The 53,062-nt window shown below is 29.6% G+C and carries 42 protein-coding genes and 1 other annotated feature (1 of these 43 running past the window's edge); of the genes, 33 read left to right on the top strand and 9 right to left on the bottom strand.

What is annotated here, in order from left to right:
* Window positions 1-125: 125 nt before the first annotated feature.
* Window positions 126-1,229 (bottom strand): GIY-YIG nuclease family protein, encoded by a 1,104-nt coding sequence (locus tag FAY47_RS07850; RefSeq protein WP_143316142.1) that lies wholly within the window; start codon window positions 1,227-1,229, stop codon window positions 126-128.
* 210 nt (window positions 1,230-1,439) lie between these two features.
* Between FAY47_RS07850 and FAY47_RS07845 the strand changes: the two genes are divergently transcribed.
* The 7 genes from FAY47_RS07845 (at window position 1,440) to FAY47_RS07815 (ending at window position 11,504) form a co-directional block, all read left to right on the top strand.
* On the top strand, window positions 1,440-1,778 hold the full coding sequence (locus FAY47_RS07845; RefSeq protein ID WP_143316141.1) for a PadR family transcriptional regulator: 339 nt from the start codon (window positions 1,440-1,442) through the stop codon (window positions 1,776-1,778).
* Window positions 1,779-1,795: 17 nt separating this feature from the next.
* The gene (locus FAY47_RS07840) at window positions 1,796-2,527 is read left to right on the top strand and encodes a hypothetical protein (protein WP_143316140.1); all 732 of its coding nucleotides are present in this window, start codon (window positions 1,796-1,798) and stop codon (window positions 2,525-2,527) included.
* A 608-nt stretch (window positions 2,528-3,135) separates the two neighbouring features.
* A complete protein-coding gene (locus FAY47_RS07835) occupies window positions 3,136-4,623 on the top strand; it encodes a carboxypeptidase-like regulatory domain-containing protein (protein WP_143316139.1) in 1,488 nt (495 codons plus the stop codon).
* A 134-nt stretch (window positions 4,624-4,757) separates the two neighbouring features.
* A complete protein-coding gene (locus FAY47_RS07830) occupies window positions 4,758-5,351 on the top strand; it encodes a TetR/AcrR family transcriptional regulator (protein ID WP_143316138.1) in 594 nt (197 codons plus the stop codon).
* Window positions 5,352-5,440: 89 nt separating this feature from the next.
* Window positions 5,441-6,145, top strand: a complete 705-nt coding sequence (locus tag FAY47_RS07825; protein WP_143316137.1) for an ABC transporter ATP-binding protein — start codon at window positions 5,441-5,443, stop codon at window positions 6,143-6,145.
* Window positions 6,146-6,149: 4 nt separating this feature from the next.
* Window positions 6,150-9,323 carry an FtsX-like permease family protein gene (locus tag FAY47_RS07820; RefSeq protein WP_143316136.1) on the top strand — a complete coding sequence of 1,058 codons (3,174 nt, stop codon included), beginning with the start codon at window positions 6,150-6,152 and terminating at the stop codon, window positions 9,321-9,323.
* A 171-nt stretch (window positions 9,324-9,494) separates the two neighbouring features.
* On the top strand, window positions 9,495-11,504 hold the full coding sequence (locus tag FAY47_RS07815; protein ID WP_143316135.1) for a methyl-accepting chemotaxis protein: 2,010 nt from the start codon (window positions 9,495-9,497) through the stop codon (window positions 11,502-11,504).
* Between the two features lie 70 nt (window positions 11,505-11,574).
* Here FAY47_RS07815 and FAY47_RS07810 read toward each other — a convergent pair whose 3' ends face one another.
* Both FAY47_RS07810 and tyrS read right to left on the bottom strand, forming a co-directional pair.
* Window positions 11,575-12,261 (bottom strand): YjjG family noncanonical pyrimidine nucleotidase, encoded by a 687-nt coding sequence (locus FAY47_RS07810; protein ID WP_143316134.1) that lies wholly within the window; start codon window positions 12,259-12,261, stop codon window positions 11,575-11,577.
* A 30-nt stretch (window positions 12,262-12,291) separates the two neighbouring features.
* Complete coding sequence (tyrS, locus tag FAY47_RS07805) at window positions 12,292-13,491, bottom strand: tyrosine--tRNA ligase (protein WP_143316133.1); 1,200 nt, start codon at window positions 13,489-13,491, stop codon at window positions 12,292-12,294.
* 79 nt (window positions 13,492-13,570) lie between these two features.
* Window positions 13,571-13,835 (bottom strand) — a binding site (T-box leader).
* Window positions 13,836-14,079: 244 nt separating this feature from the next.
* Here tyrS and FAY47_RS07800 point away from each other — a divergent pair.
* A complete protein-coding gene (locus FAY47_RS07800; protein WP_143316132.1) occupies window positions 14,080-14,832 on the top strand; it encodes a hypothetical protein in 753 nt (250 codons plus the stop codon).
* A gap of 84 nt (window positions 14,833-14,916) precedes the next feature.
* Here the strand turns inward: FAY47_RS07800 and FAY47_RS07795 are convergent, their stop codons facing one another.
* On the bottom strand, window positions 14,917-16,521 hold the full coding sequence (locus FAY47_RS07795) for a glycoside hydrolase family 5 protein (protein WP_243129572.1): 1,605 nt from the start codon (window positions 16,519-16,521) through the stop codon (window positions 14,917-14,919).
* A 556-nt stretch (window positions 16,522-17,077) separates the two neighbouring features.
* On the opposite strand from FAY47_RS07795, the gene FAY47_RS07790 reads away from it, so the two are divergent.
* The 6 genes from FAY47_RS07790 to FAY47_RS07765 all read left to right on the top strand — a co-directional run bounded on the left by FAY47_RS07790 (window position 17,078) and on the right by FAY47_RS07765 (window position 24,357).
* Complete coding sequence (locus FAY47_RS07790) at window positions 17,078-18,463, top strand: ethanolamine ammonia-lyase reactivating factor EutA (protein ID WP_143316131.1); 1,386 nt, start codon at window positions 17,078-17,080, stop codon at window positions 18,461-18,463.
* 31 nt (window positions 18,464-18,494) lie between these two features.
* A complete protein-coding gene (gene eat / locus FAY47_RS07785) occupies window positions 18,495-19,808 on the top strand; it encodes an ethanolamine permease (RefSeq protein ID WP_143316130.1) in 1,314 nt (437 codons plus the stop codon).
* Window positions 19,809-19,822: 14 nt separating this feature from the next.
* Entirely contained in the window at window positions 19,823-21,190 is a 1,368-nt protein-coding gene (locus FAY47_RS07780) for an ethanolamine ammonia-lyase subunit EutB (RefSeq protein WP_143316129.1), read from the top strand.
* Window positions 21,191-21,193: 3 nt separating this feature from the next.
* Window positions 21,194-21,964 carry an ethanolamine ammonia-lyase subunit EutC gene (gene eutC, locus FAY47_RS07775; RefSeq protein WP_143316128.1) on the top strand — a complete coding sequence of 257 codons (771 nt, stop codon included), beginning with the start codon at window positions 21,194-21,196 and terminating at the stop codon, window positions 21,962-21,964.
* Between the two features lie 189 nt (window positions 21,965-22,153).
* Window positions 22,154-23,056, top strand: coding sequence for a hypothetical protein (locus FAY47_RS07770; protein WP_143316127.1), 903 nt, complete (start codon window positions 22,154-22,156; stop codon window positions 23,054-23,056).
* A 134-nt stretch (window positions 23,057-23,190) separates the two neighbouring features.
* The gene (locus FAY47_RS07765) at window positions 23,191-24,357 is read left to right on the top strand and encodes a hypothetical protein (protein ID WP_143316126.1); all 1,167 of its coding nucleotides are present in this window, start codon (window positions 23,191-23,193) and stop codon (window positions 24,355-24,357) included.
* Between the two features lie 207 nt (window positions 24,358-24,564).
* On the opposite strand, the gene FAY47_RS07760 is transcribed toward FAY47_RS07765, so the two are convergent.
* A complete protein-coding gene (locus tag FAY47_RS07760; protein ID WP_143316125.1) occupies window positions 24,565-26,325 on the bottom strand; it encodes a sensor histidine kinase in 1,761 nt (586 codons plus the stop codon).
* A gap of 153 nt (window positions 26,326-26,478) precedes the next feature.
* On the opposite strand from FAY47_RS07760, the gene FAY47_RS07755 reads away from it, so the two are divergent.
* From FAY47_RS07755 to FAY47_RS07705, 11 genes are all read left to right on the top strand, one after another.
* Window positions 26,479-27,729: a response regulator gene (locus FAY47_RS07755; RefSeq protein WP_143316124.1), complete on the top strand. Its 1,251-nt coding sequence runs from the start codon at window positions 26,479-26,481 to the stop codon at window positions 27,727-27,729.
* A 30-nt stretch (window positions 27,730-27,759) separates the two neighbouring features.
* The gene (locus FAY47_RS07750) at window positions 27,760-29,037 is read left to right on the top strand and encodes an extracellular solute-binding protein (RefSeq protein WP_143316123.1); all 1,278 of its coding nucleotides are present in this window, start codon (window positions 27,760-27,762) and stop codon (window positions 29,035-29,037) included.
* Window positions 29,038-29,185: 148 nt separating this feature from the next.
* Entirely contained in the window at window positions 29,186-31,420 is a 2,235-nt protein-coding gene (locus FAY47_RS07745) for an alpha-galactosidase (protein WP_143316122.1), read from the top strand.
* Window position 31,421: 1 nt separating this feature from the next.
* Window positions 31,422-32,624: an MFS transporter gene (locus FAY47_RS07740; RefSeq protein ID WP_143316121.1), complete on the top strand. Its 1,203-nt coding sequence runs from the start codon at window positions 31,422-31,424 to the stop codon at window positions 32,622-32,624.
* 5 nt (window positions 32,625-32,629) lie between these two features.
* Window positions 32,630-33,730, top strand: a complete 1,101-nt coding sequence (locus tag FAY47_RS07735) for an SGNH/GDSL hydrolase family protein (protein ID WP_143316120.1) — start codon at window positions 32,630-32,632, stop codon at window positions 33,728-33,730.
* Window positions 33,731-33,746: 16 nt separating this feature from the next.
* The gene (locus FAY47_RS07730) at window positions 33,747-34,826 is read left to right on the top strand and encodes a GDSL-type esterase/lipase family protein (protein WP_143316119.1); all 1,080 of its coding nucleotides are present in this window, start codon (window positions 33,747-33,749) and stop codon (window positions 34,824-34,826) included.
* A 24-nt stretch (window positions 34,827-34,850) separates the two neighbouring features.
* Window positions 34,851-35,870, top strand: coding sequence for a glycoside hydrolase family 130 protein (locus FAY47_RS07725; protein WP_143316118.1), 1,020 nt, complete (start codon window positions 34,851-34,853; stop codon window positions 35,868-35,870).
* A gap of 110 nt (window positions 35,871-35,980) precedes the next feature.
* Window positions 35,981-36,676: a FadR/GntR family transcriptional regulator gene (locus FAY47_RS07720; RefSeq protein WP_143316117.1), complete on the top strand. Its 696-nt coding sequence runs from the start codon at window positions 35,981-35,983 to the stop codon at window positions 36,674-36,676.
* 255 nt (window positions 36,677-36,931) lie between these two features.
* Window positions 36,932-37,720, top strand: coding sequence for an electron transfer flavoprotein subunit beta/FixA family protein (locus FAY47_RS07715; RefSeq protein ID WP_143316116.1), 789 nt, complete (start codon window positions 36,932-36,934; stop codon window positions 37,718-37,720).
* A gap of 33 nt (window positions 37,721-37,753) precedes the next feature.
* Complete coding sequence (locus tag FAY47_RS07710) at window positions 37,754-38,932, top strand: FAD-binding protein (protein ID WP_143316115.1); 1,179 nt, start codon at window positions 37,754-37,756, stop codon at window positions 38,930-38,932.
* A 24-nt stretch (window positions 38,933-38,956) separates the two neighbouring features.
* Window positions 38,957-40,360, top strand: coding sequence for an FAD-binding oxidoreductase (locus FAY47_RS07705; RefSeq protein WP_143316114.1), 1,404 nt, complete (start codon window positions 38,957-38,959; stop codon window positions 40,358-40,360).
* Between the two features lie 148 nt (window positions 40,361-40,508).
* On the opposite strand, the gene FAY47_RS07700 is transcribed toward FAY47_RS07705, so the two are convergent.
* The 3 genes from FAY47_RS07700 to FAY47_RS07690 all read right to left on the bottom strand — a co-directional run bounded on the left by FAY47_RS07700 (window position 40,509) and on the right by FAY47_RS07690 (window position 44,155).
* Window positions 40,509-41,936, bottom strand: coding sequence for a hypothetical protein (locus tag FAY47_RS07700; protein WP_243129571.1), 1,428 nt, complete (start codon window positions 41,934-41,936; stop codon window positions 40,509-40,511).
* Window positions 41,937-42,262: 326 nt separating this feature from the next.
* A complete protein-coding gene (fabV, locus tag FAY47_RS07695) occupies window positions 42,263-43,450 on the bottom strand; it encodes an enoyl-ACP reductase FabV (protein WP_143316113.1) in 1,188 nt (395 codons plus the stop codon).
* A 123-nt stretch (window positions 43,451-43,573) separates the two neighbouring features.
* On the bottom strand, window positions 43,574-44,155 hold the full coding sequence (locus FAY47_RS07690) for a DUF1349 domain-containing protein (protein WP_143316112.1): 582 nt from the start codon (window positions 44,153-44,155) through the stop codon (window positions 43,574-43,576).
* Window positions 44,156-44,440: 285 nt separating this feature from the next.
* Here FAY47_RS07690 and FAY47_RS07685 point away from each other — a divergent pair, with 285 nt between their 5' ends.
* The 3 genes from FAY47_RS07685 to FAY47_RS07675 are packed head-to-tail and all read left to right on the top strand — an operon-like array spanning window position 44,441 to window position 46,318.
* Entirely contained in the window at window positions 44,441-44,821 is a 381-nt protein-coding gene (locus FAY47_RS07685) for a GntR family transcriptional regulator (RefSeq protein WP_143316111.1), read from the top strand.
* Window positions 44,818-45,684 (top strand): ABC transporter ATP-binding protein, encoded by an 867-nt coding sequence (locus FAY47_RS07680; RefSeq protein WP_143316110.1) that lies wholly within the window; start codon window positions 44,818-44,820, stop codon window positions 45,682-45,684. The genes FAY47_RS07685 and FAY47_RS07680 overlap by 4 nt, the downstream gene beginning before the upstream one ends.
* Window positions 45,674-46,318: an ABC-2 transporter permease gene (locus tag FAY47_RS07675; RefSeq protein WP_143316109.1), complete on the top strand. Its 645-nt coding sequence runs from the start codon at window positions 45,674-45,676 to the stop codon at window positions 46,316-46,318. The genes FAY47_RS07680 and FAY47_RS07675 overlap by 11 nt, the downstream gene beginning before the upstream one ends.
* A 97-nt stretch (window positions 46,319-46,415) precedes the next feature.
* Here FAY47_RS07675 and FAY47_RS07670 read toward each other — a convergent pair whose 3' ends face one another.
* Window positions 46,416-47,276: an AraC family transcriptional regulator gene (locus FAY47_RS07670; protein WP_143316108.1), complete on the bottom strand. Its 861-nt coding sequence runs from the start codon at window positions 47,274-47,276 to the stop codon at window positions 46,416-46,418.
* A gap of 338 nt (window positions 47,277-47,614) precedes the next feature.
* On the opposite strand from FAY47_RS07670, the gene FAY47_RS07665 reads away from it, so the two are divergent.
* The 5 genes from FAY47_RS07665 to FAY47_RS07645 form a co-directional block, all read left to right on the top strand.
* The gene (locus FAY47_RS07665; protein ID WP_143316107.1) at window positions 47,615-49,501 is read left to right on the top strand and encodes an ABC transporter substrate-binding protein; all 1,887 of its coding nucleotides are present in this window, start codon (window positions 47,615-47,617) and stop codon (window positions 49,499-49,501) included.
* Between the two features lie 69 nt (window positions 49,502-49,570).
* Window positions 49,571-50,545 (top strand): ABC transporter permease, encoded by a 975-nt coding sequence (locus tag FAY47_RS07660; protein WP_143316106.1) that lies wholly within the window; start codon window positions 49,571-49,573, stop codon window positions 50,543-50,545.
* A gap of 2 nt (window positions 50,546-50,547) precedes the next feature.
* Window positions 50,548-51,465 (top strand): ABC transporter permease, encoded by a 918-nt coding sequence (locus FAY47_RS07655; RefSeq protein WP_143316105.1) that lies wholly within the window; start codon window positions 50,548-50,550, stop codon window positions 51,463-51,465.
* Between the two features lie 12 nt (window positions 51,466-51,477).
* Entirely contained in the window at window positions 51,478-52,500 is a 1,023-nt protein-coding gene (locus FAY47_RS07650; protein ID WP_143316104.1) for an ABC transporter ATP-binding protein, read from the top strand.
* 1 nt (window position 52,501) lies between these two features.
* Window positions 52,502-53,062: the 5' portion of an ABC transporter ATP-binding protein gene (locus FAY47_RS07645; RefSeq protein ID WP_143316103.1), read on the top strand. It continues 450 nt past the right edge of the window; the window shows 561 of its 1,011 coding nt (coding positions 1-561); it begins with the start codon at window positions 52,502-52,504; the stop codon falls past the right edge of the window.

Raw genomic sequence — 53,062 nt, 5'->3', positions numbered from 1 at the left:
CTTGTCTTAAGCTAATGGTTGGCACTATCAACCCCCATATCGGACTTTCACCGACTAGTACGTGCCCATGCTGGGCACACATAATGAAGCACTAAAAGGTTATTTTTAGTGCTTCATAAAAAAGACTAGCTAGATTTATAATTTAATTTTGACAAAAGCAGATTTTTAAGTGAATTATAGACTATTGCAGTATCAGTAGTGTTTAACCATTTTTCTGGAAGCACAAAATGTTTGCAGTCATTAGAGTTGTTTTTAATATAGTTATAAATTATTTCAGACTCATCTATTAAATCTTTCTCAATAGGCATCATATTTTCTATGGTGCTATTTTTATAATGGAATAAAATATTTTCAATTAAAAGGGATATTACACTTTCTTCATTATGAATTTTTAATAAATATTTTTTGCTAAAAAGTACTTTATTGCCCTTAATAATAAAGAATTTAAAAGTATTATTATTTAAAGGGTGAATTAGAATTATATTTTTGTTTTCCTTTGCATAATCTAGAACCTTAGCTTTATAAATTAGATATTTTATTGATTCTAAATAATTTCTATATTTAAGAGCATTTTCAAAATCTAACATTTCAGATGAAGCATTCATCTTATCAGTTATTTCATTAAGTATACTAATATCCACTCCCTTTAGTAAGTTAATTATTTTATTTACTATTAAGTTATAGTCTTTTCTCTTATTGTTATCTAAACACATACCAATGCATAAACCTAGAGAGTAATTTAAACAAGATTTTTGCTTTCTTAAATTGATACTACACATAATATTATAAAACTCTTTAATGGATTTAAGACTCTTTTCTAAAGTGTTCTTATTAGTATATGGACCAAAATAAAGATGTCCATCATTAAGGTTGTAACAATTAGAAATGTTAATATCAGCATATTCTTCTTTTATTTTTATCTGTATATAAGAATAGGATTTAGTATTTTTCATTAGTTTATTGTATGTTGGCTTTAGTTTATTAATTAATTTGCATTCCAGTATGAAAGCTTCAAATTCTGTATCAGTAACTATATAGTTAAAATCTTTTAGATTTTTAACTAATTTTTGAATCTTGGATGAGTGGGATTTTGAATTATAAAAATATGAAGCAACTCTATTTTTAAGATTTTTTGATTTCCCTACATAAATTACATTATCAAGAGAGTCTTTCATTAAATAAACTCCCGGGGAAGATGGGAGTTCTTTTATTTTTTCTTTTAAGGTCATACTACCTTCTCCTTAATAAATATTTAGTATATTCATAATATCATAACTGAAGGGGAGAGGTGCGGGAGATGTTATTGGATAAAATGCCATTATTAATTTAGATTGTGCGTGTTTAAATTAAGTGCCATTATATTGATGTGCTTACATATTGAAGCATATTGTGCGTAGTATTATAATGTACTTAGTAATACTAAGTATGGAGGTAAGAGAATGCCTGAACTTGATAATCAACTTAAAAAAGGAGTTCTTTCGATAATTGTACTTAAATTTATCAGTAATAAAGATAGGTATGGATATGAGATAATACAAGAGCTAGACCAAATTAGCAGAGGATATTATAAGCTGAAAGAGGGAACATTATATCCAATATTGTATAGGTTGGAGGATAGTGGTTGGATTGAAAATTACAGAGTTGTTAGTGAAGATGACAAAAAGGTTCCAAGAAAGTATTATCGTATAACTGAAAAAGGTAAGGAAGCGTTAAATGAACAATTGGAAACTTGGAGAAATTTTAATAATACTACAAATTCGATTTTTAATAAAATATAAAAATGGGAGGATATATTATGAATAAAGAATTTCAGGAATATACGAAAAAAGTATTAAAGTACATTGGTATAGATGGGGAAGAATCAGGAAGAATTAATGAAGATATTTATACATCCTTGATTGAAAAGCAACAAGAAACTGGTGAAGATGATCCATATAAGCTTATGGGAGATCCAGTAGAAGTAGCAAAGGAATTTAGAGAGAACCTTGGTATTGAAAGTGAAGAATTTATATATAATTCTTCTGGTAAATATGAATATGAGTATAAATCTAAGAGAAAAATATTTGGAATTCCATTAGTTCATATAATAAAGAACAGAAGTAGCTTTGGTGTGGCAAAGGGAATAATAGCATTTGGTCCAATATCTATAGGAGTTATATCTATGGGAGTTGTTTCTGTCGGGGCTTTGAGCTTTGGAGCATTATCTCTTGGATTGCTTATAGGGATAGGTGGTTGTTCTATTTCTGGTATATTATCGGTTGGAGGATTAGCATTATCAGGATTTGCCAGTATTGGAGGATTTGCAGCTGCTAAATATTTTGCATTTGGAGGATATGCTATGGCTGATATAGCTATAGGCGGGGTTACTAAGGGAATAGTTGGCGTTTATAATCAGAGTGCTTCAGGGACTTATTTATTTAAATCACCTGCTAAGATTAATGAAGTAATGTATGCGGTAAAGGAAGTACATCCTGCTATTGGTAATTTGTTTTCAAAAGTCATGGAGTTTTTCTGTAGCATAATATAAAGATAATCAAAATTTTATTTAGTTAATTTTTAAATAAAAATAATGGAACATAGGTAAGTTTAAGAAAAATTTACCCATGTTCCTAAATAAAGAACTTAACAGCGTAACTCACACCCATATAGATAATTTAATATCTAATTATAATCTTTCGACTATAATTAAACAGTTCACTACCCATAAAGATACTTTGTTCGACCAAAGTAGATAATTACACCACCATATATAACCTCACGGCTATATATGATAATTACATCACCTAAATCAATCTTAGCTTAACCCTATAAAATAAGTTGGAATCTCATTATAATAAATTGCTAATCGACTATAATGGGAATTTTCCTAACTTTATAGAATTGTACATTTGCTAAAACGTAGGTATTTCACCTATGTTAAAGTTTCATGAAAATATATTTTTGAAAATATATTTCTGCTTCATCTGCTAAGTTCTTTATGATATTAGTTTGTCTAAAATAATGATTAAGATACTATGAAAGTTATTTCATTTTTAAAAAAATATAGAAAAATCAGAAAAAATATACAAAAAGTATAATATATTGAAAGAACTTCTCGATAATATAATAGAAATTATAATATAGGAGGGGAAAGATATGAAAAAAATGTCAACTGTAGTAGCTGTATTATTTTTGTTTTTATCAATAATAGTTCCAAGTAATAAAACATCAGCAGCTACTAAATTACCTAGTAAAACAATAAATGTGGAAGGTAGTAACGTTAATCTTGATCAACTTGAGAAGATTAATGTTAATGATTTGGAATTAAATAATTCTAATGAAATTAAAACTACTATTACACCAGATAAGAGTGTTAATTCTATTGAAAAAACTAGTAATTCTAAAATGTTAATGAGTACTTTGAATAGTGAAGAAGCAAGCGCTAATAGGCCTCCAGTAGCTAATTTAGCGTATGCTGTATTAAATCCGGATTCGGAGATTAACGGTAAAATTACAACTAATACTCAAATTGCATGGCTTATGTCATATAATGGGACAAACTATACTTATGATCCAGATGGAGATAGTATTACTAATATAACTGTTGCTGGAATTCCACAAGATTCAATTGTTCAAACACTAGTTGATTCTAATAAAAATATTATTGGATTTGTGACACAATTCAAAACAGCAGCTCAGTATACAATGTTATTTCAAGTTCAAGATTCTAAAGGAGCGTTATCAAATGTTTATAATGCTACATTATCTATAGAGCCAGCAGATGGTAGTGCAAGACCAGTATGCAAATTAAACACTTCATTTTCAAATTTAATTAAAATTGGAACAGAATATAATATTAGTTGGGCTAACTCAACTGATGCAGATAGTGGAGATTCTATAACTAAAGGAGAAATTGTAGTTAAAAAGGATGGAAACATAATTACTGATAGTGTTATATCGGATTCTAAAAGTTATACATTTAAAGTAAATGAAGTTGGAACTTATTTTATATTGTCTAGAGTTCAAGATAGCAAGGGTAATTGGTCAGATTGGGATATTCGTCAAGTTATGGCTAATGTTCCAATGAATATAAAAAATGTAAAAATTACATCAGTTAGTGACAATGATTTTGATTTTAATAATTATGGTATTTGGTTTAGAGAAGATGATGCTTGTGCTCAAATAAGGAATTTGCCTGCAGATAAGCTTTATGATGAATTTGTTTTATATAAGCAACCTAGTCCAGGAAAGATAATAGAAAATGGTTTTAGCGTTGAAGGAACTGTAACTAATACAGATAATACACCTATAGCTAATCAAATAGTGTCCATAAGTTTAGAAATGCCAAGAACAACTATTCAAAAAAAAGTAGCTACTGATTCAACAGGTAAATTTAGTTTACAAGTTTCAAAGGATGAGTTTTCACAATATAATCCTGCATTTATAAAAACACAATATGTTTATTTTAGTAATTATAATACAATGTATATGTATCCAAGTGCCTTAGTAGTAACTGCAGGGAGTGAGCAGAAAATAATGCCTACATTTGTTGTAACAAATATTTTTAAAGGTAAGGTAATGGCAAAAAAATATGTGAGAGTTCAAGTAAGTGATACTGAACAAGAATGGCGTGCAATAGATTAGTTTAAAATTTATAAAGAAAATAGTAGCTATCAATTAGAAATGATGCTACTATTTTTTTATTTAATTGTTAAGTTTTTCGTTGACAAAAGAGTAAAAGTAAGCGTAAAATTTTAAAAGAGAACGGGGGTTTTCTAATGCAATATTTAAAAGAAGAAGTAAGAGATAAAATAAAGAAAGAAGCTCTAAAAGAGTTTAAAAACGTAGGATATAAAGGAGCCTCTATAAGGCGTATAGCTGCAAATTCAAATACATCTGTTGGAAATCTTTATAAATATTTTGATAGCAAAGAAGCCCTATATGAAAATATTATTGGATCTGTATATAATAGGCTTATGAACTATATTAATGAATTGGGTAAAGTTGAGCTAAATGAAAAAGCTTGCGATATATTTTATAAGATTACAGAAAAAGTAATGGAAATTTTTAGAGAAAGTAGTATTGAAATTGCTGTACTACTTAATAAAAGTCAAGGCTCTAAGTATGAGAATTGCAAATCATATTTTGTGGATTTTGTAACTAGAACAGTGACGGAAGTGACGATATATGAATTATCAAAACGAGGGAAGACTTTAAGTGATAATTTTATTATATACTTACTTTCTAACAGTCTTGTAGAAAGTATTTCTATTATTGTTAAGGAGAGAGAGGATGGTGAAGTTGTTAGAAAATTAATAATATCTGTAATAGATATTTTTTTCAAAGACATAGAAGATAAAGTAAATATTTAAAAATTAGAATCTGTTGCTTAAATAGGCAACAGTAATTTTAAAAATCAAAAGAGAACTATGGTTCACAGCAAAATCGTGGGAGGAAAACTATGGGTAGTTTTATAGAATTGAAAAACGTTAAAAAAAGCTACACTATGGGGGAAGTGGCCATAACGGCAGTTGATGATGTCTCTTTCTCCATAGATAAAGGAGAATTAGTTATAGTTCTCGGAGCAAGTGGAGCAGGAAAATCTACTATACTTAATCTTTTAGGTGGTATGGATCATGTAACAGAAGGAAGTATTTTGGTAGATGGTAATGATATTAGTAAATATAATAATAAAATGCTTACTAAATATAGAAGAGAAGAGATAGGTTTTGTATTTCAATTTTATAATTTAGTTCAAAATTTGAATGCAGTGGAAAATGTGGAGTTAGCAGTAGAAATATGTAAGAATCCACTAGAACCAGTTGAGGTACTAAAGAATGTAGGACTTGAACATAGATTGTACAATTTTCCGTCACAATTATCTGGGGGAGAGCAACAAAGAGTATCTATAGCTAGAGCACTTGCTAAAAATCCTAAGTTGCTTCTTTGTGATGAACCTACAGGAGCCCTTGATTATAACACAGGTAAATCCATATTGAAGCTTCTTTGTGATACAGTAAAGAATTACAATATGACAGTTGTTATAATAACTCATAATTCAGCTATAGCACCTATTGGAGATAAAATAATAACAGTAAAAAGTGGAAAGATTGAAAGTATTAAATCTAATACCAATCCAGTATCTATAGAAAGTATAGAGTGGTAATAAGATGAAAAATACATTTTTTAAAAATTTATTTAGAGATATAAAAAAGACACTTTCAAGGTTTTTATCTATTGTGATAATTATAGCTATTGGTGTGTCATTTTATGCAGGTGTTAGAGCAACAAGTCCAGATATGAAGAAGTCAGGAGATAGTTACTTTGACGATTATAGACTTATGGACTATAAAATGATTTCCACATTAGGATTAACTGAAGATGATGTGAAAGCAGCAAGTGATTTAGATGGAGTGGCTGATGCTGAAGGTGCATATTCTTTAGATGCAGTTACTGAAAGAGATCAAAAATCCTTAGTTCTAAATATTAATTCAGTACCAAAGGAAGATGGAATAAATAAGATAAGGTTAGTTAGCGGTAGATTACCAGAAAAATCAGATGAAGCTATAGTAGAATCCAGGTTTTTAAAGGAATATAAATTAGAGATTGGAGACTCTTTAGAACTTCAATCAGGTAGTGAGAAATACATAGGAGATAACCTTACAAATAGCAAGTTTACAATAGTTGGAGCTGCTGAATCACCATTATATATTTCTGCACAAAGGCAACTAAGTTCTGTTGGAAATGGTACCGTTAGAGGTTTTGTATATATACTTCCAGAAGTATTTAAAAGTGAAGTGTTTACAGAAATGTATATAAAGACAAATGTTGAAGAATCTAGGGAAAGCCTTTCTAATAATAAAGAATATAAGAATTCTATAAAAAATATTGAAGAAAATATAAAGAACTTTGGAGAAGAAAGAGGAGAGATTCGATATAATGATATCCTTGATTCAGCTAGTAAAAAAATTCAAGAAGCAGAAGATAAATTAAACAACAGCAAAAAGGAAGCGGAAAGTAAATTTGCTGAAGCTCATAAGGCTTTAGATGATGCAAATGAAAAGATTATAAAAGGTGAAGAAGAATTAAAAAGTAATGAAGCCTTATTTAATAAAAAAATGGCTGTTGGGAAAAAGCAATTAGAAGATAATAAAGCAGCTTTGTTAGCTGGAGAAAATCAATTAGAATCAGGTAAAGAACAAGCAGCAAAAGGGCTTGAAGGTGTAATAGGAAAACAAGTTAGTGAAGCTAAAAATCTTTTAGATTCAGAACCAAACAATCAAATATATATTGCTAAATTTAATTCTATAAACTCCTTTTATGAGAATAATATCAAAGGCAAGGATTTTCATAGCATATATAATGCACTTAAGAGCAATGGAATGTTGTCAGTAGTGAATGAAAACCCTAAAATAGCAGAATTACTTAGAAAAAGTTCAGAGATTGAGAATGGCAAAGTAAAATTATCTCAAGGAGAAGTAGATTATAATAAAGGAAGAGAAGAGGGACTGAAAAAATTATCAGAAGGAAAAACTTCTCTTGAAAAAGGTAAGAAGGAATTAGAAAATAATACTGTGAAATTAAGGGGAGAAGAAGAGAAAGCTAACAAGCAAATAGCTGATGGAGAAGCTGAAATTATTAAAAATAGAGAAAAGCTTAATAATATAAAAAAAACAGAATGTTATGTGCTTGGAAGAACAGCTAATGTAGGTTATGAAACTTATAGACAAGATAGTGATAGGATAGATAATATAGGAAAAGCTTTCCCACTGATATTTTTCTTGGTTGCAGCTTTAGTAAGTCTTACAACAATGACTAGAATGGTTCAAGAGAATAGAATAGAAATAGGTACATTTAAGGCGTTAGGATATTCTAGACTTACAATAGTATGTCATTATTTGATATATTCTCTTACAGCAAGTTTACTTGGAAGCTTACTAGGTATTTCTTTTGGATTTAAGTTATTCCCGCCACTAATAATGAATGCATATAGTTCAATATATACTATGCCTAATTCTATAACTTTCTTTAATGTAAATTTAGCGTTACAAGCATCTTTAATAGCTATTTTATTTACAACAATAGCGGCAGTTGGTGCTACAATTGGAGAACTTAGAGAGGTTCCAGCATCGCTTCTTAGGCCCAAACCACCTAAAGCAGGAAAGAAGATATTACTTGAAAGTATACCTTTTATATGGAAAAGATTAAAGTTTACAAGAAAAGTTACGGCAAGAAATATATTAAGATATAAACAAAGATTTTTCATGACAGTTATAGGTATAGGGGCTTGCACTGGATTAATGGTAACAGGTTTTGGGCTAAAAGGAGGGATAATAGGAGCTACAGAAAGACAATTTGATGAAATCTATAAATATCAAATGACAGCATCATTGAAAGATACTATTAGCCTAGAGGAAAAAGAAAATTTGAAAAATAAAATAATGGAGGATTCTAATATAGATTCAGTATTATTCTATTATTCAAAGAACACTTCAGCACAAAATGTTGATTCATCTAGTGAAGATGTCTATTTAGTTGTACCAGAGGATAAGGGGGCACTTAATGATTATATTGAGTTGTCTAGTAAGAATAAAGGACTAAATCTAGGTGATGATGGAGTAGTAGTAACTGAAAAGTTTGCTAAACTTATTGATAAAAAAGTAGGAGATACTTTTGATTTAGAAATAGACAATAAAGTTTATAATGTTAAAATTTCGGATATAACAGAACATTATATTCAACATTATGTTTATATGAGTCCTGATTATTATAGAAATGTAATAGGTGAAACTCCAGTAGTTAATAACTTTTATGGTCTTTTAAATGATACATCAGAATCCAGTGAAGATAATACGTCGAAGATTTTAAAAGGTATAGATAAAATAAATTCTGTAAGCTTTAAAAGTAATGTACATGGTGAATTTGGGAGGAGCATGGATAGTGTAAATTCAGTAGTACTAATTCTTATAGTTTCAGCAGGAGTTTTAGCTTTTATTGTAATATATAATCTTACAAATATAAATATTAATGAGAGAAGAAGAGAGCTTGCTACAATAAAGCTTCTAGGATTTTATAATAATGAATTAGCATCATATATTTATAGAGAAAATATTATTCTTACAGTTATAGGAAGTTTAGTTGGAATATTTATAGGTATATTCTTAGATAATTTTGTAGTTACAACTGCGGAGACAAATATTATGATGTTTATGAGACATATCGGAGTGCAGTATTTCTTGTATTCAATAATTCTCACAATTTTCTTCTCTGTAGTAGTAAATTTAGTTATGTATAATAGATTTGATAAGATAGATATGATAGAATCCCTTAAAAGTGCAGAATAATAAAAGAAAGTCGTGCTAGATAAGCATGACTTTCTTTTATACAAAAATATACAAGCAATAAAAAGATAAATTAAATATGATAATAAGTTATTTGAAAATTATTAAAAAGAATATAAAGATACCGAGAAAAAAGACGAAATATACATATGAGATTTTTTAGGAGGCTTATATATGAATAAAGCGAAAATTGGAAAAAGTAAATTAAATTTTAATAGTCTTAAAGTAAAATTGATGATTATATTAATTGTAATTTGTCAAGTTCCTTTAATATCATTTGGTGCGATAACTTATAAAATGACTGGTAACATACTTTATAGTAAGCTTAAGGCTACTACAAATCAAGAAGTTGACTTAGTAAATGTAGCAGTGGACAATTATTTTAATGGTTTAATTGCAAGTACTGAGATGCTTTCGAATAATATTGATTTTAAAGAAATAATTATACATCCAGATTTAGAGTTCAATGCTAAAAGTTTGATAAAAGGTATTAAAGATACTAATGGTGATATTGAATTAATACAATTTTCTACAACAGATAAGAAGACTATAAAATATCCAGAAGAACAAACAGAAGCAGGCTATGATCCAACTTCAAGACCTTGGTATAAAGGAGCAGTGGAGAATAAGGAAAAGATTTATATTACTGAGCCTTATAAATCAAATGGAAAGTTAGTTGTTGGGATAGCAAAGAGTGTAACTTATAATAATGAGATAATAGGTGTTATTTCAATAAGTGTTAATTTAGATAAGTTAGCAGAAAAAATATCTGAGTTTAAAGTTGGTAATGAAGGATATATATATATTTCTGATGTTAATGGAGTAATAATATCTCATCCAGATAAATCTATTATAGGAGAAGGTGCAGCAGCAAAACAAACTTATTGGAATGAAGTTAAGGAAAATTCTAAAGGTTTTACTGAGTATATATACAATGGTGAAAGTAAATATGCAAGTTATTCCACTAATAACACAACTGGGTGGAAGATACTGGCTTCTATGCCTGAAAATGAGCTGAAAGTAGATACTAATAAGATCGTTAAATTACTTATCATATTCTTTATTGTAGCGTTACCAATAAATTTAATAGTTGCATCTGTATTTAGTAAGGGAATAAACGATAGTATAAAGAAATTAAAGGAAATATTTGGTAAAGCTTCTGCGGGTGATCTTACAGAGAGACTTCATATTAAGTCTAAGGATGAATTTGGAGATTTAGCAAACAGCTTTAACAGTATGACTGACGGAATATGTGATTTAATAAGTAGTGTAAAAAAATCATCAGAAACAATAGCTGATACCGCAGTATCTATTTCTACTATGAGTGATCAAACTACAAGTGCAGTGGAAGATATAGCAAAAACTATTGATCAAGTTTCTGTTGGAAGTACTGAGCAGGCTAGAGATGTTGAAGCTTCAGTTGAAGAGTTACAAGAACTTGTATATAAACTTCAAGAGATAAATGAACAAGCAAAGAGTATGCATAATGTTTCTGAAAATACAGATAAAATGACTAAAGACGGACTATTTGCAATGGACATACTTTCGAGTAAATCTGTAGACACTAATAATGCATCAGATAAGATAGAAATAGCTGTAAAAGATATGAGTGGTGCATCAAGTAATATTAGAACAATAATAAATAGTATAAATGCAATTGCAGAACAGACCAATTTACTAGCTTTAAATGCAGCTATCGAAGCAGCTAGAGCAGGTGAAGCAGGAAGAGGATTCTCTATAGTAGCAGATGAAATAAGAAAGTTAGCAGAAGAGTCAACCTTAGCTACAAAAGATATAGAAAAGCTAATAGAAGAAGTTGATGATAAATCCCAAGTAGCAGTTAAAGCAGTTAATGAGGCTAAATCAACAATTCAAGAACAAGGAGAAGCTGTTAACAAAACAAAAGCGACATTTGATAGTATAGCTAAGGCAATTGATAATTTAACAAATATGATTAATACTGTTCAAAATTCTATTATCGGCATTGATAAGGAAAAAGATGTTATAATGGAAAAGATGCAAAATCTTTCAGCAATATCTGAAGAAACTGCAGCAAGCACAGAAGAGGTATCTGCAGCTACAGAAGAAGTATCTGCAACTATGGAAGATTTTAATGGAAATGCAAAAAATCTTAAGGATTTAGCAGAAAATTTAAGTGAAGATATAAATAAGTTTAGGATATAAAAAAAAGCTAAATAGATGTTATTAAGAAAGGATGTAGTTGTTTCATTACAGAAATAACTACATCCTAATTTTATTTAAGTATATTATTAAGTTTCATCAAATTAGAGATTTCATAAGTAGGTTTAAACCTTGTTCTATTTATATTTTTATTAGGATTATACCAGCAAGTGTCTATGTTAAAGTTTATGCCACCTTGAATATCAGAATTCAAGCTATCTCCTACCATTAGAACTTTGTTTTTATCAGTATAATTTAGATTATCTAGAGTAATTTCAAATATTTTAGAATCAGGTTTTGATACCTTAACTTCTTCAGAGACTGTTATACACTGAAAGTATTTTGATATAGGAGATTTCTTTATTCTATTATCTTGCACAGATTTAAGCCCATTTGTAACTATTGCAAGTTTATATTTTTTGTAGAGACCTTCAATAAGTTTCATACTTTCAGCGAATAAAAAGGATGCATTTGATAAGTGTTTCATATAGATTTCTGCAAACTTTACTTCATCAAATTTTATATTCAATTTATCAGATAGTCTTTTAAATCTTTCAACTTTCAATTTATCTTGAGTAATACGACCATCTTCGAACTCTTTCCATATAGCTGTATTTATTTCGTGATATATTTTTAAATGGTGACTTTCATTATATTCTAAACCAAATTCAAGCATAGTATTTTTAAAAGCTTCTTTTTCAGATCTTCTAAAATCAAATAAAGTTTCATCTGCGTCAAATAGTATAACTTGATATTTCATAATTACCCTCCTATTAGTTAATTCTTGTAATTATAACATATTAATCAATATTTTAAAAAATATTTTCTTGCCTATTTGTAAGACTAATTCAGAAGTTAAATTTAGTTCTTCAATATTTACTAACTTTTTGCCATTAATCTTAACACCACCTTGAGATATCAATCTTTTAAATTCACTTTTACTCTTAACAAGATTATTTTGTACAACTATATCAGCTAAATTAAAGTTTTTAAATGTAGTTTCAAATACTTCTATATCATTAGGAATTTCCCCTTTTTGAAAAACTTTTTGAAATCTTTCTTTAGCCATCTCAGAAGCTTCTTTTCCATGGTATAGTTTTACTATTTCTTTAGAGAGTTTTATTTTTACATCCCTTGGATTGATTGTATTATCTTCAAGGGATATTTTTATTTTTTTTATTTCATCTGGATGAATATCAGTTACTAATTCAAAGTATTTTATAATAAGTGAATCTGGTATCGTCATAGCTTTTTGAAACATGATAGCAGGGGATTCATCAATTCCAATATAATTATCTAAACTTTTACTCATTTTATTTTTACCATCAAGGCCTTCAAGTAGTGGCATAAATAATGTAGCTTGAGGTTCTTTAAAAAATTCTTTTTGAAGCATTCTTCCCATAAGAACGTTAAACCTTTGATCAGTTCCTCCAATTTCAATATCTGCATTTATTTCAACAGAGTCATAACCTTGCATTAACGGGTAGAAGAATTCATGGACTGATATAGGAATTTGATTTTCATATCTCTTTTTAAAGTCATCTCTTTCAAGCATCCTTGCTACAGTTATTTTTGAGCCTAAATTAACTACATCCTCAAAGTTCATTTTAGATAACCATTCACTGTTGAATCTAACTTCTGTCTTTGTTTTATCTAGAATTTTAAAAATTTGAGATTTGTAAGTTTTAGCATTTTCAAGAACTTGTTCTGTGGTTAAGGCTTTTCTAGCTTTAGATTTGCCAGTTGGATCACCTATTTTACCAGTAAAATCACCAATAATTAAGATAACCTTATGACCTAAATCTTGAATTTGCTTTAATTTTCTTAGGACAACAGTGTGTCCTAAATGAATATCAGGGGCACTTGGGTCAAGACCAAGCTTTACAATTAATTCTTTCTTTTTGCCTAGTCTTTTCTTTAAGTCATCAAATCCTATTATTTCATCTACACCCTTCATTATTATTTTTAATTGTTCATCTATATCTTTCATTAATGATTCCTCCTTAAAATTATTTAATATATTAAAAATAGCGCCATTTTGTTTTCAAAATAAAAAAACTCTCATCCTATAAAAGGACGAGAGTATAACTCACGTGTTACCACCTAATTTCATTGTTATTTCACAATAACAACCTCATAAAGTACGACAATTTAAGTAAATTGTTTATACCCATGCATTTATAACGGATGCAAATCCGGCATCAGCCTACTGGTTGTAATCTTTCGGAGTGCAGCTCAGGGATGTATTCAAATTAACTTGTTTTGTTCCTTTCACCAGCCGGAACCTCTCTGAAAAACTCTATTAATTTTACTAATTCTCTTCAAAGCTTTAATAATTTATGTATTATTATATACCATAAATGACAAATGTCAATATTATTTTTTTTGTAAATAAATTTATTTAATTAGTAAGTTGTAACTATGCAAGAAATTATACGTAATAGGAAATATTGTAAAAAATCAGGAAATGATGTATAATAAATTTACAGTCGTGTAATATTTAGGAAAATAGCACGACGAAAATTTAAATACATTGGAATTATTTTTGAAAAATAGTCAATGAGAAAGGAGGTTATTTATGAAGGTAAAGAAAATGCTTACTATAGGTTTTGTATTTATATCTTTCATCATATTATTAGTTCCTCATAATGCTTATGCAAAACAAGTTACAATGAAGGATATCCCTGAATTAAAGGTGCTTATAGGCAAAGGGCATAATAATGGAACATTAGGACCTATTCAAATTGTGCCTGTAAATCTGATGAAAGATGGGACAAGCAGTATACCAGCTTATCTTATAACATTGTCAGGAACAGAATTTGCGCCAAATCAAGCAACGGATATTTGGGCAGATTTAAGGTCAGGGTTTGAGTTAGATAGTCCATACATACATGCCGTAGTGAATGCTATAATGAATGATATTCCTAAAAATTCGAACTTAATAATTTGTGGACATAGTCTTGGGGGAATGATAGCAGAACAAGTATCTGGCAAATCAACTATAAAAGATAATTACAATATTCTTAATGTAGTGACCCTAGGTTCGCCTCTCGTAAATCCTTTTGGACGTGAAGGAACAATACGAAGACTTGGAGATACAGCGGATATAGTTCCTTACTTAAGTATGTCAGGTACATTCCTGTTACCATGGCAAGTGATTGGATTAAACAGAGAGAATGGCGGTTATACTAATCCTATGGAGGCTCATAATAAAAGTTATTTAAGAGAAGATGTTTGGGGAAGATATGATGTACTTGGATTTAAGGATGGTAAATCATATTTCTTATATGATGATTCTAATATAAAATTTTATAAAGCACCAAATGAATAATGATTAATTTAATCAAAAAAGACAATGATAGCAAGTAGGTACTTGAATCATTGTCTTTTATCATATTATTAAAGTTATAAATTGCTATTCAGCTGTTACATAATCTAAATATATTGAACTAGACCATGATGCATTATCTCCAGCGATATATTGTACTCCAATTTCTTTAACATCATTAAGGTCTGAAACCTTAGATAAATCAAAAGTAAGTTCAGTTCCTTTTGAACTTGAATTTATTTTAGTATATTCTCCATCAAACCACTTATAAGAATCACCTGTTTTAACGTATAGTTTAGCACCCATACCAGTTCCTTGATTTCCCCATTCTGCGTGACGGACTATAGCTTTTAATTTTGATTTCCCACTTAAATCTTGCTTTCCTGATAAAGTTAAATAATATTGAGCTCTACTTGAAAGATTAATATCAGCTCTTAGAGAATTGTTACCACTATGTTTCCATTCCCATGATACAGTTGGAGCATTTAAGGTATTAACTGCATTCCATCCACCTGTGCTTCCTTCAAAATCATAAAGAACTGAGCTACTTTTACCGTTTACATTAGCACCTCTCATAAGTGCAGAAACTATCTCTGGGCAGTCAAAATTTAATGTGTTTCTATTTAATATACCAAATGTGTCTTCTTTTCCAGCAGTAGATGTTCCATTATCCCACCAAACAGGTGTAATATGTCTTGATCTTGCTGCTTTAGCAAAATACTCTGCATGAGCTGTTCTTGATGATTTATTATTTTTATTGATTGTACCGAATTCACCTATAACTACAGGATGTCCATTCTTTACAAATTTATTAGCTATTGCATCAAAACTCGAATCCATTTCACTCTTATCAGCATCACTTCCCCAATTAGCGGTTCCATCTAGTGGCATAGCGAAAAGATAAGGTGAATACGTATGTAGTGATACTATAACTTTTTTATCGTTATTTGGAATAACTAAATCATCTACTGCAGCTGAGATTGAAGATGCAGCAAGTGTTGGCACCATAATACATCTAGATGCGTTATTGTTACCAGTACTTCTTATTGTATTTACAGCAGCTAAGTTATAATTATTGATTACATCACGATTCTCATGGGAACCTCCTGACCATTCATTAGCAGCTCCAACTGGTCTTGGTTCATTCATTGTTTCAAAAATTAAATAATCACCATATTTATTGAATCTATTTGCAATTTGAGTCCATGCTTTGGTAAGTTGAGCCTTTACTTCTTTCTCTTTTGAATAAGTTGGTATTAGCCATGAATCTTCATGATGTATATTTAAAATAACATACATATCATTGTCAAAAGCATAATTCATTACTTCCTCTACTCTATCAAACCATGCTGGATCTATAATATAGTTAGGGGCAGAGCCCATATGATTATACCAAGTAGTTGGAATTCTTATGGTATTAAATCCTGCTGCTTTTATTCTATCGATCATTGCATGAGTAGTTTTAGGATTTCCCCAACTCATTTCAGTTGAAAGTGGACCAGATGTAGGAGTACCAGTGGCATCAAGTGTATTCCCTAAATTCCATCCAATTTTCATATCGTCTACAATACCTTGTGCTGGTATATCACGCATTCCTGTGAAAGCTGTAGATGCTGATGCAGTACCCCCCTTAGATAAAGTTATAGCAGAAAAAGCAAGTGCGAAGATTAATAATTTCTTTCTTTTAATCATTGTTTTATCCCCCTTATATTTTTAGATATTTAGTAAAATTTTATATATTTATGAAATTTTATGTTCGATAAATATATAAAAATTTTAACCAATAATTAACTTTAGGTAAATAATATTTCGTAAAATGCATTTTATAGTCATTAAATTACCTATTTGGGTTATTTTAAGACAAAGTTACATATTAATGATGATATTTTTATAGGAACTCTAAGAGTTCTTTTATATTTTATATATAAATACTTGTGGAAAATTTTTCAAAATAATTAAGTTATAACTTAATTTTAAAAATAACAAGTTAAGGATAATGAAGAAAAAAGCAGCATAACGAAAATATATTAGTTTTACAGTTGCTTTTAAGGGAATTTGAGGGATTTAATATATTGCTATTATAGGTAAAAGCCATTAAAATAAACATATTGATTGAAACAAAGGCGTTTAAAGAATTATGTATTCTTTAAACGCCTTTTTTAATTAAATTCGAATTTAAAGACAATGATGTCAAGATATTACTTGGCTCATTGTCTTTTTTATTACAGAAGAAAAGAGGTGAAATACTATTTCAAAAAATGAAATTTATAGTATAGGAGTTGATATTGGTACATCAACAACTGAAATAATAATAAGCAAACTAAAAGTTAAAAACACATTAAGTTCTTCATTAATAAAGGAAACAACAATTGAAGATAAGGAGATAATTTATAAAAGTCCCATTGTTTTTACTCCTTTCATAGATGAATTCACTATAGATTTCCAAAAGGTTAAAGAATTTGTTATAGAAGCTCTTCTTAAAAGTAAGATTGAAAAAAGTCATATTTCAACTGGTGCAGTGATTATAACTGGAGAAACAGCAAGAAAAGAAAATGCCAAAGAGGTAACTGATAATCTTTCAGAGTATTTAGGTGATTTTGTTGTTGCAACAGCTGGTCCAAAACTTGAATCTTTACTTGCAGGATATGGCTCAGGAGCTTATGAGATGTCAAAGAAATTAAATAGAAGAATAGTAAATCTAGACATAGGTGGAGGTACAACAAATATATCGATTTTCAACTGTGGTGAATGTGAGCAAACTTTTGCCTTAGATATTGGGGGAAGGCTTATAAAGTTTGATTATGAGGGAAGGGTAATTTATCTTTCAAAAAGAATTGAATTCCTTTTAAAAGATTTGGGTATAGACTTTAGAAAAAAAGTGAATTTAAATGTTTTAGAGATTTTATGTAAGAGGTTGTCTGAGAGTTTATTAGAAGTATGTTCATTAAAAGAATTATCTAAAGATACAGAAAAACTATTTATAAGTGAAGGATTTACTCCATTTAAGGCTGATTATATAAGCTTTTCAGGGGGAGTAGGAGAATACATGGGAGAAAAAAATGTAGATTTATTTAAGCATAATGATATAGGAGTGCTTTTAGGAAAATGCATTTTTGAAGAATTTGAACCATATAGAAATAGAATAATATTTCCAAAGGAAAAAATAAGAGCTACGGTAATTGGTGCAGGAAATCATTCCTTGACAGTTAGTGGAAGTACCATAGTTTTTGATAAATCTATATTACCTCTTAAAAATATACCTATAATTAAACCATTTAATAATAAAGAAAATTTAAAAGATATATATTTGCTTGGCAAGAAAAAGCTAGATATGTATGAAAGTACCTTAGTTGCAATTTCATTAGTTGGACCTAAGAGTCCAAGCTATGAAGAAATAAAATTAATGGGAAATGAAATAATAAAACTATTTGAAAATGTTGAAGGACCAATAATAGTTGTTTTAGAAAATGATTTTGCAAAAGCTTTAGGACAAGTAATTTCTTTAAATTTAAATAAAAAAAGAGAAGTTATATGTTTAGACAAAATATCTACAAGAAATGGAGACTATCTAGATATAGGATTGCCTCTAGCTAACGCCATACCAGTAGTAATAAAAACACTAATATATAACTAAAAATTTTGAATTGAATTAAGGAGTTGAATTTATGAATAATGAATTGAAAAAGACATTAAAACCAATACAACTTTGGGGAATTATCGTCGGAATGGTTATATCAGGAATGTACTGTGGATGGAATTATGCTTTAGAATTTACAAGTCCTATGGGTTTTATTATAGCAATTTTAATAGTTACAACATTTTATACAACATTTATGTTTAGTTATGCAGAACTTGCAACTGCAATTCCGCATGCAGGAGGACCTTCAGAATATGCTTCGAAAGCCCTTGGAAAGTTTGGAGGTTTTATAGCTGGTTTTTCTTGTCTTGTAGAATTCCTATTAGCAACTCCAGCAATAGCACTATCAATAGGAGCATATATTAACTTTCTATTTCCATCAATACCAGCTGTAGCGGCAGCTTTAATTGCTTATATGTTATTTGTAGTTATAAATTGTCTAGGTATAGAAACAGCTGCTAAAGTTGAACTAATTGTAACAGTTGTGGCAATAGGCGGGTTATTTTTATTTATTGGAGTAGGAGCTCCTAAGATTGAACTTAGTAATATTTTTGCTGGAGAAACATTTAAAGGTGGATTTGGTGGGGTATTTAGCGCAATACCTTTTGCTATTTGGTTTTATTTAGCTGTAGAAGGTGGAGCTATGTCAGCAGAAGAATGTGAAAATCCTAAAAAGGATATACCCAAAGGTTTTATATTAGGAATAGTTACTCTAGTTATATTAGCACTTGGAACATTTTTTATAGCAGCTAGTACTTCAGAATCAAGTATTTTAAGTGCCACAGATTCACCTTTACCTACTGCACTTGAAGGAATATATGGGGTAGGAATGCTTTCTAAGGTAATGAGCTTTATTGGGTTATTTGGATTATTTGCAAGTTTACATGGAATAATAATTGGATATTCAAGACAAGGATTTGCCATGGCTAGATCAGGGTATTTTCCTAGATTTTTAGCTAAAGTTAATTCTAAAGGAGCTCCAGTTAATTCAATAATTTTAATGAGTTTAATTGGCATGATATTTGTTGTAACAGGACAAACTGCCGTGATTATAGTGATTTCTTCCTTTGGAGCTGTTGCACTTTATATAATAAGCATGATTTCGCTATTTATTTTAAGAAGTAAGGATCCAAAGCTTAATAGACCTTTTAAGGTAGCATATCCAATAGTGCCATTAGTAGCATTATTAATAGCTTTAGTGTTTTTAGTAGCAGTAGCTATATCAAATCTTTCAACTATATTTTGGGTAATAGGAGCATATGCAGTAGCTGTGATTTATTATTTTATATATTCAAAATTAAATGAGATAGGAATAAATGAAGTAAATAGTGAAATTGTCTAGAAGGAGTGACAAAAATGATTTTAAGAACAACACTTTTTGGTAATGTATATAATTTTTCTAGTGTAAAAGAAGTTTTAGCTAAGGCAAATGAAGAAAAGTCTGGAGATAGACTTGCTGGTATTGGTGCAGCATCAACTAAGGAAAGAGTGGCTGCAAAGATAGTACTTTCAGAACTTACTATAGAAGATTTAAGGAATAATCCAGTTGTAGATTATGATAAAGATGAAGTTACTAGAGTAATTCAAGATGGATTAAATGAAGAAGTTTATATAAGGATAAAATCTATGACTATAGGAGAATTAAGGGAGTTTATTTTATCTTCTAGTGGAGAAGAAATAGCAGAGATAAGAGATGGCTTGACTTCAGAAGTTATAGCTGGTGTTACTAAACTTATGAGTAATTTAGATCTTATAATAGCTTCTAAAAAGTTAACTAATATGGCAACTTGTAATACTACTATTGGAAAGGTTGGAACTCTTTCTTCGAGGCTTCAACCTAACCATCCAACAGATAGTATTCATGGAGTAATGGCATCAGTTATGGAAGGGATAAGCTATGGGGTTGGTGATGCAGTAATTGGACTAAATCCAGCTGTAGATACTGTGGATAGTGTTTCGAATATTTTAAAAGCTTTTAAGGATTTTATGAATGAATTCAAAATACCTACTCAAAACTGCGTTTTAGCTCATGTAACAACACAAATGGAAGCTATTAAAAAGGGAGCGCCTATGGATTTGATGTTTCAAAGTATTGCAGGTTCTGAAATTTCTAATAGAGGCTTTGGAATAAATGTAAAATTATTAGATGAAGCTTATTTTACTATGAAAGAATTAAAATCTTCAAAGGGTAATAACTTTATGTATTTTGAAACAGGACAAGGATCTGAATTATCCTCTGAAGGGCATAGTGGTGCAGATCAGCTTACTATGGAAGCAAGATGCTACGGCTTAGCAAAAAGATACAATCCTTTTTTAGTAAATACGGTGGTAGGATTTATAGGCCCTGAATATCTTTATGATGGAGCCCAGGTTATTAGAGCAGGTCTTGAAGATCATTTTATGGGTAAGTTAACTGGATTATCTATGGGGGTTGATGTTTGTTATACAAATCATATGAAAGCAGATCAAAATGATTTAGAGAATTTAGCAGTATTACTAGCTGGGTGTAACTGTAATTACTTTATGGGAGTTCCAGGTGGTGATGATGTAATGTTAATGTATCAATCTACAAGTTATCATGATATTGCAGCCTTAAGGGAAGTAACTAATAAAAGGCCAATTAAAGAATTCGAGAATAGATTAGAGGAACTTGGCATAATGAAAAATGGTATGTTAACAGATAGAGCAGGGGATCCATCAGCATTCTTAAAAGGAGGAGTGTAAATCGTGAAGATAGACATTTTAGAGGATATATCTACAGTTCATTTAAATAATAAAGTTACAGTAGATAATCCTATAGATTATAAGGGGTGCATGATTTTAAAGGAAACCACTCCAGCAAGAATTTGCATAGGGAAAGCAGGGACAAGACTTAAGACTTTAGATTACTTAAAGTTTAGAGCAGATCATTCTGTAGCTATGGATGCTGTTTGGTCCTATGTAGATGAAAATATAGTAGATCAATTAGGATTTTTTAAAGTCCAAACAGAGGTAAGTGATAAAGAGGAATATATAACTAGACCAGACCTCGGACGAAAATTTTCAAAAGATGTTTTAAAAGATATAAAAGAAAATTGTTTAAAGGATATAGATGTTCAAATTATTGGAGGAGATGGATTAAGTTCACCAGCAATAACTTCAAATTTGAAAGAAATCTATCCAATGATAGTGGATGGAGTTAAAGCTAAAGGATATAAAATAGGCACTCCAATCTTTGTTAAATATGCAAGGGTTGCGACTATGGATAAAATAAGTGAAGCTTTAAATGCAAAGGTTACTATTATTTTAATCGGAGAAAGACCAGGCCTTGCAACAGGAGAAAGCATGAGTTGTTATATGGCTTATAAGGCTAATAGTAGTAAACCAGAATCTCAAAGAACTGTAATTTCGAATATACATAGAAATGGTATGCCGCCAGTTGAAGCTGGAGCGCAAATTGTACAGCTAATTGAGATACTAATGAAAGCGGAAAGAAGTGGAATAGATCTTAAACTTTAAAGGCCTAAAATATATATGGTGATACTTAGAAAAATAGGTTGCAAGGTTTTTAGGATAAGATTTTTAGCAATTGGGGAATTATAAAATATCAATGATAAGTTGGTAGTTTTTTGAAATTAGAATCATATAATGTATAAATATTATAATTTTATTCAGTTAAATATTATTGAATTAGAAAGGATGGAAAAGGTGAAAGTAAGAAAAATTATTTCGCTAGTTTGTTTAGTAACATTGTCAGTAACTTTAACACTTGCATTCCCACAAAGCGTATTTGCTGAACAAAAAACAGCCAATGGAACAGCTACTCAAACTGGTAATCCAGACGCTTATGTTGAAGTAAATGTTCCCACAGCTGAAAGTCAAATTTCTTATGGAACTCTAAATATTTCAGCACAAGCAGTAGCAAATGGGAGAATTGATCCGACCACTCAAGTAAAATATGTTATATTTGAGTCTGAAAAAGATTTAGGAGCAGCTCAGCATATTGGCTTTAATGAGGGTGCTACTAATTCAAATGCTTATTACTCTGTTGCTTCATCAGGAGAAACTTACCCAACAGGAAGTGGACTTAGCAGTAATGAATGGATTTATTTACGTGATACAGGGGCAACTGCCTATGTACCAGCGCGAATAACTGGGACACTTACTAATGGTGGTGGTGGAGTAACTATGCCTGGTGGTGGTACAATTACTGAAGTCGGAAGTTTTGCTGTTACTCAAAATTATTATACTTCAGCTGACGCAGGTGTTACTTGGAATAGAAACAGTCAAACCATTTATGTTGCTTTAGGAAGCAATAATAGATTGTATGTTGGAAACTCTGCTACTTTATCAGATACTCAGTATTTTACAACAAAAGGTGAAGCAAGGAGCGATAGCTTTAATAATGGAAATAGTATGGTTTTGACAACTACTCCAGCAGCAGGAGCAGCAGTAAATTTGGATTTTGGTTATAATATACCTTGGGATGCAACCCAATCAAATGCGAATAAGGCATTATATACCCTTGTTGATATGCCTCAACATGCAGCAACAGGCCATGATTGGCATTGGGATTTAAATATTACTGGTGAATATTTGTCAAATCCATAAAGCTCAAATTTTAATTAAATTAAAGACTTGTATTCTTAAATAAAACATTATTGTTTTTAGTGAATACAAGTTTTTTTTAGTTCATAAGCTATTAGTATGTTTAGGATATAGGAACAATTTTGAAAGGTGAAATAATGTTTAGATTAAGAAAGCTTAGTTTTTGTATTACTTTAATATTTTTATCATCTTTATTTTTAACTAATTTTTTTGTTATTTCTACTAAAGCAAGTATTGATAAAACTAACAATATTTTAGTAAAACCTGCTTTTATGGATCTTGGAAGAGTAGGTAATAATTCCTTAAGTGTTACTGCTAGCGTTACTAATGAAGGTGATGAAAATACATTTACAGCTAATGTTGATGGAAATGGAAAAGAGTTTGTTAGTTTTGATCCACAAAGTTTTGAACTTAAAAAAGGTGAAACTAAAGAAGTTAAAGTAAATATTAATAATAGTGATAAATTACCTATAGGACCTTATGATTACTCAGTAACATTTTTAAAAAAAAGTAACAACGATAATTTTTTATCTACTACTACATCTAATTCATTGAGAATTAAATTTATTAAGGAAGGAATTGATGTAGCAAGTATTAGGGTTACAGATGTAAATAAACCTGCACCAGCTAATTTTTATATAATTTTTGCAAATTTCAAGAGCACGGAGGAAACTATAAATTCTACAGTATCTATCGTATCAAAAGAAGATGGTAAGGAAATGGCTAATTTTAATGAAAATATAAATATGAAACCTTATCCAGATAATGGTTTTTATGGAATTATGAAATTTGATTGGGAGACTAAAGAGGTAGAAATGGGAGATTATATAGTAAAATATAAAGCTATAAAAGCTGATGGTACAGTTTTAGAAGGTGAGAAACCTTTTTCAGTAGGGGAACTTAAAGGTAATTTAACAAGTATAGATATAAAGGATACTTATAAGGGAGAGAATCTTAAAATATCAGCTAAAGTAAGTAATGTTGGTAATCTTAAGCTTCCAACAACTTTTAATGTGGTTATAAAAAATACTGATGGAGAAGAGGTTTTTAAAGATGAAAAATCAGTTACTATAGATCCAGGTAATGAGGAGAATTTAGTAAGTGAATGGTCAACTAATGATGCTAAGGTAGGAGAATATGTAGCAGAATATAAAGTTAAAATGGGAGATGAAGTTATATCTAACAGTGTGACTTTTAAAGTGTTAAATTCTTATACATTGCATATTATTATAGGTATTATACTTATAATTTTATTAATAATTTTTATAATAATAGCTCAGAAAAAGCATAAGAAAGAAGAATAATAAAGAGCTATTCAAAATCAGAAAGTCTATGGGAAATCTATTATATTCAAGTTAATAAGAAAAGTTAGGAGCCTATTTAGGGCTCCTTCTTCATATACTCAGATTCATTAAATTTCAAAATATATTATTCTATTGAATATATTCTTATATTCTAGTATTCTTATATTCTTAAGAATATGCTGGAAAAATGCGGGCTGAAGAGTTTTGTTACGTCAAAGATATAAAGGGAAGTGTTAGTGTCATAGAAGTACCTTTCCCAACGACGCTAAAAATTTCAAGACCGTATTCTTCACCATAATTTAATTTGAGTCTTTTATTTATATTTCTAAGAGCAATTCCTTTAAATTTATTATTTTTATCATTTATATAATCATTTAAATCCTTAAGAGTATCATCCTCAATTCCTATACCATTGTCAGAGATGGTTAATAATAAATTATTATTAATATGCTGGCCTTGAATTATTATTTTCCCATTTCCATTACATTCACTTAAGCCATGATATATAGAGTTTTCAATAAGTGGTTGAATTATCATTTTTATTATTTCACAGTCTAAAACTTCGGGATCAATTAGGTTCTCTATAGTAAATAATTGGTCAAATCTCATTTTTTGAAGATAAATATAGTTTTCTATAATAGAGATTTCTTCTTTTAGAAGAACTGTGTTTATTTTTCTATTCATGCTGTATCTAATAATAGAGCCAAAATATTCAGCCATGGTGGAAGTTTCGAGATCATCATTTATTTCTGCCATCATATGGATAGACTCTAATGTATTATAAATAAAATGAGGATTGATTTGATTTTGTAATTGTCTTAGGTCAAGTTCTTTTTGTTCTAATTTATTTTTATAGTTTATAGTAATTAAACTATTTATTCTGTTTTTCATTTCGTTATAAGACTTAACTAGAATTCCAATTTCATCATTTCGTTTATAATTAAATTTATAATTAAGGTTATTTTCAACATTGCCCTTCATATTTTCAATTAATGATTTTATTGGATTAAATATTCTTTTTATGAAAAGAACAAATAATACAATAAATAGAATCAAGCAAAATATTATATTAATCATAAATGATATAATGTATAAATTATCAATATGGAAGGCATCTGATTTTGGTATGGAGGTAACTAAACTCCAATTTGTAGTAGGAATTATGTTATAAGAAACAATATAGTCTTTATCAGTATGAATATATTTTAACTTAGGTATTTGTGAGTAATTAATCTCAGAATTAAGTAAATTATTATTAATGTTATCTGTATTTAAAATTGGGGTTCCAGTTGAATCGAAAATTGTTGTCACTTGATTATTAAATGGTAGGTCTTTCTTTAGTAAGTTTTCTATTTCTTCTATGGGAAGGGTAACTAGCAATAAACCATTAAACTTTTTTGTATTAATATCTATTATTTTTCTTACTATGGCTATTGAGTGTTCATCATTTGAAGAAGTAATTTGAAAAAGATTATTTGTATTTATGTTTGAGATTAGAGTTGTTGTTTCACTGGAAGTTAAGGCGTCTAGAAACCACTTTTCTGTAGTTGGATTTTTTAGTTTATCATTAGAACTATTCTTTGAAGAAAATACTCCTCTTCCTTTTAAGTCATAGAGATAAGCTCCATTTATTGAATCATTTTGAATCAATATCATTTCGCATAAATATGTTAGATAGTTATACTCATCTATGTTGTAAGGTTTATTTGCAGAAAGGATAGAATGTAATCTATCTATTTCAGGTACTAGTAATGGATATTTTGAAACATTAGAGATACTATTTATTTTCTCAGTAATTTGTTGGCTCAAGCTTGTATTATAATTTTTAATGAGTTTTTCAGTTTTGTTAAATTCATACTTTGAATAGGAATATAAATTCAAAGTAGTAATTAAGAAAAAGAATGAATACATAATACTAAAAATTATTAAAGTCAATTTTTTGATAGATAAATTTTTTTTGAATTTCATAAGAACTCCACCCATTTAGCAATATTTTTGTTGATTAAGGAATATACTATACCGATAAAAGACATATCTATATTTTAAAAAAGTATGTTTTAATGTATAATTCTAATATATACCAATTTACATAAATATTCTATGGTGTTGTGGGGGGAGAATATGAAAATATTAATTGTTGATGATGACAAGATAATTAGAATGGGGTTAACAAAAAAGATTAAGCGATTATTTAGTGAACATGAGGTTATGAGTAATTTTCAAAATGGTTCATTAGCGCTGGAATACTTGAGAGAAAAGGAAAAAGATGTAGATTTAGTTATAACGGACATAAAAATGCCTATAATGACAGGTGTTGAGTTAATTAAAAAATCTGAAGAAGAGTTACATAAACCTCCAGCTTTTATAGTATTAAGTGGATATGACGATTTTAGTTATGTTAGAGATAGTATGAAAGCAGGAGCAACAAATTATTTATTAAAGCCAATTGGAGAAGAAGAATTAAAAAAAGCATTAAGAGATGTAGAGTTAAAGATTAATTATAAGAAGAAGGAAAAAGAGATGATTAATAAGTCTATTAATGTCTTAAGAAAAGATTTTTTTAAGCATATTCTATTTTCAAATAAAGATACTGATTGCAGCATAAGTAGCTCATTACTGCAGAATATGCAATTAGATGAAGACTATGTATACAATATGATTGTTATTGAAAGGGGAAAGAAAGATGATAATATTCCTTTAAGGTGTTTTATAAGGAATATTTTAAAAAAGTGTAGAGATGTAGAATATTTATTTTTTTATTATGAAAATACTATTTATGTAATTCTATATTACAACATTAATATTGGAGAAAATGTAAAGTATTTAAGAGGGGAAATAATAAAAGAAGCTGATGTTTTTATAGATAATTATAGAAATGTATATATTTTAGAATCTACAGAAAAGGTTTGGAAGCTAAGAGAACAGTTTAGATTAGTAATAAAGGTTAAAGAAACTGTTTCTAGCAATTGCAAACCTAAGAAGTATATTTTAAATCAAGCAGACAAGCTTTCAGAGTTTTGCAATAAAGATAAAAAAAATTCTAATTCTATAGCAATAGAATTAGCTAAAAAGTATATAATTAATAACTTTAATAAGGACATTACTTTAAAAGATGTAGCTGAGGAAGTTTATCTAAGTCACAATTATTTATCAGAGCTGTTTAAAAAAGAAGAGGGGGAAGGTTTTTATGATTTCTTATCAAACTATAGAATAAAAAAAGCAAAGGAAATACTTATGACAACAAATTTAAAAGTATATGAAATAGCAGAATATGTAGGATATAGTGATTCTATTACCTTTGGACGTGCTTTTAAAAAGATTACAGGAACTACTCCAAATTGTTTTAGAAATTCTATGCTGATAAAGAAGTAAGTTATTAATAAATTTGAAAGAGGGATGCTTATGAAGAAAAGTAGTAAGTCCATTAAATTTATATGTTTAATTTTACTAATTATTGCGGTATTAATTTCTGTGGTAATAGCATTAAATAAGAAGAGAAGTTCAAGTGAAGCTAAAAGTTATCTAGAGGGAAGCATTACATTTTTAAGTAATAGAACTGATAAAAGAGAAGAACTAAAAGCTTTAACTGAAGAATTTGAATTAGAATATCCTAAGGTAAAGGTTAATTTAGAACTTAAAGGAGATGCAGAAGAAATACTGCAAAGAAAAGCTTCTGTTTCAGAACTTCCAGATGTTACGCTTGTTCCATCTGTTATAAGTTCAAAGGAGTTTAAAGATTATTTTCTACCACTAGATGATTTAGGATTTAAAGGAGATGATATTTATGATTATAATGTTGGAATGGGGGATGATGGATATTTATATAATTTAACAACTTGTGTAAATTGGCAAGGAGTTATTTATAATAAATCTATTTTTAATGATGCCGGTATAAGTGAGTTACCTAAGACTAAAGAAGATTTTTTGAAATGTTGCACAAAACTAAAGTCCATAGGAGTAACGCCAATTGCAATTAATTATAAGCAATCTTGGGCAATGAATATATGGATGGATATAATTCCATATTTGTTTGATACAAATCTTGAAAATAATATAATAACTAAATCAAATGATATATTGGGTGATAACAGCGGAGTGTACAAGTCTTTAGAGTTTATAAGAAGTATTGTAAAAGATGGTTATTGTGAAGATGAGTTACTGAATTATGACTGGGAACAATGTAAAAAGGATATTAAGAATGGAAAAATAGCTATGATTATTTGGAGTTCGGATTTCAAAAATCAATTGGAGGATATAGGTATGGATAAAAAAATAATAGACATGTTTCCAATACCAGAAAGTAAGGTAATTAAGGTGGTGGGAGACTACAGATTTGGAGTAAGTAGAAATTCTCAACACCCAAATGTAGCAAAAGAATTTTTAAAATTCATTTTTCAAGAAGATAGGTATGCTAAGGCGGTGAACATAACGTCAACTATAAAAAGAAGCAAGGAAACTATAAGCATGATTAAATCTTTAGAAAAGTTTAATATGCCAATAGAGATACAAGGAGATGTAATTAGAAAGCAGACAGTAGAAGAAGCAGAAATCCATGATAAATACTTTAATAATAGAAAAACTACGGGATTAGATGCAAAGTTTGTACAAAAATATGTTATAGATTCAGATTCTAATATTACTAGAAATGAAATAAATAAAGAGTGGAAAAGTTTCAAGTAAAAATAAACTCAAAGTAAGAATTATTAACAATAATATTGATTTGGAAGTGATAATGTAGACAAGATACGGAGGAGTTTTTATACTGAAGAAAGAAGAGTTTTCCACATCAGGTTAGTATACGTTTTCAAAGGAGAGGGAGATGGTGTTAATGGGTATAAAATTTAATGAGAATACAAGAGAATTTCATCTTTATAATAAGCATATAAGTTATATTATAAGAATTATAGATGAGATAGAACAAGTTGAAAATGTTTATTATGGTAAGAAGATAAGGCATAGAAACTCTTTTAAACATATAACAGAAAGAGAACTTAGACCTTCTTGCAATATGTTTAAAGGAAGTTATACTTCTTCACTTGAACATATTAAACAAGATTATCCTAGCTATGGAACTACAGATTATAGATATCCAGCTTGCTCTATCACAAGTAAGAATGGAAGCAGCATTACGGATTTTCAATATAAAAGTTACGAAATCATTAGAGGAAAAAAGGCATTAAAAGATTTGCCAGCAACATATGTAGAGGACAATGAGGAAGCAGAGACCCTTGAGATAACATTAGTTGATGATGTAATAGAAAGTAAACTTATACTTAGTTATACAATCTATAAGGAATTAGATGTAATTTGTAGAAATGCAAAAATAATTAATGAAGGCGATGAAATTTTATTTGTAGATAGAGCAATGAGTTTAAGCATAGATCTTCCAGATTCTGAGTTTGAAATGATTCATACGACAGGTGCATGGGCTAGGGAATGTCATCTTAGAAAAAGGAAATTAGTAGAAGGTGTTCAGTCCATTCATAGTTTAAGAGGAGCAAGCAGTCACATGCATAATCCATTTATGATATTAAAAAGACCTGATGCTACTGAACATACAGGTGAAGTTTATGGTTTTAGCTTAGTATATAGCGGAAACTTCTTAGGTCAAGTTGAAGTGGATCCTTATGGAATTTCAAGGGTTATGATGGGAATAAATCCTTACAATTTTAGATGGAAGCTAAATAAAGGGGAGAAATTTCAAACACCAGAATGTGTGATGGTTTATTCTTCAGAAGGATTAAATAAAATGAGTCAGACTTACCATAAGCTGTATAGGACAAGACTAGCTAGAGGAAAGTGGAGAGATAAAGAAAGACCAATTTTAATTAATAACTGGGAAGCTACTTATTTTGATTTTAATGAAGAAAAGATTTTATCTATTGCAAGGAGTGCAAAAGAGCTAGGAATAGAATTATTTGTATTAGATGATGGTTGGTTTGGAAAAAGAAATGATGATAAAAGTTCTCTTGGGGATTGGGTTCCTAATTTAGTAAAATTACCTGAAGGAATAAAAGGCCTTTCAAAAAAAGTAGAAGATATAGGTTTGAAATTTGGCTTATGGTTTGAACCTGAAATGGTATGTAGTGATACAAAGATTTATAAGGAACATCCAGAATGGGTTATACATACCCCTAGTAGAAATATGTCTCATGGAAGGAATCAATTTGTTTTAGATTTTTCACAAGAAGAAGTAGTGAATTATGTATTTGATTCAATGGATAAAGTAATAGGTTCTTCAGAAATTTCTTATATTAAATGGGATATGAATAGATACATTACTGAAGCTTATTCTCGAGCACTTGAAGAAGATAGACAAGGGGAACTATTTCATAGATATATTCTTGGGGTATATAAATTGCTTCAAAAAGTAATAGATAAGTATCCAAATATCTTAATAGAATCTTGTGCAGGAGGTGGAGCAAGATTTGATCCAGGAATGTTATATTATGCCCCACAAACTTGGGCAAGTGACGATACAGATGGGTTTGAAAGGTTAAAAATACAATATGGTACATCAATGATCTATCCAATAAGTGCAATAGGAAGCCATGTATCAGCAGTACCAAATCACCAGGTTGGAAGGGTCATTCCTCTTGATACTAGAGGAAATGTAGCATACTTTGGAACATTTGGATATGAGCTTAATTTAAGCACCATTACAGATAAAGAAAAAGAAGTTATTAAAGAGCAAGTTAGGTTCTTTAAAGAAAATAAATTGCTTTTACACCATGGAGATTTTTATAGATTGATGAGTCCTTTTGAAAAAAGTGAAACTTCATGGATGGTAGTTTCAGAAGATAAGTCAAAGGCGATTGTAGGATATTATAAAGGTTTAAGTAAACCAAATGAAAAGTATAACAGAATAAAACTAAAAGGATTAGATCCAAATAAATTATATTCCATAGAAGGAAGAGAAGAAACATGCTGTGGAGATGAGCTTATGAATTTAGGAATTGTTTTATCTAAGGATTATACGGGGAAATTTAGTGAATACTATGAAAGAGTGCATGAAGATTTCATGTCTCAATTATTTGTATTAAACGAGGTAAAGGATATTTAAGATGAAGTCTAAAACTAAGGATAAAAATATAAAAAAGGCGATCAATGTTTTTAAAGCTAGTTCTTTATTAAATAGCATAGGAAATACTATAATAGGCAACACATATGTACTTTTTTTGTCTTTTACTAAAGGTTTTTCAGAGAGACAGATTAGTCTAATAGTTGGAGTTTTACCACTATTATCAGTAGTCACCTTTTTTATATGGGGAGCTTTAATAGATAAATATAAAAGGTTATTACTTATAAATAAATTTGTAAATATAATTAACATTTCAACTTTAGCAGGGCTCATATGGATAAGTAATTTTTATATATTTTTAGTTTTTAATCTAATTAGAAATGTTTTAATCCAACCTGGTGGGGTAGTTAATGAAGAGTATCTTTTAAATTTATCTAATAAATATGGAGCTACATTTGGAAAAATTAGAGTGTTTTCTACAATTGGATATGGGCTGGCAGGAGTTATATCTGGATTAGCTTTAGGATTTGTAAGTCCTAAAGTAACCATAATTTTATCAAGTATTTTTATTATGTTAAATATAATAGTACTATTTTTCTTGCCAGAAATAACAAAACCAGAAAAAGAAAAGGAGAAAAGTGAAAAGACTAAGATTATAGAACTTTTTAAAAATAGAGATTTTAAGGTGTTTATTTTAACCTATGGCATATTAACGGCTGCTATATGTTCTGCAATGGGGTATGGGATTCAGATGATGCTTATAAAATTAAATGCACCAAACTTTTATATAGGAATGTTACCAGTACTTATGATTAGTTTTGAAGTGGTTCTTTTACCATATGTAGAAAAATTAAAATTTTATAAGAATGTGAATTTAGTACTAAAAATAGCAGGTGTATTGCTTATTATTAGATGGATATTAATAGGTACAGTAAAATCTTATATTATCATAGTTTGGTTAACTTTAATGCATGGAATAATTAATGGATTTTTAATTCCATTGCCTAATAAGGTTATTTGGAATGTAGTTCCTAAAGAAGATCATTCTACTGCAATTATAGTAACTAACCTATGTTCTTATACAATTTTCCCATCAATAATAAACCTTATTACAGGAAATATAGCAGGAATATTTGGAATACATAGTTATGGATTTACATATCTTACACTTACAATAGCAGCTTTAGGAATTTTAATTAAATATAAAATTAGTAATAAAACTATAAATGAAAAAGAGAAGGGATGAGGGGAATGGATTTAACTGACGGAATGATAAAGAATTCAATAGTTAACAAAGGGGATGTTTCAAGAATACTTAAGCTTTTTAATAAAGGAAAAAGAGGGGAAGATATAAATATAGGTTTCTTTGGTGGATCTATAACACAAGGGTGTCATGCAGATATACATGAAAATTCTTATGCATATAAAACTTATTTATGGTTTAAGGAAAAGTTTAAAGAAAGCAATGTAAGGTATATTAACGCTGGTGTAGGAGCTACAGGATCTATAATAGGTGTTCATAGGGTCAAAGAACAAATGTTAGATTTAAATCCAGATATAGTATTTATAGATTTTGCAGTAAATGATAAAGAAAATATCTATAACAAAATTGCTTATGAAAGCTTAATTAGAAGGCTATTAAAAGTGAAAAATAAACCAGCTATAGTGGAAGTGTTTATGAGTACAGATGATGGACACAATGTACAGGATCAGCAGATTAAAATTGGAGAAAAGTATAATATACCAATGATAAGTTATAGAAATGTTATCTATAGTGAAATGATTAAAGGAAAAACTATATGGAAGGAAGTAGCTACGGATGAGGTGCATCCAAATAATTTAGGGCATAAGATAATTTCAGAGCTTTTAATTAAATTTTTACAAGATATTTATAGTAACTTAGATGACAAAGAAGATAATGAAATAGCTCTAGATAAACCTATCTTTGGAGATAAATATATAAATGGTGTAATTTTTAATAATAACAATATAGAGGTTAAAGAGGAAATAGGTTTTGTAGAGGACAAAGAAGGATTTCAGGTCTTTAATAATGGATGGAAATTTAGTCATGAAAAATTTAATAAAGGAAAGTTAACGTTTGAAGTAGAAGGGAAAAATATATTCATCTTATATAAGAAAAGTGTACTTGAAACAGCAGGAAGAATTCAAATAAGAGTTGATGATAGAGACAAGGGAATTTTAGATACTTATTTTGAAGATGGCTGGGGTGATTATTCAGAAACACATCTTATAGTAGAAGAAAATGAAGTATCTAAACATAAAATTGAGATAACTGTGTTAGATGATGATAAATTAAGAGAAATTTCTATTATGGGATTTTTAGTATCTTAATGAGGAGGATGTAGATATGTATTTAAAAGATATAGATATGGACAAGTTTACACTAATTGAAGCAGATAATAATAACTATGAATTTAATGGAAGAGTAGATTTTAGTAATCCAAAATCACCTACTATAATTTATGCTGGAAGTCTTATAAAGACTAAGTTTCAAGGAACCTCATTAAAGATAGCAATAAATAATAAACATGCTTGTTTTGAAAATTCTATTGGTTTTATAGTTGATGGAAAGATTCATGGAAAAGCAATAATTGAAGAGCATTATAAAGACATAGTACTGAATATAGCTAGTGATTTGGAAGATGAAGTTCATGATTTAATTTTATATAAAAGATCTGATTCATGCCATTATTTTGATTTTTATGGGGTTATTCTAGATAAAGGATGCACAATATTATCTTCAGGACCTAGAGCTAAAAGGAGAGTTGAATGTTTTGGAGACTCAATTTCAGCAGGAGAAGTATCAGAAGCTGTGGATTATGTAGGAAAGGTAGATCCAGAAAATCATGAAGGTATATATTCTAATGCATGGTATTCATATTCTATGATGACTTCAAGAAAGTTAAAAGCGGAAATTAATAATAATGCACAAGGTGGACTTGCTGTATTAAATGATACAGGATATTTTAATGGTGAAGAATTCTTGGGACTTGAATTTACTTATGATAAATTAAGATACAATCCTCAGCTTGGAAGCTGCAATAGTTGGGATTTCTCAAAATTTACTCCTCATGTAGTAATTATGGCACTAGGGCAAAATGATGCTCATCCAGATAATTATATTAATACAAATAAAGAAAAAAGGCATATATGGAAAGAAAAATATAAAGGGATAATTAGAGATTTAAGAAGTAAATATCCAAAGGCATTATTTGTTGTAATTACAACTATCCTAGGCCATGACAAGGGTTGGGATGATGCTCTTGATGAAATGGTAGAAGAACTTGAAGATCTAAAGATAGTAAGATACTTGTTTAGGAGAAACGGGAGAGGGACTCCAGGCCATGTAAGGATTCCAGAAGCTGAAGAAATGGCAAGTGAACTTACAGAATTTATTGAATCCTTTGGAGAAGAAATTTGGGAATAACTAAATTTATGGGAGGAAATTATGATGGATAAGGTAAAAATATTAGGTGAAGAGCTAAGTAATATACCATGGCAAGAAAAGCCTGAGGGGTTTGAAGGCGTGGTTTGGAGGCATAATGGAAATCCAATTATAAATTGGAATCCAACTAAAGAGACAGCAAGAATTTTTAATAGTGCTGTAGTTCCATATGAAGATGGATTTATTGGAGTGTTTAGGGCAGATCATAAACATGGAAAACCTCAGTTACATGTAGGAAAGAGTAAAGATGGACTTTCTTGGGATATTGAAGATGAAGAAATTCACTGGAAAGATGAGGAGGGAAAAGACTATCAGCCTAATTATTCCTATGATCCAAGGCTTGTGAAGATAGATGATGCCTTTTATATAGTATGGTGTGTCGACTTTGGAGGAGCAGCTTTGGGAATGGGAATGACAAAAGACTTTAAAGAATTTACAAGACTTGAAAACCCATTTATCCCATTTAACAGAAATGGAGTACTATTTCCAAGAAAGGTTCATGATAAATATTTACTTCTAAGCAGGCCTAGTGATAGTGGACATACTCCTTTTGGAGATATATTTATAAGTGAAAGTCCAGATTTAGTCTATTGGGGGAAGCATAGAAGAGTTATGTCAAGAGGTGGTTCAGGCTGGTGGCAAGGAACTAAGATAGGTGGGGGAGCTATTCCTATAGAAACTTCAGAAGGATGGCTATTATTTTATCATGGTGTATCTGGAACTTGTAATGGTTTTGTTTATAGTATAGGAGCTGCTATTTTAGATATAGATAATCCTTCAAAAGTACTTTATAGAACTAGAGATTATTTATTAACACCTGAGAAAGAATATGAAACTACAGGCTTTGTGCCCAATGTAGCATTTCCATGTGCAACGCTTCAAGATTCAGCTACAGGAAAGATAACAATTTATTATGGAGCAGCAGATACTTATGTTGCAGTGGCTTATGCTAAGGTTCAAGAATTAATTAGATATATTAAGGATAATTCAGATCTTGTTTATGGAGATGATATAGAATATAGATAACCTTTCATATGAAATTTTTGCCTAATTAGTTATTGTTAATATTTATTTCATAGAGTACAATTAACTTGAGAATTATGTTATAAAGGTTTAGTTAGGAGATAGATGTTTTAATGTTTACGCAAGTTAAAAGTACAAAGGTATATGAGCAGATAATAGATCAATTTAAAGCTATGATTGCAGATGGAACATTAAAAAAGGGAGATAAATTGCCTTCTGAAAGAGAGCTTGTGAGTCAACTTGGAGTAAGTAGATCAGCCATAAGAGAAGCTTTAAGTGCACTTCAGATGATAGGTTTTGTTGAATCAAGGCATGGGGAAGGTAATTTTATAAAAGAGAATTTTGAGGAGAGTTTAATAGATCCATTTTTGCTTATCTTTATGCTAAATGGAAGCGATAAAGAGCAGATCTTTGAATTAAGAAGAGTTATAGAAGTGGAAACAGCTGCATTAGCTGCAAAAAAAATAACAGATAAAGAAATAGAAGAACTTAAAGAGTGTTTAAATAAATTAAATGAAGTAGAAGATGAAGAGGAAAAGGTTAAATATGATAAGAGGTTTCACTATAACATAGCAAAAGCTTCTAAAAATATTTTAATACTTAACATGTTAAATGCAGTTTCTTCCTTGATGGATTCTTTTATCAGTGAAGCTAGAGGTAAAATTTTAATGGTAGAAGAAAATAGAAGTATACTTATGAGACAACATGAGGAGATACTTGAAGGGCTGGTTAAAAAAGATAGTGAAGTTGCATCAAAGGCAATGAGTGAGCATTTAGATTTAATTTATGAATATAATATAAAGAAATAGTTTAAAGAAAGTATGTTAATTAATTTGTCATACTTTCTTTTTTATATAGGTATCAAATGACAAAGCTATTTTAAATAATTAGAAAAATGTGGAGAAAAATTATCAAATTAATATTTAAAGAAAGGAGAAATCTAATTTTTTACAAAAAAGTATGTATAATCAAATATAGTTGTAGAAATATTTAGAAAAGTATGCTATTTTAAATATAGTGGTCTGACCACTAGACCAATAAATAAATATGGGAGGTACTATTAAATGGAAATATTAGTTTGTATTAAGCAAGTTCCAGGAACAAGCAAAGTTGAAGTAGATGAAAAAACAGGAGTGCTAAAAAGAGATGGTGTGGATTCAAAGATGAATCCTTATGATTTATACGCATTAGAAACTGCTTTAAGGATAAAAGAAGAAAAAGGGGGAAAGGTTACAGTTATTAGTATGGGACCACCTCAAGCGGAAGCAGTTATCAAGGAAGCTTATATGATGGGTGCTGATGAAGGAGTATTACTATCAGATAGAAAGTTTGCAGGTGCTGATGTTTTAGCAACTTCTTATACTATATCTCAGGGAATTAAAAAGGCTGGGGTATTTGATTTAATCTTATGTGGTAAACAAACTACAGATGGAGATACAGCACAAGTTGGACCAGAGATGGCTGAGTATTTAAAAATACCGCATATAGCTAATGTTAGAAAAATAGTTGAAGTGAAAGAAAAATCATTAGTTGTAGAAATGGATATGCCAAATACTTTAGAAGTTGCAGATGTAAAATATCCTTGTTTGTTAACAGTAGAAAAAGATATTTTTGAACCTAGACTTCCTTCTTATAAAAAGAAAATAGAAACAAAAGACAGAGAAATAAAAGTATATGGGTTAATTGATTTTGAAGATAAAAATGAAAATATGTATGGATTAAATGGTTCACCAACTCAAGTTGAAAGAATATTTCCGCCATCTATAAATTCGGATAAAGAAATATGGAATGGAAGTGGCAATGAGCTTTCAGTCAAATTATTTAATAAGCTAAAAGAGATGAAGTTTGTTTAAGAGTAAAAAGAATTAGTGTTAGGAGGAACTACAATGGGAAAGTTAGTTATTAATGAAAATAAGTTGAATGATAAAGTTATAGAAGAATTAGTTAAAATATGTCCATTTGGTGCAATGGAAAGAAAAGAAAATAAGCTTGAAATTTCAGCTGGATGTAAAATGTGTAGATTATGCGTTAAGAAAGGACCAGCTGGGGTTGTTGAATTTGTTGAAGATAAGAAAGTGTTAATAGATAAAAGCCTTTGGAGAGGAATAGCAGTATATGTAGACCATGTAGATGGAGATATACATCCAGTTACATATGAGTTAATTGGAAAAGCAAAAGAGCTTGGGGGCAAAATAAATCATCCAGTTTATGCAGTATTTATAGGTGAAAATATTAAAGAAAAAGCAGAAGAGTTACTTCATTATGGAGTAGATGAAGTATTTGTGTATGATGATAAAGAGTTTAAATATTTTAGAATAGAACCTTACACAAAGGTTTTTGAAGATTTCATAATTAATAATAAGCCTTCGACTATATTAGTTGGTGCAACTACAATTGGAAGGTCATTAGCCCCTAGAATTGCAGCTAGATTTAGAACAGGATTAACAGCAGATTGTACGATTCTTGATATTAAAGAAAATACAGATTTAGTTCAAATAAGACCAGCTTTTGGTGGAAATATAATGGCTCAAATAATTAACCCTAATAACAGGCCACAACTTGCAACAGTAAGATATAAAGTTATGAATTCACCTAGTAGAAATGAAGAAAAAAGCGGGAAAATAAATTTGTGTAGTATAGATCAGATAACTTCTAATATTAATGTTTTGAAGGTCGTGAAAAAGGAAGTGGAAGAAAGCATAGCTGATGCTGAAATAATAGTATCTGTTGGTAGGGGAATAAAATCAGAAAAGGACATGGAGCTTATTAAAGAATTAGCTAATTCAATAGGAGGACAAGTAGCTGGTACTAGACCTTTAGTTGAAAATGGACTTATAGATGCAAAACATCAGATTGGATTAAGTGGAAGAACAGTAAAGCCTAAATTGATTTTTGCTATAGGCATTTCAGGTGCAGTTCAATATACAGCTGGTATGAACAATTCAGATTGTATAATAGCTATTAATAAAGATCCTAATGCTGCAATATTTAATGTTGCTCACTATGGTATAGTTGGAGATTTATATGAAATAATACCTAAACTAGTTGAAAAAATAAGAGCTTAAAGATTGTATAAGGAGGATATAGCCATGAATTTAGATAGATATAAAAAAATAGATGAAAAAGATATTGAATATTTAAAATCAGTACTAGGACAAGATAGAGTTTTATCAGGAGATGAAATTAGCGAAGATTTTAGCCATGATGAATTAGGTGGAATAAGCAAAATGCCTGAAGTTTTGGTTGAAGTATTAACAACAGAAGAAGTATCAAAAGTAGTTAAATATGCATATGAAAATAATATTCCAGTTATACCAAGAGGGTCTGGAACAGGCCTTGTTGGAGCTTCAGTTCCTATACATGGTGGAATTATGATAAATATGTGCAAGATGAATAAAATATTAGAGGTAGATGAAGAAAACCTAACTTTAACAGTAGAACCAGGAGTGCTTTTGATGGAAATAGGAGATTATGTTAAAGAATATGACTTATTTTATCCACCAGACCCAGGAGAAAAGTCAGCAACAATAGCAGGTAATATAAACACAAATGCAGGTGGAATGAGAGCTGTAAAATATGGGGTAACAAGAGATTACGTAAGAGGATTAGAACTAGTGCTTCCAACAGGGGAAATCATAAAGGTTGGAGGAAAGGTTGTAAAAAACAGTTCGGGATATAGTATTAAAGATATGGTTTGTGGCTCAGAAGGGACTTTAGCTATAGTGACAAAAGCTATATTAAAGTTAATTCCAGCACCTAAAAAATCAATAAGTCTATTGATTCCATTTCCTAATTTATCTTTAGCAATAGAAACAGTTCCAAAGATAATAAAATCAAAAGTAATACCTACATCAATAGAATTTATGGAAAGAGACGTAATACTTGCAGCTGAAGAGTTCTTAGGAAGAAAGTTTCCAGATAATACAGCAGATGCCTATCTATTACTAACATTTGATGGCAATAGCACAGAAGAAATAGAAAAAGATTATGAGGGAGTAGCAAATATAGTTTTAAATGAAGGAGCATTAGACATATTCATAGCTGATACAGATGAAAGAAAAGAGGCCATTTGGTCTGCTAGAGGAGCATTTTTAGAAGCAATCAAGGCATCTACAACCGAAATGGATGAATGCGATGTTTGTGTTCCAAGAAATAGAGTAGCTGATTTTATAAATTACACATATGAACTTCAAAAGGAATTCAATGTTAGAATAAAGAATTTTGGTCATGCTGGAGATGGAAATCTTCATGTATATATATTAAAGGATAAAATGACAGAAGAAGAATGGAATAAAAAATTATCACAAGTGTTTAACTGCATGTATGAAAAAGCTAGAGAATTAAGAGGGCAAGTTTCAGGAGAACATGGTATAGGTTTTGCAAAGAAAGTTTACTTAAAAGATCAGATAGGAGATGTTACTTCTATACTGATGAAAAATATAAAACAAGCATTTGACCCTAAAAATATCTTAAATCCAGGAAAAGTATGTTAACACTATATAAATAGTTAAAGAAAGCTATCTATAATGAAGTTTAACTCGTTGATAGATAGCTTCTTTGCCTGTTAAAATAATATTCATATAAATTATATTAATAACAAGTACATGTTTAAATTTCTAAGGATTTAAAGAAATATCAAGTTTACTTAGTATAATCAGTGTAATCAGATTTAAACCACTTAATTGATATACTTGATTTTCCAGTTTCATCTTTAGGATTAATCTGAATTTCATTGGAATCCACAACATTTTTATTTATGAGTAATACAGTATTATCAGGATTATCACAATAAAATGTAATACCTTTTAAGTTTTCAATAGAAGGTACGCTTTTACCCAAAATAGGATCGTTTATACAATCTATATTTATATATTCCTTTCCATTAACCTTGCCCTTAGTGTATAATAAATGCTTTTGAGCATTAGCATAATCTAAGAGTCTAGAGGTTTTTGCAACAAGTATTTTTCCAGTACTTTGATAATCAGTTAACATTCTGAGAGCTTTTATATTTTCATCTGAGAATAGATTTTCTGAATTAATGCCAAAATGTTGTGCTATTATTGAATACTGTTTCTTTTTCACTATAGATTCTAGATTATTTCGAGTTAGTTGAAGATGCAAATTTTGGGTATTCCATGTCCAATCATCTTTGCCATTAACCAACCCTCTATTATATCTATGAAACCCCCATATCTTCTGTTTATCAACTAGTGTAATTTGATAAAGTGGATAGTCATGTCCAAAATTATTATCTTGTGTAGAATTCCATATATATTTAATACCATTTTTTACAGTCAAGTCTGCATGGTAATAAGGTGATGATGGGTCGTCCCCTTTTTGGTAACTCATAAATTTAGAAGACCCATGTGCTCCAAGGTTTTGGGTATTAGATCTATTACCATGATTTATCCAGACTTTGAAGTTAGAATTTATAGAGGTTAATTCATTCCAAGCATCAATAGCTAAATTTCTGTTGAAGTTCGTATTCTTTTCGCTATCAGTTGAAAAATCTCCAAATGTGTGAATAGAATCTATCCAACCGGCATGAGTATAATTAATTATCTCATCTGAATTGTGTTTTGTTGAACTATCTGTGCCTTTATAATAAGTCATTATACTTTCAGAGCCATTTCCATGCTCATCCACTTTCCCTTTTGTATCATTGCCCATATACATCCACATAGAATCCCCAACATCAAGACCTACACCTTCACCATAAGGAGTCTGTTCTTTAGTATTTAAAAATTTATGATATCTTTCAAATTCTTCTAGGGTTGTATCGTCTATATCACTGCATATAGCTAGCATTGAGCTGTACGGATATGGAAATTTTCTTAAATCTTTTTCATTATAATATGGATTCTTAGTATTAGAATTCAATGAATTTAGAATTGCTTGTATATTTTGGTCTGAAACATTATTCGTATCATCTTCAGCAGATATATTGTTATTCGTTGTGGCAACTGGAATACTTTTTTTTATCAATTTACAAGCACCAATACTTGAAAATAAAATCAATAAAACGGTAATTGGTAAAACTAGTTTTTTTTTCATTACAAATTTTTTCATATTTATGCACCTTCAAACCTAAACATATGTTTTCAAATTATAATTTTAGTATAATACAAAAACATAAGTTAGTAAATTTAGAATACGAGAAATATGTAAAGTCATAATTGATAGGAATTGTAGTTTATATGTTATAAGAATATATTTATTGTTTAAAATTCTTTTAATTGTAACCATATATATGGTAATATTCTTAAGAATATGCTGATAAAATGAGAGGTTACAGGGTTTTAAGTTATTTAAAATATAATTTATTAGATAAAAATATAAGCTGCACAAAAAAGATGTATCAGTAGTCTGATACATCTATAAATTTATTATAATTCTTAAATTAAGTTTTCTATTTCTACCTTTTGTTCAACTTCAGTATCATAATTAATATCTGAAATAGCAAATCCAAAGAGTTTGAAAAATTCATTTTCAAAGGCATCAATATCAGTTAAATTATTTATATTATCACTATTAATTTGGTTCCAGATATCTAAGACTTCTTTTTGAACGTCATCTCTCATTTCTAAATCATCAAGACGTATTCTTCTTTTAGAATCTAATAGTATATCTTCTTTATAAAGGAAATCTGAAAACAGTCTATACATTTGTTCTATACAACCTTCATTTATAGATTTCGCATTCATAACTTTATTAAGTATTGATATGTATAGTGGAAGTACAGGTATAGCTAAACTTGATTGAGTAACAAGAGCTTTATTAACCGCTACATATGCACTACCATTTGATTTTGAAAGAAATTTATTTAATTCATGTGCTGTTTTTTCCAAATCTTCTTTTGCTTTTCCTATTGTACCAGATCTATATATTGCATGAGTTATATCTGGACCAATGTAAGAGTAGGCAATTGTTTTTGCGCCATCAGCTAGAACATCTGCTTTACTAAGCTTTTCTATCCAAAGCTTCCAGTCTTCTCCGCCCATAACCTTGATTGTTTCTTCTATTTCTTCAGATGTTGCTGGTTCGATTTTTGTATTAGATATAACTTTAGTATGAAAATCAACAGTTTTATTTTCATAGATATCACCTATTGGTTTTAACTTTGAGTTATAAACTTTATCTGAATTAGGATCTCTTCTTCTAGGAGAAGCTATACTATATATAACAAGGTCTACTTTCCCAAAAGTGTTTCTGATAACTTCAATAATTTTTTCTTTTGTTTCATTTGAAAAAGCATCTCCATTAATTGTTTTAGATTGAAAACCATATTTTTTTGCTTCTTCTTCAAAGGTAGCTGTATTATACCATCCAGCAGTAGCAGGCTTGTTGTTCGTAGCTGGTTTTTCAAATACAACTCCAATAGTATCAGCATCCATACCAAAGGTCGATACTATTCTTGAAGCTAAACCATATCCAGTTGAAGCTCCAAGTACAAGAACTTTCTTAGCTCCACTGATTTTACCTTTCTTCAAGGTGTAGCCAACTTGATCTAATACGTTCTTTTTACATCCTTCTGGATGTGCTGTTATACATATAAAGTCTTTAAATCTAGGTTTTATTATCATAAAATTCCTCCTAATGTAAATAGATAGCATGTTAATCTTTGATATAAATATTAACATAAAGTTTATTAATTAAAAAGTTAATTGTAAATAAAAAAGCACAGCTTCAGAAGTTGTGCTTTTAGTCTATTCCCACAGACATTCAGATACATTTATTTCAGAGAAAACCGCATCAAATGAAGAGTTAGCAGGACTACAAGCATAAATGCCAAAATTGATTTCATCATTGACTTTGAAGAGATGAAAAATTCTCATTTGCATATATGTTTTACCATCTAGAGAGTTTTCAATGCAAAAATCACTATCTCTACGACTTAATCTATAATACATTGATTTAATACAACCATCTATATCAGTAGTAGCCCAATCAGAAAAACCATTATTAGTAACAACACTTCCTAATCTTTGATATTTTTCATTTTCAAATTCAATAGATGATTTAAACCAGTTGTCACTATCTTGATAGATAACAACTCCACATTGATCAAATTGCTTTTTGCTGTTGAAGGCAGTTTTAACAGTAAATGAAAAATATTTTTCATCTGTTTTTATTAGTAATGCAGGTGCATTATCATTTCTAAATCCATAATAAGTTCTTTGCCAAAGGTCTGTATTTTGTTCTGTCGTGATAGTGATTCTATTTTTATTAATTTCGAATTTTCTAGGTTTATTAATCCAAAAGGTTTCTTTAAAATTAAAATTTAGCATATATTACATCCCTCCATTTATAATAGTAAAATTCGTAAATCACAATATAAAAAAGCAAATTGTGAGAAGAAAGAACAATTCTCATTTACCATATTGTACCACAGGCTGTTGGACTAATTCTATATAATAGAAGATTATCTTGGTAAAATGATAGGTTGTAATTATGCTATTGAATAAATAAAGCTTTAAAAGAAAATATTGACAAAAGTGATTATATTAAATACAATATGTATTGTGTATATACTGTGTATTAATAACATAAACAGTTAAGAAAGAGGAATTCAAATGAAGATTATTGTAACTAATGTTTCAGAGCAACCACTATATCAGCAAATAAAAGAACAAATAAAGTCTGCAATAATTTCTGGGGAGTTAAAAGAAGGGGAAGCACTACCTTCCATAAGAGCCCTGGCAAATGATTTGCGAGTTAGCGTTCTTACCACGAGAAGAGTATATAGTGAACTTGAAGAAGAAGGATTTATTATAACTAAGGCAGGAAAGGGGTCATTTGTGGCTCCAGGAAATCTTGAGCTTTTAAGAGAATCAAAAAGACGTATGGTAGAAGATAAGTTATCAGAAGCTTGGGAAACAGCGCGTTCACTTGGAATTTCTAGAGAGGAATTATATTCTATGATGGATATTATTTTTGAGGAGGATGAGAGATGAGTAATGTTTTAGAGGTAAATGGATTAAAAAAGGATTATGGAGCATTTAAATTAAATGATGTAAGTTTTTCATTACAAGAAGGCTGTATAACTGGTTTTATAGGCGTAAATGGAGCTGGAAAAACAACAACTATAAAATCAATTCTTGGACTTGTTTTAAAAGATGCTGGTAGCGTTAAACTATTCGGAAAAGAAATTGAAAAAAATGAACAAGAATTGAAGAATTATATAGGTGTAGTTTTGGATGAAGGATGTTTTTATGAAGAGATGACATTAAAAGAAATGAAGAATGTTATAGCTCCAGCTTATACAAATTGGGATGAAAAGATATTTAGAAATTATATAAATCGTTTTGATTTGAACCTTAAACAAAAAATTTCAACATTATCAAAAGGAATGAAGATGAAATATAGCATAGCATTAGCTCTATCTCATCATGCAGATTTACTTATAATGGATGAACCAACAAGTGGACTAGATCCTTTAATTAGAAGTGAAATTCTTGATATAGTTTTAGAATTTATAAGAGAAGAAGGAAAAAGTGTATTTTTTTCAACACATATAACATCTGATTTAGATAAAATAGCTGATATGCTTATTTTAATAGATAAGGGTGAAATACTGTTAAATGAAGAAAAGGATTTAATATTAGATACTTATGGAGTAGTGAAAGGTGATAGTAATTTATTAAATGATGAAAACAGAAAGTTATTTTTAAACATAAAAGAAAGTAGATATAATTTTGAAGCCATTACAAATAGAAAAAATGATGTGCGCAAACACATGGATGGGGTAATAATTGAAAGACCAACCATTGAAGACGTTATGCTTGCTCATATAGGAGGGGATAGAGATGCTATTTAATTTATTAAAAAAAGATTTTATTTTAACTAAAAAATATTTAATATTTTTACTTATTTATGCCGTTGGAATGCCAATTGTATTTACTCTTGAAGAAACACAATTTAGAGGAACTTCTACATTTATTTTTATTGTTATGATTATTGAATATATGATGTTAAGTACAGTTTGGAGTAATGAAGAGAAGAATAAAGGTTCTATTCTTTTGTGTACAACGCCGTATACAAGAAGCGAATTAGTAAAAGAAAAGTATCTTTTTCTAGTAGTAGTATTTATATTAAATTTTATACTATATACTGCTACTGCTTTATTTATTCCTATAGGCATGAAGAAGCTTAGTATATTAGAAGTTGGCATAGCATTATTAATTAGTGCAATAGTATTTGGAATTTATATACCGATTTTGTATAAGTATGGACTTCAAAAGACAAGATATATAGGTATGATAATACTATTTGCCACAATTTTTGGCTCGCCTAAATTATTAAGTTGGATGAGCTTAAATCATATAAGCATAAATTTTAACATTTCTAATATGAGTATGATTTTAAATAGTGTAATTTACTTAATTGCATTATTCATTGGGTTGATTTCTATGTATATATCTATGGGGATTTACGCTAAGAAAGATTTGTAATTTAAATGATCATCCCATATCAAAGAAGTCTTATTGATATGGGATGAGTATTTTTAGTTATATGATGAGTATTTTTAGTTATATAAAATAAATTTCATTAGTTAGATTTTTTTATAGGAATCCATACCTCGCTTAGATAATTATCACTATCCATATCTTCATTAGAATACCATTCTAATTCAGGACCATCTGCATGTTCATAACCAGAACTAGGGAACCATTCTGTGAAAACTCTCTTCCATACACTTTGTTGTGCTTCAGGAAGTTTTCCTCGACATTCAAATTTTACCCATGTAAGTTCAGGAATAACTAATTCAACTAATCCTTTAGGTAATTTGCTATCAGATTCTACAGCTATCATATAATCAAAGTCATCTTTTCTGCAGTTGTAGCAGACTCCATAAAATTCTGGATTTTCATGTTTACCTAATTTCATAATTTTTTCATCAGTTTTGTTTTCACATATCTCAGCCCACATTTTAGGGATAAGTTTAAAGTTTTCTCCATCAACTGTTGTTATTGGTTTGCTTACACCAACAAGTCTAAATCCTTTTAGTTGTTCAATACGATACTTCATTTCTTCTACTCCTTTAATAGTTAATTTGAAAGAGATTTTTGGAAAGGTCTTTAATAATGAACCTTTCTTTTTTGCCTCACTAGGGTTTAATCCATGCAAATTTTGAAATGCTCTTGCAAAAGAAACTGGAGAATCATAGCCATATTTAAGAGCTATATCAAGTATTGTACTATCTGTCTTTTGTAAATCAAAAGCTGCTTGAGTTAATCGTCTTCGTCTAATGTATTCAGCTAGAGTTACATCTGCAATAAAAGAAAACATTCGTTGAAAATTATAATTAGAACAACAAGCTTTTTGAGCAATGATTTCATTGTCGATTTTGCCATCAAGGTTTTCTTCAATATAATCAAGTGCAGCATTCATTTTATCAAGCCATTCCATTCATTTCATCTCCTTCATAAATTAATCATAGCAAATAGAAATATCTTCTTCGCAACTATTCTTGCACAAATTTATTATAACAATAGACTTCCATTAAATAAACAAGTAGGAATATTTAGGATGAATGGAAAACTATTTAAAATGATTACGATAAATCACCCATTGAATTAAAATTAATCGTATATTTTATTTTTATTTCAGAAATAAACATATTTTAATAAATATAAACTAAAATTACTGCATATTTTAGTTAACGTTTACAATGATTGTTGGCATAAATATAATTTAAGTGTACAAGGGAATAAATAACAAATTAAATATATTTATGGGGGGAAAAAATGAAAAGGACAAAATTAACTAAACTTATAGCGGTAGCTATTATAGCATCAATCAGTGTAACATCCTTTACTGCTTGCGGAAATAGCAAAAAGACACAGGAGAATAAACCAAGTGTTGAGGATAGTGTTTCAAAGGTTGAAACTACTTTGACAAATGCAAAATTAGATGGAGAAGAAGCTCCATCAGATGGAACTACACTTACTACAATGATGACTTTTACTCCAGCACCAGCAGGGCATGGGAACCCAGCAGTAAATGGTGGCCCAGATTGGTCTATGGAACCTATTATGTATGATTATTTATGTGGATATAGTTCTAAGCCAGAAAAAACTTTCAAACCTTCATTGCTTGAGAGTTATGAATTCAAAGATAAGGTGTTAACTTTAAAATTAAGACAAGGATTAAAGTGGAGTGATGGAAGTCCTTTAAATGCAGATGATTTATTATGTAATTTATATATGGATATGACAGTGAATAAGATTGCATACTATGCGGAAAGTGTGACAAAGGTAGATGATGTAACTGTACAAGTTAAATATAATACTGATGCATCTCTTATTTTAGATTATATGTTAAAATCTCCAATTAGATATGCAAAAAAAGTATATGGAAAATGGTCGGATGTTTTTCAAGATGCATTTACAAAGAATAGAGAAGCTAAACCAGATGGAAATTACAAATTCACAAAGGAAGGTGATGACAAAGTAGCTGCAGCTACAGTTGAATTTGATAACTACTTACCTGATATAAAACAAGCTTTATGTTCAGGGCCATATATGCCAACTACAGTAACATCTTCAGAAATGATATTTGAAAGAAATCCTAACTATAGAACTAAGATGAAGATAGAAAAGATTAAAGGTATTAGGCCAACTAGCACTGAATCTTCAGCAGTTGCTGTTATGAATAAAGAATATGATGCAGAAGGTATGGGATTGTCTCTAGATATGGCACAGAAGGTTGCTGAAAATAATAAAGAGACCATTAGACAAATGTTAATTCCTGAATATAGTGAACTTGGATTCTGTTTTAATGTAAATAAAGCCCCTACAGATGATGTAAAGGTAAGAAAAGCAATAGCTTATATCATAGATAAAGCACAAATTGCTCCAGTATCAGAACCAGGTATGAGAGTTGGAGACCAATATGCAGTTGGCTTACCACCTTCAATTAGAGATAAATATTTTGATAAGGATTTCTTAAGTACATTGGATGATTATACTGTAAATCTTGATAAAGCTAAGGAGTTATTGAAAGAAGCTGGATGGAAAGAAAGTGGAGGAAAATGGGTTGATTCAAGCGGACAATCACCTGAAATAAAGATAGCAGGTGTTGGAGAATTCCCAGCTTATGTAGTTATAGGAGAAGCAGCAACTAATATGCTAAAAGATTTTGGACTTAATGCATCATTTACTCCAAAGGAATCAGCTGCATATAATGATTATGCTACATCTGGTGATGCAGCCATGGTAATCGATGGATTTGGAAGTACTACAGGAACACAACATCCATTTGAAGCTTATGACTCTTTATCATGGTATGGAAAGAGAATGAATATCAAAAATCCTGATAAAGGAGATCAGGTATATAAAGATCCTGTTACAGGAGAAGATTTTAAATATACAGAAAAGTTACTTGAATTATTTAGAACAAAAAATGATAGCGAAGTAACAGAAAAGGCAAAAGATTTTGCAAAGTTCTTTAATGATTCTATGTACTTTATACCAATAACAGAAAAATTCTATATCTATAGAATTCATAATAATAAACTTTCTATGTCACCAGCTAAAACTGGAGAACAGCTTAGTGATTTCTACTGGTCTGGAACTACTAGTGCATTACTTGGAAAGATGCTTAGGGATAATCAAGTATATTACATTAAGTAGTTAATTTGGTATATCTCAAGGAGAAATTTCCTTGAGATATATTAATAATTAAAAAAGGAGGAAGAAAAAATGAAAAAGTTAATAACATGTATATTGACTATGTTAACTTCGTTACTTTTAGTGTTTTTTGTAATACAAGCTATGCCAGGAAATCCAGTAGAAACATTAACACAGGAATATATGAGAACAAGTGGCATGCAATATGATCAAGCATATCCAAAGGCCAAAATAGCTCTAAATTATGACCCGGATACTCCTTTAATGGATAGGTTTAGTCAATATGTTAAAGGAATAGTAACAGGAAATTTAGGTCAATCTATGTCTTATAAAGAACCTGTCATATCAATAGTTTTAGGAGCTTTACCTTGGACACTTTTAGTATGTTCCATATCTCTGTTTTTGTCTTTTATAGTAGGAGTGATAATTGGAATATACGTAGCTTGGAAGAGAAGTAATGCCTTAGATGGAGTAGTTACAGGATATCAAGCATTATTTGGATCAATTCCAGATTATATTGTCGCTTATCTTTTAGTATTACTATTCTCAGTATTTTTAGGAGTTTTGCCATCAAAAGGAGCTTATGATTCAAATATTACTCCAGGGTTTAATGGAGCATTTATAATAAGCGTTTTACAGCATGCATTGTTACCAGTACTTGCATACTTTTTAACAACTTTGGCTGGTTGGATAATGGGGATGAAGGCAAGCTGTATGAGTGTACTTGGTGAAGATTATATAAATTACTCTAAAGCTAGAGGTCTTTCAAATAGGCGTATTGTCTTTAGTTATTTGGGGAAAAATGCAATATTGCCAATGGTAACAAGTGTAGCCATATCATTTGGAATGATGTTTGGAGGTTCGCCTCTTATAGAAAATTTATTTGTGTATCCAGGAGTTGGATATTATTTAGCAACAGCTATATCTAGGAGAGATTATACTTTGATGGAAGGGATGTTCTTAATGATAATAGTTATGGTGTTATTGTCAGGTCTTATAGCAGAATTCCTTTATACTAGATTAAATCCAAGGTTAAGGGAGAAGTAATTATGAATAATATTATGGGTACAAATCATAAATCAAAACTTAGCGCATATGCAAGAGAAGGTACTTTTTTAAATTGGCTTAAGGAATTTTTTCAAGTCATATGGAAAAATAAAATGTCAAGAGTAGGTTTTATAATATTAGTTTTTTTCTTAGCATTATCAATAATAGGACCAATGGTTGTAAAAAACCCCACATCTAACTATTTAGATAGATTACAAGGACCATGTGCAATACATTTGTTGGGAACTGATTATGCAGGAAGAGATATACTATCTCAATTTGTTGTAGGATCTAGATCAGTTTTGTTAGTTGCCTTCTATGCAGCATTATTTTCAATAATAATTGCATGTGGAATGGGAATTACATCGGGACTTATAGGGGGAAAAACTGATGAAATTTTAATGATGATTACAAATATAGTATTAACCATGCCAAGTTTCCCTGTAACTATGGTTCTTTCCATGATTATTGATGTAAATAATAATATTTTATTTGGATTAGTGCTAAGTTTATGGTCTTGGGCAGGACTTGCTAAAGCAATTAGATCTCAGGTTTTAGTTTTAAGAAATAAAGACTTTATAGAATCAAGCAGAATAATGGGTATAAGTAATTTTAATATAATAGTAAAAGATATTATTCCTAACATAACCTCATTTATAGCAATAAACTTTATAGCTATTATGAAGGGAGCAATTATAACATCAGTAGGGTTAATGGTATTAGGACTTGTACCATTTGAAGGAAATCATTGGGGGATGATGATTCAAATGGCAATGTCTCAATCAGCAGTAGCCTATGGTGGAGTTGGCCCTATAGTCTATTTTTTAACACCTATAGTTGGAATAGTTTTATTTCAAGTAGGTTGCTATTTATTTGCTAATGGACTAGATGAAGCTATGAATCCAAGGTTGCGTAAATAAGGAGGTAGAATAATGAATCCATTAATAGAAATAAAGAACTTAACTATCGATTTTGTACTTAATAACGGAATACTAAGAGCCTGCGATAATGTTTCATTTACTATAAATAAGGGCGAAATAATTGGAGTAATTGGAGAAAGTGGGAGTGGTAAATCTACTTTAGCTTCAGGTATTTTGAATCTAGTACAAGCACCGGGTAAGATTTCTTCAGGAGAAGTATATTACTATACAGAAAATAATGAAAAGGTTAATTTATTAAAGTTAAATAAAAATGATTTGAATAATTATAGGTGGAGTGAGATTTCCACAGTTTTTCAAGCTGCTCAGAACGCTTTAAATCCAGTTTTAAGAATTGAAGAACACTTTTTAGAGACAGTATATGCTCATACAGATAAAATGAGTAATGAAGAAATATTAAAAAAAGCAGAGAAAGTTTTGTCATATGTAAGATTAGATAAAAGTGTATTAGAATATTATCCACATCAGTTAAGTGGAGGGATGAAGCAAAGGGTATTAATTGCATTGAGTCTTATTTTAGATCCAAAAGTAATTCTTTTAGATGAACCTACTACAGCATTAGATGTAATAACTCAGTGGTATATATTAGATCTGTTAAAACAAATTCATAATGATCTTGGTATAACATTGATTTTTCTAACACATGATATTTCGGTAATTTCGGGTGTAATTGATAGGATAGCAGTAATGTATGCAGGAGAAATAGTGGAATACGGTAAAGTTGAGGATGTATTTAATGAAACATCTCATCCATATACAAAAGGACTTCTTGATGCAATACCAACATTGCATGATGATATAACTAAACGTAAAGCTATTCCAGGATCACCACCAAATCTTATTCAAGATTTCAAAGAATGTAAGTTTTCTCCACGTTGCTATATGTATTTAAACGAAGAATGTGATGGAGATAAGAAAAAGACAGAAGCCTTATATAAAGTTAATGGTAATCAATGTACTAGATGTTATAAGTATGGTGAACTTACAAGTAAGGAAATAGTAAAGGAAGGTGCATAAAATGAGTTTGTTAGAAGTGGATAGTGCAACTATTGAGTTTGAGAATAGAGTTAATAAAAAGCAAAAAGTTTGTGTATTATCTAATATTAATCTTAGTATAGAAGAAGGAGAAATAGTGGCAGTTGTAGGGGAGAGTGGTTGTGGGAAAACTACACTAGGCAAACTAATTGTAGGCATTTATAAACCAACTAAAGGTAAAATAATCTATAAAGGAAAGAACATTCAGAAGTTAAAAAAGGGAGAATTTAAAGATTATAGGCTTGGAGTTCAAATGGTTCATCAAGATTCTTTTGCGGCCTTAAATCCTAATAGGACAATTTTTCAATCATTATCAATGCCACTATTACAGCATAAAATAGTTAAAAATAAAGAAGAGGCAGAAAAGTTATTAAAGGAATATTTTGAGGAAGTTGGATTAGTACCTCAAGAACAATTCTTGTATAAATATCCACATCAACTAAGTGGAGGCCAAAGGCAAAGGATATTACTTGCAAGAGCTTTATCTGTAAAGCCAAAGCTAATAGTAGCAGATGAACCAGTTTCTATGGTTGATGTTTCACTT

Source organism: Clostridium sp. HBUAS56017 (genome assembly GCF_007115085.1).
GTDB classification, from domain to species: domain Bacteria; phylum Bacillota; class Clostridia; order Clostridiales; family Clostridiaceae; genus Clostridium; species Clostridium cibarium.
The sequence above is the reverse complement of the archived record's forward strand: the minus strand, read 5'-3'. Positions and strand labels throughout refer to the sequence as shown.

Excerpts from the sequence above, each read along its gene's own strand:
- FAY47_RS07780 (WP_143316129.1), top strand. The coding sequence starts at position 19,823 with ATGATTTTAAGAACAACACTTTTTGGTAATGTATATAATTTTTCTAGT.
- FAY47_RS07810 (WP_143316134.1), bottom strand. The coding sequence starts at position 12,261 with ATGAAATATCAAGTTATACTATTTGACGCAGATGAAACTTTATTTGAT.
- FAY47_RS07730 (WP_143316119.1), top strand. The coding sequence starts at position 33,747 with ATGTATTTAAAAGATATAGATATGGACAAGTTTACACTAATTGAAGCA.
- FAY47_RS07735 (WP_143316120.1), top strand. The coding sequence starts at position 32,630 with ATGGATTTAACTGACGGAATGATAAAGAATTCAATAGTTAACAAAGGG.
- FAY47_RS07825 (WP_143316137.1), top strand. The coding sequence starts at position 5,441 with ATGGGTAGTTTTATAGAATTGAAAAACGTTAAAAAAAGCTACACTATG.
- FAY47_RS07720 (WP_143316117.1), top strand. The coding sequence starts at position 35,981 with ATGTTTACGCAAGTTAAAAGTACAAAGGTATATGAGCAGATAATAGAT.
- FAY47_RS07840 (WP_143316140.1), top strand. The coding sequence starts at position 1,796 with ATGAATAAAGAATTTCAGGAATATACGAAAAAAGTATTAAAGTACATT.
- FAY47_RS07800 (WP_143316132.1), top strand. The coding sequence starts at position 14,080 with ATGAAGGTAAAGAAAATGCTTACTATAGGTTTTGTATTTATATCTTTC.
- fabV (WP_143316113.1), bottom strand. The coding sequence starts at position 43,450 with ATGATAATAAAACCTAGATTTAAAGACTTTATATGTATAACAGCACAT.
- FAY47_RS07665 (WP_143316107.1), top strand. The coding sequence starts at position 47,615 with ATGAAAAGGACAAAATTAACTAAACTTATAGCGGTAGCTATTATAGCA.
- FAY47_RS07755 (WP_143316124.1), top strand. The coding sequence starts at position 26,479 with ATGAAAATATTAATTGTTGATGATGACAAGATAATTAGAATGGGGTTA.
- FAY47_RS07815 (WP_143316135.1), top strand. The coding sequence starts at position 9,495 with ATGAATAAAGCGAAAATTGGAAAAAGTAAATTAAATTTTAATAGTCTT.
- FAY47_RS07700 (WP_243129571.1), bottom strand. The coding sequence starts at position 41,936 with ATGAAAAAATTTGTAATGAAAAAAAAACTAGTTTTACCAATTACCGTT.
- FAY47_RS07760 (WP_143316125.1), bottom strand. The coding sequence starts at position 26,325 with ATGAAATTCAAAAAAAATTTATCTATCAAAAAATTGACTTTAATAATT.
- tyrS (WP_143316133.1), bottom strand. The coding sequence starts at position 13,491 with ATGAAAGATATAGATGAACAATTAAAAATAATAATGAAGGGTGTAGAT.
- FAY47_RS07740 (WP_143316121.1), top strand. The coding sequence starts at position 31,422 with ATGAAGTCTAAAACTAAGGATAAAAATATAAAAAAGGCGATCAATGTT.
- FAY47_RS07675 (WP_143316109.1), top strand. The coding sequence starts at position 45,674 with ATGCTATTTAATTTATTAAAAAAAGATTTTATTTTAACTAAAAAATAT.
- eat (WP_143316130.1), top strand. The coding sequence starts at position 18,495 with ATGAATAATGAATTGAAAAAGACATTAAAACCAATACAACTTTGGGGA.
- FAY47_RS07650 (WP_143316104.1), top strand. The coding sequence starts at position 51,478 with ATGAATCCATTAATAGAAATAAAGAACTTAACTATCGATTTTGTACTT.
- FAY47_RS07715 (WP_143316116.1), top strand. The coding sequence starts at position 36,932 with ATGGAAATATTAGTTTGTATTAAGCAAGTTCCAGGAACAAGCAAAGTT.
- FAY47_RS07655 (WP_143316105.1), top strand. The coding sequence starts at position 50,548 with ATGAATAATATTATGGGTACAAATCATAAATCAAAACTTAGCGCATAT.
- FAY47_RS07705 (WP_143316114.1), top strand. The coding sequence starts at position 38,957 with ATGAATTTAGATAGATATAAAAAAATAGATGAAAAAGATATTGAATAT.
- FAY47_RS07820 (WP_143316136.1), top strand. The coding sequence starts at position 6,150 with ATGAAAAATACATTTTTTAAAAATTTATTTAGAGATATAAAAAAGACA.
- FAY47_RS07835 (WP_143316139.1), top strand. The coding sequence starts at position 3,136 with ATGAAAAAAATGTCAACTGTAGTAGCTGTATTATTTTTGTTTTTATCA.
- FAY47_RS07725 (WP_143316118.1), top strand. The coding sequence starts at position 34,851 with ATGGATAAGGTAAAAATATTAGGTGAAGAGCTAAGTAATATACCATGG.
- FAY47_RS07670 (WP_143316108.1), bottom strand. The coding sequence starts at position 47,276 with ATGGAATGGCTTGATAAAATGAATGCTGCACTTGATTATATTGAAGAA.
- FAY47_RS07660 (WP_143316106.1), top strand. The coding sequence starts at position 49,571 with ATGAAAAAGTTAATAACATGTATATTGACTATGTTAACTTCGTTACTT.
- FAY47_RS07750 (WP_143316123.1), top strand. The coding sequence starts at position 27,760 with ATGAAGAAAAGTAGTAAGTCCATTAAATTTATATGTTTAATTTTACTA.
- FAY47_RS07795 (WP_243129572.1), bottom strand. The coding sequence starts at position 16,521 with ATGATTAAAAGAAAGAAATTATTAATCTTCGCACTTGCTTTTTCTGCT.
- FAY47_RS07765 (WP_143316126.1), top strand. The coding sequence starts at position 23,191 with ATGTTTAGATTAAGAAAGCTTAGTTTTTGTATTACTTTAATATTTTTA.
- FAY47_RS07710 (WP_143316115.1), top strand. The coding sequence starts at position 37,754 with ATGGGAAAGTTAGTTATTAATGAAAATAAGTTGAATGATAAAGTTATA.
- FAY47_RS07685 (WP_143316111.1), top strand. The coding sequence starts at position 44,441 with ATGAAGATTATTGTAACTAATGTTTCAGAGCAACCACTATATCAGCAA.
- FAY47_RS07830 (WP_143316138.1), top strand. The coding sequence starts at position 4,758 with ATGCAATATTTAAAAGAAGAAGTAAGAGATAAAATAAAGAAAGAAGCT.
- FAY47_RS07680 (WP_143316110.1), top strand. The coding sequence starts at position 44,818 with ATGAGTAATGTTTTAGAGGTAAATGGATTAAAAAAGGATTATGGAGCA.
- FAY47_RS07690 (WP_143316112.1), bottom strand. The coding sequence starts at position 44,155 with ATGCTAAATTTTAATTTTAAAGAAACCTTTTGGATTAATAAACCTAGA.
- FAY47_RS07745 (WP_143316122.1), top strand. The coding sequence starts at position 29,186 with ATGGGTATAAAATTTAATGAGAATACAAGAGAATTTCATCTTTATAAT.
- FAY47_RS07850 (WP_143316142.1), bottom strand. The coding sequence starts at position 1,229 with ATGACCTTAAAAGAAAAAATAAAAGAACTCCCATCTTCCCCGGGAGTT.
- FAY47_RS07845 (WP_143316141.1), top strand. The coding sequence starts at position 1,440 with ATGCCTGAACTTGATAATCAACTTAAAAAAGGAGTTCTTTCGATAATT.